49 protein-coding genes are annotated in these 56888 nt (G+C 64.3%); 26 read left to right on the top strand and 23 right to left on the bottom strand.

Going from position 1 to position 56888, the window contains the following annotated elements:
* Positions 1-83 precede the first annotated feature (83 nt).
* Positions 84-1469: an aminotransferase-like domain-containing protein gene (locus NN5_RS12135; protein ID WP_245656442.1), complete on the bottom strand. Its 1386-nt coding sequence runs from the start codon at positions 1467-1469 to the stop codon at positions 84-86.
* Positions 1470-1569: 100 nt separating this feature from the next.
* On the opposite strand from NN5_RS12135, the gene NN5_RS12130 reads away from it, so the two are divergent.
* Both NN5_RS12130 and NN5_RS12125 read left to right on the top strand, forming a co-directional pair.
* A complete protein-coding gene (locus NN5_RS12130; RefSeq protein ID WP_067734365.1) occupies positions 1570-1914 on the top strand; it encodes a UrcA family protein in 345 nt (114 codons plus the stop codon).
* 15 nt (positions 1915-1929) lie between these two features.
* Positions 1930-2766 carry a PhzF family phenazine biosynthesis protein gene (locus NN5_RS12125; RefSeq protein ID WP_067734364.1) on the top strand — a complete coding sequence of 279 codons (837 nt, stop codon included), beginning with the start codon at positions 1930-1932 and terminating at the stop codon, positions 2764-2766.
* 13 nt (positions 2767-2779) lie between these two features.
* On the opposite strand, the gene NN5_RS12120 is transcribed toward NN5_RS12125, so the two are convergent.
* On the bottom strand, positions 2780-3481 hold the full coding sequence (locus NN5_RS12120; protein ID WP_067734363.1) for a 2OG-Fe dioxygenase family protein: 702 nt from the start codon (positions 3479-3481) through the stop codon (positions 2780-2782).
* 312 nt (positions 3482-3793) lie between these two features.
* Between NN5_RS12120 and NN5_RS12115 the strand changes: the two genes are divergently transcribed.
* From NN5_RS12115 to NN5_RS12095, 5 genes are all read left to right on the top strand, one after another.
* Positions 3794-5551, top strand: a complete 1758-nt coding sequence (locus NN5_RS12115) for an ABC transporter ATP-binding protein (RefSeq protein WP_157081115.1) — start codon at positions 3794-3796, stop codon at positions 5549-5551.
* 125 nt (positions 5552-5676) lie between these two features.
* On the top strand, positions 5677-6573 hold the full coding sequence (locus NN5_RS12110; protein WP_157081114.1) for an HPr kinase/phosphorylase: 897 nt from the start codon (positions 5677-5679) through the stop codon (positions 6571-6573).
* Positions 6573-7514, top strand: coding sequence for a sulfotransferase domain-containing protein (locus tag NN5_RS12105; RefSeq protein WP_067734360.1), 942 nt, complete (start codon positions 6573-6575; stop codon positions 7512-7514). The genes NN5_RS12110 and NN5_RS12105 overlap by 1 nt, the downstream gene beginning before the upstream one ends.
* Entirely contained in the window at positions 7511-7774 is a 264-nt protein-coding gene (locus NN5_RS12100; protein WP_067734359.1) for a PqqD family peptide modification chaperone, read from the top strand. Before NN5_RS12105 ends, NN5_RS12100 begins: the two co-directional genes overlap by 4 nt.
* A complete protein-coding gene (locus NN5_RS12095) occupies positions 7746-8237 on the top strand; it encodes a lasso peptide biosynthesis B2 protein (RefSeq protein WP_067734358.1) in 492 nt (163 codons plus the stop codon). Before NN5_RS12100 ends, NN5_RS12095 begins: the two co-directional genes overlap by 29 nt.
* Positions 8238-8808: 571 nt before the next feature.
* Here NN5_RS12095 and NN5_RS12090 read toward each other — a convergent pair.
* Positions 8809-10722: an asparagine synthase-related protein gene (locus tag NN5_RS12090; RefSeq protein WP_067734357.1), complete on the bottom strand. Its 1914-nt coding sequence runs from the start codon at positions 10720-10722 to the stop codon at positions 8809-8811.
* Positions 10723-10950: 228 nt separating this feature from the next.
* Between NN5_RS12090 and NN5_RS12085 the strand changes: the two genes are divergently transcribed.
* Entirely contained in the window at positions 10951-11220 is a 270-nt protein-coding gene (locus NN5_RS12085) for a hypothetical protein (RefSeq protein WP_067734356.1), read from the top strand.
* Positions 11221-11229: 9 nt separating this feature from the next.
* Here NN5_RS12085 and NN5_RS12080 read toward each other — a convergent pair whose 3' ends face one another.
* From NN5_RS12080 to NN5_RS12040, 9 genes are all read right to left on the bottom strand, one after another.
* A complete protein-coding gene (locus tag NN5_RS12080) occupies positions 11230-12558 on the bottom strand; it encodes an O-antigen ligase family protein (RefSeq protein ID WP_067734355.1) in 1329 nt (442 codons plus the stop codon).
* Positions 12555-13547: a hypothetical protein gene (locus NN5_RS12075; RefSeq protein WP_067734354.1), complete on the bottom strand. Its 993-nt coding sequence runs from the start codon at positions 13545-13547 to the stop codon at positions 12555-12557. The genes NN5_RS12080 and NN5_RS12075 overlap by 4 nt, the downstream gene beginning before the upstream one ends.
* 78 nt (positions 13548-13625) lie before the next feature.
* The gene (locus NN5_RS12070; protein ID WP_067734353.1) at positions 13626-15815 is read right to left on the bottom strand and encodes a GumC family protein; all 2190 of its coding nucleotides are present in this window, start codon (positions 15813-15815) and stop codon (positions 13626-13628) included.
* A 55-nt stretch (positions 15816-15870) separates the two neighbouring features.
* Positions 15871-16611: a polysaccharide biosynthesis/export family protein gene (locus NN5_RS12065; RefSeq protein WP_067734352.1), complete on the bottom strand. Its 741-nt coding sequence runs from the start codon at positions 16609-16611 to the stop codon at positions 15871-15873.
* A gap of 39 nt (positions 16612-16650) precedes the next feature.
* A complete protein-coding gene (locus NN5_RS12060) occupies positions 16651-17793 on the bottom strand; it encodes a glycosyltransferase family 4 protein (protein ID WP_067734351.1) in 1143 nt (380 codons plus the stop codon).
* Positions 17794-18876, bottom strand: a complete 1083-nt coding sequence (locus NN5_RS12055; RefSeq protein ID WP_067734350.1) for an EpsG family protein — start codon at positions 18874-18876, stop codon at positions 17794-17796.
* Between the two features lie 97 nt (positions 18877-18973).
* Positions 18974-19492 (bottom strand): acyltransferase, encoded by a 519-nt coding sequence (locus tag NN5_RS12050; protein WP_067734349.1) that lies wholly within the window; start codon positions 19490-19492, stop codon positions 18974-18976.
* Positions 19493-19518: 26 nt separating this feature from the next.
* The gene (locus tag NN5_RS12045; RefSeq protein WP_067734348.1) at positions 19519-20811 is read right to left on the bottom strand and encodes an oligosaccharide flippase family protein; all 1293 of its coding nucleotides are present in this window, start codon (positions 20809-20811) and stop codon (positions 19519-19521) included.
* A 47-nt stretch (positions 20812-20858) separates the two neighbouring features.
* Complete coding sequence (locus NN5_RS12040) at positions 20859-21959, bottom strand: glycosyltransferase (protein WP_067734347.1); 1101 nt, start codon at positions 21957-21959, stop codon at positions 20859-20861.
* Positions 21960-22074: 115 nt separating this feature from the next.
* Here NN5_RS12040 and asnB point away from each other — a divergent pair, with 115 nt between their 5' ends.
* Complete coding sequence (gene asnB / locus NN5_RS12035; RefSeq protein WP_306305101.1) at positions 22075-24075, top strand: asparagine synthase (glutamine-hydrolyzing); 2001 nt, start codon at positions 22075-22077, stop codon at positions 24073-24075.
* Here the strand turns inward: asnB and NN5_RS12030 are convergent.
* Genes NN5_RS12030 through NN5_RS12020 form a run of 3 tightly spaced genes read right to left on the bottom strand, consistent with a single transcriptional unit; the run spans position 24072 to position 26742 of the window.
* Positions 24072-24830, bottom strand: coding sequence for a hypothetical protein (locus NN5_RS12030; protein ID WP_067734345.1), 759 nt, complete (start codon positions 24828-24830; stop codon positions 24072-24074). The two genes, asnB and NN5_RS12030, sit on opposite strands and share 4 nt — an antisense overlap.
* On the bottom strand, positions 24827-25495 hold the full coding sequence (locus tag NN5_RS12025; protein WP_067734344.1) for a haloacid dehalogenase-like hydrolase: 669 nt from the start codon (positions 25493-25495) through the stop codon (positions 24827-24829). Before NN5_RS12025 ends, NN5_RS12030 begins: the two co-directional genes overlap by 4 nt.
* Positions 25492-26742: a glycosyltransferase gene (locus NN5_RS12020; RefSeq protein WP_067734343.1), complete on the bottom strand. Its 1251-nt coding sequence runs from the start codon at positions 26740-26742 to the stop codon at positions 25492-25494. Before NN5_RS12020 ends, NN5_RS12025 begins: the two co-directional genes overlap by 4 nt.
* Before the next feature lie 445 nt (positions 26743-27187).
* Here NN5_RS12020 and NN5_RS12015 point away from each other — a divergent pair, with 445 nt between their 5' ends.
* From NN5_RS12015 to NN5_RS11985, 7 genes are all read left to right on the top strand, one after another.
* Positions 27188-28462, top strand: coding sequence for a sugar transferase (locus tag NN5_RS12015; RefSeq protein ID WP_067734342.1), 1275 nt, complete (start codon positions 27188-27190; stop codon positions 28460-28462).
* Positions 28459-29757, top strand: coding sequence for a nucleotide sugar dehydrogenase (locus NN5_RS12010; protein WP_067734341.1), 1299 nt, complete (start codon positions 28459-28461; stop codon positions 29755-29757). Before NN5_RS12015 ends, NN5_RS12010 begins: the two co-directional genes overlap by 4 nt.
* Positions 29758-29820: 63 nt before the next feature.
* On the top strand, positions 29821-31008 hold the full coding sequence (locus NN5_RS12005; protein ID WP_157081112.1) for a nucleotidyltransferase family protein: 1188 nt from the start codon (positions 29821-29823) through the stop codon (positions 31006-31008).
* Between the two features lie 253 nt (positions 31009-31261).
* Positions 31262-32629, top strand: a complete 1368-nt coding sequence (locus NN5_RS12000) for a bifunctional enoyl-CoA hydratase/phosphate acetyltransferase (protein ID WP_067734366.1) — start codon at positions 31262-31264, stop codon at positions 32627-32629.
* Positions 32626-33810: an acetate/propionate family kinase gene (locus tag NN5_RS11995; protein ID WP_067734339.1), complete on the top strand. Its 1185-nt coding sequence runs from the start codon at positions 32626-32628 to the stop codon at positions 33808-33810. Before NN5_RS12000 ends, NN5_RS11995 begins: the two co-directional genes overlap by 4 nt.
* Positions 33811-33858: 48 nt before the next feature.
* Entirely contained in the window at positions 33859-35010 is a 1152-nt protein-coding gene (locus NN5_RS11990) for an alpha/beta fold hydrolase (RefSeq protein ID WP_067734338.1), read from the top strand.
* The gene (locus NN5_RS11985; protein ID WP_067734337.1) at positions 35007-37463 is read left to right on the top strand and encodes a plasma-membrane proton-efflux P-type ATPase; all 2457 of its coding nucleotides are present in this window, start codon (positions 35007-35009) and stop codon (positions 37461-37463) included. The genes NN5_RS11990 and NN5_RS11985 overlap by 4 nt, the downstream gene beginning before the upstream one ends.
* Here NN5_RS11985 and NN5_RS11980 read toward each other — a convergent pair.
* Positions 37438-38076, bottom strand: a complete 639-nt coding sequence (locus NN5_RS11980; protein WP_067734336.1) for an aspartyl/asparaginyl beta-hydroxylase domain-containing protein — start codon at positions 38074-38076, stop codon at positions 37438-37440. The genes NN5_RS11985 and NN5_RS11980 overlap by 26 nt on opposite strands.
* Positions 38077-38144: 68 nt before the next feature.
* Here NN5_RS11980 and NN5_RS11975 point away from each other — a divergent pair, with 68 nt between their 5' ends.
* The 5 genes from NN5_RS11975 to NN5_RS11960 all read left to right on the top strand — a co-directional run bounded on the left by NN5_RS11975 (position 38145) and on the right by NN5_RS11960 (position 41949).
* Entirely contained in the window at positions 38145-39371 is a 1227-nt protein-coding gene (locus NN5_RS11975) for a sulfotransferase family protein (protein ID WP_067734335.1), read from the top strand.
* A gap of 354 nt (positions 39372-39725) precedes the next feature.
* Entirely contained in the window at positions 39726-40235 is a 510-nt protein-coding gene (locus tag NN5_RS25150; protein WP_084384892.1) for a phage tail protein, read from the top strand.
* A gap of 47 nt (positions 40236-40282) precedes the next feature.
* The gene (locus NN5_RS11970) at positions 40283-40822 is read left to right on the top strand and encodes a phage tail protein (RefSeq protein WP_067734334.1); all 540 of its coding nucleotides are present in this window, start codon (positions 40283-40285) and stop codon (positions 40820-40822) included.
* A gap of 18 nt (positions 40823-40840) precedes the next feature.
* The gene (locus tag NN5_RS11965) at positions 40841-41380 is read left to right on the top strand and encodes a phage tail protein (RefSeq protein WP_067734333.1); all 540 of its coding nucleotides are present in this window, start codon (positions 40841-40843) and stop codon (positions 41378-41380) included.
* A gap of 20 nt (positions 41381-41400) precedes the next feature.
* Complete coding sequence (locus NN5_RS11960) at positions 41401-41949, top strand: GNAT family N-acetyltransferase (protein ID WP_067734332.1); 549 nt, start codon at positions 41401-41403, stop codon at positions 41947-41949.
* Here the strand turns inward: NN5_RS11960 and NN5_RS25845 are convergent.
* Entirely contained in the window at positions 41942-42550 is a 609-nt protein-coding gene (locus NN5_RS25845; RefSeq protein WP_157081111.1) for a DUF6916 family protein, read from the bottom strand. The genes NN5_RS11960 and NN5_RS25845 overlap by 8 nt on opposite strands.
* A gap of 270 nt (positions 42551-42820) precedes the next feature.
* Here NN5_RS25845 and NN5_RS11950 point away from each other — a divergent pair, with 270 nt between their 5' ends.
* The 3 genes from NN5_RS11950 to NN5_RS11940 all read left to right on the top strand — a co-directional run bounded on the left by NN5_RS11950 (position 42821) and on the right by NN5_RS11940 (position 44111).
* Positions 42821-43195, top strand: coding sequence for a DUF2946 family protein (locus NN5_RS11950; RefSeq protein WP_067734330.1), 375 nt, complete (start codon positions 42821-42823; stop codon positions 43193-43195).
* 73 nt (positions 43196-43268) lie between these two features.
* Positions 43269-43805 carry a DUF2244 domain-containing protein gene (locus tag NN5_RS11945; RefSeq protein ID WP_067734329.1) on the top strand — a complete coding sequence of 179 codons (537 nt, stop codon included), beginning with the start codon at positions 43269-43271 and terminating at the stop codon, positions 43803-43805.
* A gap of 3 nt (positions 43806-43808) precedes the next feature.
* Entirely contained in the window at positions 43809-44111 is a 303-nt protein-coding gene (locus tag NN5_RS11940) for a hypothetical protein (RefSeq protein ID WP_157081109.1), read from the top strand.
* A gap of 51 nt (positions 44112-44162) precedes the next feature.
* Here NN5_RS11940 and NN5_RS11935 read toward each other — a convergent pair whose 3' ends face one another.
* Positions 44163-45782 (bottom strand): alkaline phosphatase D family protein, encoded by a 1620-nt coding sequence (locus NN5_RS11935; protein WP_067734327.1) that lies wholly within the window; start codon positions 45780-45782, stop codon positions 44163-44165.
* Positions 45783-45809: 27 nt separating this feature from the next.
* The gene (locus tag NN5_RS11930) at positions 45810-48113 is read right to left on the bottom strand and encodes a TonB-dependent receptor (RefSeq protein ID WP_067734326.1); all 2304 of its coding nucleotides are present in this window, start codon (positions 48111-48113) and stop codon (positions 45810-45812) included.
* A gap of 176 nt (positions 48114-48289) precedes the next feature.
* Between NN5_RS11930 and NN5_RS11925 the strand changes: the two genes are divergently transcribed.
* Together NN5_RS11925 and acpA are read left to right on the top strand one after the other, a co-directional pair.
* On the top strand, positions 48290-49159 hold the full coding sequence (locus NN5_RS11925) for an ROK family protein (protein WP_067734325.1): 870 nt from the start codon (positions 48290-48292) through the stop codon (positions 49157-49159).
* A 111-nt stretch (positions 49160-49270) separates the two neighbouring features.
* Positions 49271-50923 carry an acid phosphatase gene (gene acpA / locus NN5_RS11920; RefSeq protein WP_067734324.1) on the top strand — a complete coding sequence of 551 codons (1653 nt, stop codon included), beginning with the start codon at positions 49271-49273 and terminating at the stop codon, positions 50921-50923.
* Positions 50924-51057: 134 nt separating this feature from the next.
* Here acpA and NN5_RS11915 read toward each other — a convergent pair whose 3' ends face one another.
* From NN5_RS11915 to NN5_RS11900, 4 genes are all read right to left on the bottom strand, one after another.
* Entirely contained in the window at positions 51058-52929 is a 1872-nt protein-coding gene (locus NN5_RS11915; RefSeq protein WP_067734323.1) for an AMP-binding protein, read from the bottom strand.
* 25 nt (positions 52930-52954) lie between these two features.
* Positions 52955-53464 carry a GNAT family N-acetyltransferase gene (locus NN5_RS11910; RefSeq protein ID WP_067734322.1) on the bottom strand — a complete coding sequence of 170 codons (510 nt, stop codon included), beginning with the start codon at positions 53462-53464 and terminating at the stop codon, positions 52955-52957.
* Between the two features lie 86 nt (positions 53465-53550).
* Positions 53551-55218, bottom strand: a complete 1668-nt coding sequence (locus tag NN5_RS11905) for an MFS transporter (protein WP_067734321.1) — start codon at positions 55216-55218, stop codon at positions 53551-53553.
* Between the two features lie 56 nt (positions 55219-55274).
* A complete protein-coding gene (locus NN5_RS11900; protein WP_245656437.1) occupies positions 55275-56702 on the bottom strand; it encodes a DcaP family trimeric outer membrane transporter in 1428 nt (475 codons plus the stop codon).
* Positions 56703-56888 lie beyond the last annotated feature (186 nt).

Genomic DNA, 56888 nt, shown 5'->3' with positions numbered 1-56888 from the left:
GACTAGGATGGATGGCCATTCCGCTCAGGCGGCCTGCAAATGGCGATACTTGGAGCTTCCGGTGCTGCGCCTGCAAGCAGGCGTCAGCGGCAGGCTCTTGCGAGGAAGTCACTGACCCGGTCGTTGTCGCTCATCACCACATTGAAGCGCATATAGTCGCTCCACATTCCGTTCGTGCTGAACACGTTGCCGGGTGCCATCACGATGTTCTCCGCCAGCGCGGCGCGGGCAATCTTGGCTGCATCGAGCCCGCCGGGCAGGCGCGCCCAGATGAACAGGCCTGCGGCGGGTTCGATCCAGGGCGTGATGCCGACCTCGCGCAGCCGCGCCATCGTCCGGGCCGTCGCGCGGGCCAGCCGCGATCGCACGCTTTCGATATGGCGGCGGTATCCGCCATCGGTCAGCACCGCGTGCAGGATGTCCGCCGACAGCGGGTTGCCAGACATCGATGTGGCCACGCGCAAGTCCGCCAGCGCCTCGATCCAGTCGGGCCGAGCTGCGATATGGCCGCAGCGGATCGCGGCCGTCACCGATTTCGAGAAACTGCCGATCCGGATCACCCGGTCCAGCCCGTCGAACGCGGCGAGGCGCGGCGAGGGGGTATGCTCGAAATCGGCGAAGATATCATCTTCCACGATCACCAGATCATGCGCATCGGCCAGCTTCAGCAAGTGATGTGCGGTGGCGGCGGACAGTGTCGCGCCGGTCGGATTGTGGCAGGCCGAATTGGTGAGATAGAACCGTGGCCGATGTTCCGTCAGGGCTGCGGCAAAGGCGGCCATGTCCGGTCCGGTGGGCGTCATCGGCACGCCGATCACGTTCGCCCGGTGGGCCCGCAGCAGCGCCAGAAAATTGAAGTAGCAGGGATCGTCGACCAGCACTGTGTCTCCCGGTTCGAGCAGGAAGCGGCTGACGAGATCGAGCGCATGGGTGCTGCTTTCGGTCAGCAGGATCTGGTCCGGGGAGGCCGGTGTGCCCTGTTCGTCGAGCCGCCGGGCGAGCAGGGCGCGCAGCGGCGGCGAGCCCAGTAGCGAGGCATATCCGGTCAAGGGCGCATCGGCATCGCCGCGTGCGGCGGCGCGCAGGGCCTTGCGGATCGGTGCTCCCGCCAGCCAACTGTCGGGCAGCCAGCCGCATCCGGGCTTGAGGGCATCCGGGCGATGCGTGAGTGACTGGCGCAGCATCCACAAGGGATCGACTTCGCGCTCGACCGGCGTGCCGATCCGGTCGAGCGCGAGCGGTGAAAGCGGGGCCGAGACATAGAAGCCGGCCCCGGGACGGGAGCGGATCGCGCCATCCGCTGCCAGCCGGTCGTAGGCTTCGACCACTGTCGATTTCGAATAGCCGGTCATTTCGGCCATGGCGCGCACCGAAGGCAGGCGCGCGCCCGGAGTCAGGTCCCGGCGTTCGATGCGGTCCCGGATCAACTGCATGACTTGTTCGGTGCGGGTGGTATGGACAGATGTCACTGTATTGCTTTCCTGATCGATACAGTTTTTTGAAATTGTATCGATCTGTTCCTGTGTTGGCCAGCGCTTTGCGCGCATTGGGGGCGCACAGGAGGTCATGATGAAGAACTTGCTCTACTCGTCGCCCGCCACGTTTGGTGCTGCCGTTGCCGTGCTCGGCCTGGCCGTGGCAGCTCCGGCAGCCGCGCAGGACCGGATCGGCGTCAACCGGTACGCTGTCACTCTGCAGCCGGTGGACAGGCATCCCGCCACGCCGGAGGCGGCACGGCGCACGCTTGCCCGTATCGGGAAGGCGGCGCTTGCGGTCTGCGGCGCTTCGCCGTTCAGCCTGCGCGAGGTAACGTGGTCCGTTCGCCATTCGGCCTGCTGGCGCGACAGCGTGGCCGATGCCGTGACGCGCATCGATGACCCGCTGCTGACCGCAGCTTACAGCAACACGCACTGATCCTCAGGAGATCGCATGAGCCGTCCTTTCAAACTCGTCGATGTATTCGGCACTGATCCCTTTACCGGAAACCCGCTGGCCGTGGTCAGCGACGCCGAAGGTCTTACGACAGAGGAGATGCAGCGCATCACCCGCTGGCTGAACTTGTCCGAAACCACGTTCCTGCTGCCGCCGGCGCAGGAGGAGGCGGATTACCGCGTGCGGATATTCACGCTTGCGCATGAACTTCCCTTTGCCGGGCATCCCACGCTGGGCACCTGCCACGCCTGGCTGGAAGCGGGCGGTAAGCCGAAGCGCGAGGGCGTGGTCGTGCAGGAATGCGGGGCGGGCCTGATCGAGGTCCGGCAGGGCGCGAACGGCCTTGCCTTCGCCGCGCCGCCGCTGATCCGCGAAGGCGCGGCGTCCGAGGCGGAGATCGCGCAAGTCGCCGCGGCGCTGAGGATCGATCCCGGCGCGATCGTCGAGGCCCAGTGGGTCGACAACGGCCCGGGCTGGATTGCAGTTCTGCTCTCCTCCGCAGAGGCGGTTCTGGCGGTCGAGCCGGTGGGAAGTTCCCCCGAGCGGCTGGATATCGGCATTGTTGGCGCTTATCCGCCCGGCAGCGAGGCGGCGTTCGAACTGCGCGCGCTCTTTACCGGGCAGACGGGCAACCTGATCGAGGACCCGGTGACGGGGAGCCTCAATGCCTCGATCGGACAATGGCTCTTCGCCAGCGGCCGGGCGCAAGGGCATTATGTCGCCGCGCAGGGCACGCGGCTGGGGCGGACCGGCAGAGTCGCCATGTCGCAGGATGCGAACGGGCAGGTCTGGGTCGGCGGGCGGACGCTAACGCTGTTTTCCGGCCAAGGATAACATAGGCCGCCCGTCAGGACGCGGGCGCCTCGGCAAAGGTCAGGACGAGCGTGTCCCGCCATGCGGGCGCGCCGGCCTGCACGGCCTCGACCGGTGACGTGCCATGGCGCACGGCCTTGTCGTCGAGCAGCAGCGCTTCGCCCGGTTCGGACAGCCGGTGTTTCAGCAGGACATGTCCGGACTGGTCCTCGACGCAGGTCTCTCCCCCGGTGAAGCCGCTGCCGCCCATCAGCAGGACCAGCACCCAGTCGCGCCCGTCGCTGTGCATACCTTCGGGCGTCGGCAGGCCCGGCTGATCGGGCCGTGCCTCGATGCGGAATTGATGGGCTTCCACGTTCCAGTGCCGGGGCGTCAGGCAGGCATTCCGCTCGATCAGGGCGACCGTGTCCCGCACCAGCGCCTGAAAGAGCGGTGAGGCGGCGCAATCGCCGGATATGGGCGCGAACCAGCGTTCAACTCCGCCATTGAGCGGGTTGTAATCGCGCTCCTGATAGTGGGGGCGGTGGGAAAGGCGTTCGCACCGGTCCCCCTGCACCTCGAACGCGGCATAGCGCCGGCGCCGGTAGGTGCCGCCATCGGCCATCCACGTGTCCTGCGGCATGTCGTCCCAGCTTTTCGCGAAAGCCTGCCAGCCCGGATTGCCGGAGCTGGCCAGTTTCCCGGCTGGAAGAAGCAGGAGCCCCGGTGCGGCGAGGCAGCCCGAAGTTGTGTTCATCGTATAGCGTTCCGGCGACCCGTGGCATCCTGACGCTGGCTCACGTTTGCACGGTCCGGCGCAGGATGGTCTTGTCAGGGAGGGATGTTTGTTTGCCCTATGCCTAGCCGAGGCGGCAGAGCCGGGCAAGGCGTGCAGAACGCCGCTGTGCTATTGCCCGCATCTTGCCGCGTCCTTAAGCTCGCCGGGTAGCGGAGGGCGTCTTCCGGTCGGTGAAGGAGAGGGCATGAAGGCGGGCGGCGCGCAGGCGAACTTGGAGCAAAAACGTAGTGTCGCCGCGTCCGAACGAGCCGCAATGGCAGGGCAGTGCGCGTGACGGAACCCGGCGATGCACAGGGTCTGACGTTGCGAGCTGCCCTGTCGGCATATTGGGCTTCGCTTCTCGCGCTGGGCCGCGGCCGGCTGCTCTGGACGGGGATGCTGGTCCTGGCGGGCGCGCTGATCGAGGGGATGGGGATCGTCCTCATCGTACCCTTGCTCGAACTTGTGTTTGCCAGTGGTGGCGGTTCGGGGCGCGCCGAACGGTTTGCCGGTTCGGTTATAGAGGCGATTGGCCCCACAGCGGGTCTGGCAGCGCTGCTGGGCATTGCCGCGGTGCTGGTGGCTTTGCGCGGATACATCGCCTGGAAGCGCACCATGGCGCAGACGGGGCTGGCGAACGATCTTGTCGACTCCTGGCGTGAGCGGCTCGTCATGGCGCTGGTACGGGCCAACTGGCGCGAGATTCAGGCACTGATCCGCAGCCAGATGGAATTTACCATCGCCAGCGATGTCGGGCGGGTCTCGATCGGTAGCGATCGGATGCTGCGCGGGGCGGTGAGTGTGGTGCAGATCGTTGTCCTCACAGGCGTGGCTGTCGCGCTCGCGCCACTGCTCTCTGTGGCAATCCTGATCCTGTTGGCGCTTTCCGTGCCGATGGTGCGGCACCTCTCCCGCCGGTCCTTCGCGCATGGCACGATGCTCTCGCGCGAAGGGGCGCGCCGCCATGGCAGTTTCACGGAGCTGCTGGCCGGGATCAAGCTGGCCAAGGCGCACGATGCGGAAGACCGCTACGCCGCCGAATATATCGATGCTTCCCGCGATATCCGCAGGCAAGTGCTGGGCTATACTGCCGAGAGGACCCGGGCCGCCCAGTTGTTCCGGGCCGCCGGTGCGATTTTCGCCGGGCTCGTTCTGATCGTGGGGCTGCATGTATTTCATACGGCTCCGGCAGTGCTGTCGGCGCTTCTGGCGCTGATGGTGCGGCTGACGGGGCCGGTCATGCAGCTGGCGCAGGGCTTCGAAGCCATGACGAGTATGCTTCCCGCGGTCGTGAATATCGTATCGCTCGAACAGCGGCTTGCCGGCACCGACGGCGCCAAGGCCCCGCCCGCCCGGTCGGCGCCGCCGCTGCGTGATCGCGCGGGGAAAGGCGCCGAAGTGCGATTGAGCAGTGTCCACTATGCGCATGATCCGCGCGGCGGAGAGGTGCTGCGCGGTGTCGATCTGACGATCGGCCGGGGGGAGCTGGTGGCGCTGCATGGACGGTCGGGAGCCGGGAAAACCACGCTGGCCGACATCGCCATTGGCCTTTACGCGCCCCGGCACGGACAGCTTCTGGTCGATGGGAAGGCGGTGTCCGGCGCAGAGGGTATGCGGGCTTGGCGCCGGGAAATCGCCTATGTGCCTCAGGACCCGTTCCTGTTCGATCGTTCGCTGGGCGAGAACTTGCGCTGGTCTGCTCCCGATGCGGACGATGATGAGGTGTTCGCCGCGCTCGAAGCGGCAGAGGCGATGCCGTTCGTGTCTGCCTTGCCGGAGGGGCTGGCGACCCGCGCCGGGGACCGGGGCAGCCGCTTTTCGGGTGGGGAGCGCCAGCGGCTGTGTCTGGCGCGGGCCCTGCTGCGCCGGCCCCGCTTTCTCGTGCTTGACGAACCGACCAGCGCGCTCGATAGCGATACGGAAGAGCGGTTGTTCCAGACTTTGGAGAAATTGCGCGGCAGTACTTCTATATTACTCATTGCGCACCGCCTGCCCATCGACCTTGCGTTCGACCGCAGGTATTCGCTGAATAACGGACTGGTGTCTTGATTTACTTGTGCGAATGATACGAAGTTCCCGCAAGGGTGTCCGGTATTGATGATCGCGGCGGAGTCTGGGCTTCGCGGAGGGGTAAAGCGAAGATTATGGCGAGCTACCGTATTTCCGGATTGTCCGTGCGCAGTGAAATCGCGCTTCACGGCCTGATGGCTTGCGACGGACCGGAAAACGCAGCCCCCGATGTTACGATCGTTCGTGGTGAAGTTCCCGATGCGTTTGACGACGCGCAGGTTCTCGGACCGAACTGGGCATTGGCTCAGGATCGTTTCCGGATCGGGATTCCCGGTGTCGTGTCCATGTTGCTGACCGGAGGGCGTGAGTTGCGGTTTTGCCCCGCCCCCGGTGTCAGTGACGAGGAGGCTGCGATTTTCGTGGCCAGCACGGGGTTCGGTATTCTGCTCCACCAGCGAGGGCACCCCTTGCTGCATGCCAGCGCGGCCAGAGTCGGGGATGCAGCCGTCCTGTTCTGCGGCCCTTCAGGGGCAGGCAAGTCGACGTTGGCCGCGGCGCTGGGCGAACGCGGCCATGCGCTGGTTGCCGATGACTTCTGCGCCATTTCGCTGCGCGAAGGGCGGCCGTGGATTGCGCCTGATGCGCGCAAGCACAAGCTTTGGCGGCAGGCGATCGATGCCATGGCACTGGGCGGAAGATCGGGGGCGCCGGTGCGCAACCGGATCGAGAAATATTTCGTCGATCCCCGCGAGATTGTCGAAACGCCTTTGCCGGTCGCGGCCATCTATGCGCTGCGCGAACAGCGCCCGCCCCATTCGCCGGGCATTACTGCGCCCAACATCGTCGATGCCGCGCTGATCGTCCGGACCAATGCTTACCGGCCCCGGCTGGTGCGGGCTTTCGGCCAGCAACCGCTCTACTTCAAGGCGGCGGCGGCGCTCGCGCAGCGTGCCGGGGTCTATTACCTGACCCGGCCCTTGTCTTTCGCCGATATGGACAAGACGGCTGACCGGCTCGCGGACCATTGGGCGTCGCTCGGCCTGCTCGATCGGGCCGCGTGATGCGCTGGATCTGGCTCGCATCCTATCCCAAGTCGGGAAATACGTGGCTGCGCCTGCTGATCGCCAATCTCGGACGCGAGGAGCCGGCCGATATCAATGCCATTCCCGAGAGTGCAGGCATTGCCAGTTCCCGGGAGTGGTTCGATTCGTCGATGCTGTTCGCTTCCGGATTGCTGACGTACGATGAGTGCGACCGGCTGCGCCCGATGGTCTATGAGGCCAAGCGGGAAGAGTTCGAGGACTGCGTGGATCTGGACGAGGACAATGAGGAGGGCGGCGATGATGTCGCCAGCCGTGTCGGTCAGGTCCATTTCGTCAAGTCGCATGACGCCTGGACTGTCAATCCGGACGGCCGGCCCCTGCTTGGCGGCAGCCGTGTGGCCGACGCGGCGATCCTGATCGTGCGCGATCCACGTGACGTCGCACCTTCTCTGGCGAACCACAATGGTTCGACGATCGATGGGGCTGTTGATCTCATGGGTCAGCAGGATGGCGCGTTTTGCGGGCAGCCCCGGCGTCAGGCGATCCAGCTTCGCCAGCAGTTGCTGAGCTGGTCGGCCTTCAATGCCAGTTGGCTCGATCAGCGCGATGTCCCCGTGCAGTGCGTGCGCTATGAGGATCTCTACACGGATACGGCGGCGACACTTGGCAAGGTTCTGGCTTTCGCGGGCGTCGAAGTCAGCGAAGAAGATGTGGCCCGTGCAGTGCGCTTTGCCGCCTTTTCCGAACTCACGGCGCAGGAGCAGGCCAAGGGCTTTCGCGAGGCGCCGCCGTCGCGCGGCAAGCGCAGCTTCTTTCGCCGGGGGATCGCCGGCGGTTGGGCCGACGAGTTGACGGCGGAACAGGTAGAACGCATTGAACAGGATCATGCGCCGATGATGGAGCGGCTGGGCTATGCCTTGTCCGCCGCAGGCGCGACGGAGGAAAGGCGGGCAGAGTGATCAGTCGGCATGGGGATTGGCTCAGCGCACGCGTCGGTGATGAAATCATGATGATGAGCGCGGCGCACGGCGTTTATCTCGGGCTCAACGAGGTTGGGGCACGGATCTGGGATCTGATCGAGACGCCCCAGCCGCGCGAAGCGCTTTATGCGGCGCTGCAGGGAGAGTTCGAGGTTGATGCCGAGACCTGCCGGTCCGAGGTCGATGACTTTCTTGAGGAACTCCTGCGCCGTGGCGCGGCGGTCAGCGATCCGGGCTAAGGGGCTGCGCCTGCTGCGGGCGGGGCTGCGTAACCAGGCTCTGGCCGCCGAGGCGGTGGTCAGCCTGCTTGTGGCGAGCATCGCCTCGCGGTGCGTGCCTTTCGACCGGTTGTCGCGGGGCTTCGGGGATTTCGTGCCGCCGGATTCCATTCCCGCAGAATGCAGCGCGGTTCTGGAGCCGGAACAATGGCGCCGCGCGTGCGCGATCGGCTGGGCCGTGCGCAGGGCAGCGCCGCTCATGCCGTTCCGGGCGGTCTGCCTGCAGCAGGCGATGGCGGCGCAGGCCATGCTGGCGCGGCGCGGCATTGGCAGTGTCATGCGTTTTGGAGCGGCGCGCGGCGAAACCCGCCCGGTCGATGCACATGCATGGCTCGATGCCGGGAATGTGCGGCTGACGGGGTATCCGGTGCCGCCGGGCCTGGTGGAACTCGGCTGCTTTGTGCCCCGGCGAAACCGGCCCTGAAGGATTTCCGGCGTCGATCCGGGACGTTCGGCTCGCTGTCATGGCGGCCGCTGTCACTTTGTGAAGCAGGAGGTGCTCCAAGGTGTCAGACTCGTAACCAGGACTGTTCCGGCGATGCTCCCTAGGAAGGGGCTGATATTGCCGGGCGGTTGAATTAAAAAATGTTCACACTGAGCTGATGTGAGGGGGAATCGCTCTGCACAATTCTCGATTTGAAGGGGGAAATTGAGAATTGTGACGATATGTATGGTTGCCTTAACCTAAGTGTCTATAATCCATATCGAAGGATTATTTTTTGATTATTGCCCGGAAATTTGGCATAGGGGGCTGCGGTATGAGGAAAGGCAAAGGTTCTCCGGCATGAAGACAGCGCCAAAAGAGGGCTCGAAGAAGCCGTGGGTCGCGCCGAGGATCATCGTCTCCGAGATGGTGCGGAATACGGCAAAGAACTATACGTCAAGTATTGACCGTCCAAGCCCCCTCCGTCCTTCGACTAACAACTATGCTTCCGGTTCCTAGCATCGGATTTGGGCGAAGAAGGAATCCTTCCGTCTTCACGTCGGTAGCGGTTTCAGCGGTTCGTGCCGTCCAGCCATAGTTTGTAGCGTACCGCTACCAGCGCCCGTACCGCGCTGAGGAGGCGGTCGTGGCCCATCCGGCTGTGTTCGTCAGCCGAGGCGATCAATCGCTCTGCTTTCGTCAGATCGACATAAGCGGAGATCCGTCCATCGTGATCCATGGCCCGCGCTGTTTCCAGCAAGGCGGGGGCGGCGGCCTGGGCGAAGCGGAAATAGTCAGGGCCCGGAGTGGTATTGCCGCCGGTATGGGCAAGCAGGGCAGCCGGCAGGCGGTTGGCGAAAACCGTGCGGGGCAGCCAGCGATCGATCCCGTCGCGAAACAGCAGGCTGTCTGGCAATGCCAGTCCCAGTTCGACTACGCGCCTGTCGTGAAACGGATAGGAGTAATCCAGTCCCAGGCGGCCAGCCGCAGCCACTCCGGGCAGTTGCGCAATGCCGATCGATTCGACTGTATCGCGAAGCGTGTCGCGCCAGCGCGCAGCTAAGCGGCGGCCGGTCCTCACGCGCGCATCGTCGATTTCTCCCTCTGCCAGCAGCCGTTCGGCCAGACTGCTTGCGATCGGTGTATGGCTCCATGCGGGGCCGGCACCGAAGCGCCGGCGCTGTTGCCGCCGTTGCCACGATAACGGCACCAGTGAGCCGGCGATATGCTGGCTCCAGATCCGGCGCAGCGACCGGCCGGAGCGCTGGCGGTATAGCATGGCTTCACGGGTGAAACGCAGCCAGTGCCCCGTGCGCAGCCATTTTCCGAGCATCCAGCGTGCGCGCGGGTGAACGGTGTAGTCGCCGCCCATCCCGGTCATCAGCAGCCTTGCGCCGCACGCCGATGCGGTCTGTGCCAATTCGCCCTGCCAGGGCTGGGTCAGGCCAATGCTGCCGAATTCCGCGAAATAGGCTTCGGGGTTCGTCCAGAGAGGATTGTCCTGGTGGGTATGCAGATGGATTTCCAGCCAGGGGCAATCGCGCCAGGCTTCGACCGCGGCACGCGCGTCCTCCAGCCCTGGGCGGGTTTCTCCCGGAGGCAGTACACTGCTGAGTGCAATGACCTTGTGCCCTCGCGCCTGAGCGATGGGGCCTGCAATCGCGGCGACGAGGCCGCTGTCGAAAGCGCCGCTGAACAGCAGCGCGGGCGGGGTTTCCAGCCGGCGCACCCGGCATGAGACCGCTTCGGTCAGCACGCGCTCGTAGGTTTCGCGATAATAGGTCTCGTCGCGCCCGATATGCTCGGCGGCGGCCTGCGGTTGCCAGTAGCGATGTGTGCGGATGGCGCCATCGGCCTCGACGATGAGGAGGGTGGAGCGTTCGATGTAGTGCAGGCCTTTGAATGGTTCGATGCGGTCGCGTGGAAGCAGGCACAAGGTAATCAGGCGGCCGAGCGATGCCTCGCTGTAGCACCGCGGAATATCCGGGAGTTGCCACAAGGCTTCCGGTTCGCGCGCAAAGGCGAAGAAGTCTTCCGCCTTGTGCCAATAGACCCCCCGCTGTCCCATGTGATCGCGGGCGAGGAGCAGCCGGCGTTGCGGCGCATCCCATATCGCGATGACGAAATCGCCTAGCAGGTGAGCGGCAAAGTCCTCTCCCCAGCGGCGGTAGGCCGGAGCCACGAAAGCGCTGTCGGGCCAGTTCGCTGTGCCTTCGAGGCCGAGTTCAGCCGCGAGTTCCTCGCGATTGTCGAGGCGCAGGTCGGCGACGATCGAAAGCCGGCTTTCGTGGTCGTGCAGCGGCTGTGCCTCGAAGCGGTCTTCGCGATTCACGATCAGAAGGTTGTGGCCCAGGCCGATGCTGTCGTGCGACAGTGTCTCGCTGGCATCGGGGCCAAAGGCGCGCAATGCCGCCCCCATCCGTTTGAGATCGCCGGGGGCGACGCTGGCGCCATCGAAGCGCAACAGGCCCCATATTGCGCTCATCTACTGCCTTTCGTGCTCATGGTCTGCCAGGGAAGCTCTGAATCGCGGCCGTTTTTCTCAATTCTGGCGTGGCTGGAATGGTGAAGGGCAGGGGGCTGCTTGCTCGCGACTGTATGGGGACATATGGGAACTGGCTTGAGTAGCCCCATTTTCTTGATTTTCGAAGGCGAGTGTGCCAATAAGCCGGAGTCTATACAGTCCCGGTTTGGTAGCGTTTCGGAGGAAACCATGACATTCGGCAAAACTATCGCTGTTGTCGCAGCTCTGGGGCTGATCGCTTCACCGGCGCTGGGCGCCAGCGGTGCCCTTGGCAAGCTTCCTGCCCGCGTGAGCCATTTTGTCGCCGATGACGGCAATGGCGGCGGTTCTGACGGCAACGGCGGAGGCGGCAGGTTGGGCGGCTGGATGCCGATCGCGCTGTTGGGCGCGGCCGGACTGGGGCTCACCGTGGCGTTCGCAACGGGCGGGTCGGGCAACCATCCGCCTGTCAGCCCCTGATCCGGCATTTCAGGATTTTCCTGCAGGCGCCGCCGATGACGCCTGTTCTTCGTTTGACATGATCGCAACCATGGTTGCGGCAAGGCCGGCCAGAGCAGCTGTGCGCAGCGGGTAGTCTACCAGACTGTGCAGTAACTCGACCGCGAGGACAATCGGTGGCGCCAGCATGAGCGGTGGCGTCGCCGGGCAAAACCAGAGGCGGCCTGCGAGCCGTGCGAACCAGAAGACAAACACGCCCATGGCTGCCGCGCCAAACAGGCCGGTCTCGACGATCAGTTCCAGCCAGTCGTTGTGCAAGTGGTTCACGTAAGTCGCGCTTACCAGCGCCGGGTCTTCGAACCAGGGATAGAGGGTGGGCAGCGTTCCCAGTCCTGAACCGAACGGTGCGAACTTGCCCGCGATCGCGAGGCCCTTCACAAGGAAATCCTTCCGGCTGAGTCCCGCAATCGCCGTATCGCCGCCCAGATCGTTGGCGAAGGGGCCGAAGGCGGCAATGGCCAGACACAGGATAGCAAGGGCCACGGCGAGCACTGTCACGGCCCGGTTGGCCCGCCAGTCCGGGTGCGCGATCAGGATCAGGGCAATCGTGACGGGGGCAAGCAGCCCGAGACAGGCCAGCGATCCGTTGATGAGCAGTCCTGCAAAGTAGAAAGCCGGCAGGGCCACGATCGCGATGGCAGATAGTGTCCTGCGGCCATCTCGCGCCTGCCGCTGCTCCAGCAGGAGAGCGCTGCCCAGCACGATGGCGGCAAGCAGCAGATTGCTCTGGTGGTTGCTGTTCGCGAAAAAGCCCGGCCCCCGGCCAAAGTTGGTGATCTCGTAAACGTAGAAGCGCCCCGTCATCCATTGGGCCATGCCGAGCAGCAGCGAAATCGCCGAGGCCACCAGAACCACCCCTGTTACATAGCGCAAGGCGGGCGCGCCGGGCGCTCGCATGGCCAGGAACAGCGCGGCTGCGGGGATCAGCCATGCGAGCGATCCGAGACTGGAGAGAGGGGCGAGGGAAAGCGTCAGCCAGGGGCGCGGCTCGCCGAGCAGGTCGAAGCCGTGCGCCACCGCTTCGCGTCCGGGCATTCGCGTCCAGAGGGAAGGGGGAAGCGGTAGGAACTGGACAACGGCCAGCAGGACACCGAGCAGGAGGGCTGTCCCGAGCAATCTGCCGAGGCGCTGTTCCGCCCGGTCAAGAAGCGACCAGCCGGCGAGCAATGCGCCGCTGACCTGCAGCAGGAAATTCGCCGCATAGCCCGCCGCGCTCGCCCCGCCGAGCACCAGTGTGAGGAACAAGTAGGCCAGTGTCGCCCAGGCCCTGGGCTGCAGATCGCGGGCAGGCCGGATCATGAGGCGGCCCGTGTAACGTGGATGGAAAAGGCGCGCGCGTGCATGTCCTTCAGGTCGTCCGATGGCCCGGTTTCGATCTGCAGCCGCTGTCCTGCGCAATCGCTGCGGGGAACCACGGCGTCGAGCGATATCGTGCGACGCGAACCGGCGTTGCCTCCGAGCACTGCGGAGGCAAGGGGCTGCCCGCTGTCCTGGCAGCGCAGGGCAAGGGCGATGCCGCCGTTCGCATGGTCGATGATCTCGTAGTCGAGCGTTATCCGCCAAGGGCCGGGGGCGAGGAGAAGGAGCTGGTCCGCAAGAACGCCGGATTGCTGGCCGAAGGCCACGAGTTCCAGGCCATCCGGCGTCCGGTCGGCGGCTCCGGCGTCGCCGGAGGTGAAGCGCCAGGAGAACGGGCCTTCGGGCGTGTTCCCCGAAAAGTCAGGGTCGCGAAGCGGCGGGGCGGGGGGCAATGTGCCGGACCAGAGCGCATAAGCGCGCCGGTATTCCCCGCCGTCGGCCAGAATGCCGATGGCCGCGGCCCGGACTGGGGCAATGTCGAAGGCCTTTGGCGGCATATGCCGGATGAGGGTCACGGCCGGTGCCTTGTCCGGGCTTTGCGTCAGATGCGAGAGGATGGGAACGAAAAGTTCGGGGTGCTTGCCGAAGGCTTCGGCAACGGCGCGTGCGCGCGACGGGGAAACGATCTGGCTCGCCAGTTTCGCAAGAACCTCGTCCGTGAGCGGCGCATCCAGCCGGCGGAGGATCGCGAGCTGATCGACGGCAGCCGGCATCCGGCCACTCCGGACGAGGTTCTGGATCAGCGCGAGACGGAGCTCTGGCGCACGCGGATCGCGGTGAATGGCCTCTTGCAGAAGTTCGGCGCGCCGCTGTCCTTTCGCACTGCCGGCAGCGGCGAAGAACGGTTGCGCGGCAAGGGGGCGCCACGCGAGCATGGCATTGGTATCGAGGTTTCGTGCGGCAGCTCCGGCCACGGCCAAGGCGAGCATGGCACAGGACGTCCCTATGGCAAGCAGTGTGGGTTTCAGGGAGTGTGGCCTTGATGACGTCCCGCTCCAGGGCACGGATCAGGCCTTGTCCTGCTGGACACCTTGCGGGCGGAATCGTCCCCTGTCGTCGGAATCGAAGGGCTCTCCGGCGCCATAAGTGTAGCTGTCATAGTATCCGTAGCCGGCATTGCCGCGGGAGACTTTGGTCAGGATGACACCGAAGATGCTGGCGCCGGCATCGCGCAGCCTGCGGACCGTATCGTTCGCCGTACCGATGCGGGTTCTGCGGCTTTCGACGACGAGCAGCGTGGCATCCGCCACCGAACCGAGAAGCGGCGCGTCGGTCAGCCCCAGCACCGGCGGGCCATCGAGCACGACGAGATCGAACTGCCCGGAAGCTTCGGCCAGAACTGCCGGCAAACGGGCGGAACTGAGCAGTTCCGCAGGCGAACCTGCGGGCGCCCCCACCGGCAGTAGGCTGAGATTTTCCGTCGCCGATTTCACGACGAGCGGCGCGAGTGCGTCGCCGGAGGCAAGCAGGTGCGCGAAACCGGGCTGCGAACTTGCGCTGTTGCTGAACGTCGGGCGGCGCAAGTCGGCGTCGATCAGCAGCACGTTCATGCCCAGCCGGGCGCAGCTGCTGGCAATCGCGAAGGAGGACGTGGATTTGCCTTCGCCCGTCTGGGAAGAGGTGATGAACACGGTGCGGGGCAAGCCTTCGGGGCGTGCGTAGCGCAAGGACGTGATCGAGGAATAATAGGCCTCCGTCAGCGTCGAGGCCGGGTTTTCGAGCACGGAGGCAATGCTTTCCGATCCCCTTTCGCGCGGGATCACGCCGACCACTTGCAGGAAGAGCTTGTTGCGCACGTCGGAGGGATCGATGATCCGGTCGAAAAGGACGTAAAGCGCGAAGGCGCTCGCAAGCCCGGCCAGCAGACCGAAAGCGAGCCCCACCGAGAGATTGACGAAAAGCCGCGGGCGAAAGGGATGCTGGGGCTCGCGAGCCGGGTCGACCAGTGAAATGTTGCTCTGGCCGATCACGCCGGCGATGCCGACTTCCTTGTAGCGCTGGAGCAGGGCGTCGTAGAGCGAGCGGTTGGTGTCCGCCTCACGCTGCAGGATGGTGTAGCGGACCGAGCGGGCCCGGTCCTCGCGCACGCGCTGCTTGGCCTGGGCGACTTTCGCGGCAAGGGCCGTCTCCTCGCCGGCGGCGGACTTGTAGGCGGCGGCAAGGTCCGAGTTCCTGTCGGAAGAAAGCCGCCCCTGTTCCGTGGCGATGGCCTTGTTGAGCTGTTCTATCTTTGCCCGGGTTTCCCGCATTTCGGGATAATCCGCTTTGAACAGCTTTTCGTTCTCGCTGTACTCGGCTTGCAGGGTGGCCCGTTGGGCGACCAGTGTGGAAATGGCGGAGGTACTGCTGGCCTGGCTGTCCTTGCTTCCGTGGCGATAGGCGTTTTCCGCCGCGATCCGCTTGACCGTGGCATCGTTGAGCGCGGTTTCCATCGCTCCGAGATCGGTAACGGAAATGGGAGGCCCTTCGACGGACCGGCCATCGACCGTCTGCCCGGGAGACCGGAACAGGCCTGAATTGATGGCGTACTGATTGAGCGCGCTTTCCGAACTTTCGAGCGCATGTTGTGTTTTCGCCAGCTGGTCGCCGAGGAACTTGCGCGCGTAGTCCGTCGAACTGAACTTGCGTTCGAGGCTCATGGCAATGAAGGTTTTGGCCAGCGCATTCGCGATCTTTGCGGCAATGGCAGGGTCTGGCGCCGAATAGTTCAGCCGGATCAGCAGGCTGGCCTTTTCGCTGCTGACGCTGATGCCGGACCGCACACGGCTCGCCGCGCGATCGAGCCGTTGTTCGCGCGTGCCCGAGGTTCCGCCGAACTTGGGGGAATCCACAAGGTGAAGTTGCTCCGCCACCCGGCGTGAGAGGGCATCGCTGTACAGCATTCCGGTCTGCGTCGCGATGATCTCCTGGTTGGCCATGAACGGGCGTATCGTGCGCCGGTCCGCCGTTTCATCGAGAGATGCGGTGGCGTTGGGATCATAGGCGAGCAGCACCGACGCCCGGTAGAGGGGCGTTGTCATGACCGCGCTGGCCAGGCCAAGCAGGAGCCCGGCAAGCGCCATCCCCAGCACGACCCAGCGATGTTCGAGCAGGATGCGCAGAATTTCGCGCAGTTCGAGAACGGATACGGGAGAGCCCAGATGCGGCCCGGTATGCGCAGCGGCGCCATGCCCCTCGATATTCGCCGCAGCGTTCAATTCCCGTACCTTCCCGGTTGGAGTTCGTGGGCTTGCAGTCCGGACAGTGCCATCGTCATAGCCGCGAGAAGACCGCGATGCTGGGCAGGCTGGTCAGGAAGTCGTGATAGATCTGGCGAAGGTTGTCCGCATCGACCACCACCGTATCGCCGGGATAGACCATGGGATCATCCATCTTGCGGTGCCGGATGTCGATGAGATCGAACGCAGCCGCGACAGTTTCCCCGTTCTGCTTGCGGAAAATGGCGACCCGGCGCGGATTGCCCGTATCCTTGTCGATACCGTGCGCCGTGGCGATCGCGCCGAGCAGAGTGGTCGGGCCGGCAAGCGCATAGACGCCGGGCTGGGTCACACCGCCTTCGACCGTGATGTTCGTGCCGCTGGTGTTCGTGACCCGCACCGAGATTTGCGGATTGTTGAGATAGCGCTCGCCGTAAAGCTGCTCCAGCCGCTGCGCGAATGCCGTTGCATCAAGGTTTCGCACGTTTACCGGACCGAGCAGCGGAAGGTTGAGGAAGCCTTTGGAATCGACCTGATAATCGCCGCTGAGGTCCGGTATCCGGAAGACGGTAATGGTCAGTTCGTCGAGCGGTCCGAGCACGAGGTCGTATGGCGTGTCGGCCCGCGAGAGACGGTCCGCAGGGCCCAATGCCGCCCCGCCATAGGGAATGTCTCCGCCACGCATGGCGCAAGCGCCAAGCAGGAACAGGACAGGAAAGAAGATGAGCTTCGCTGCGCGGCGGGGTTTAAGGGGCCATGCCCATCCCGCCGGCTTGCGATCCTGTCCCTTTGTCATGCCGGCAGTCTTATCTGACGTTTCTGTTCTTGAGAAGTTTCAAGCACGATTACATCTTTGTAATATGTCCGCTCGATACATGGCTTCGAAATAAAGCGAGAGAACTTTTTCTTGTGAGAAACATGTCTCTGCCATCTCCCGGGCAGCGTTTGCCATTCTGTGCCAGGTTTTGTCGTCGGTCGCCGCAGCTCGTTTCAGCGCGGCCGTGAGGGACGCGGTGCTTCGAGGCTGGGCAAGGAAGCCGGTGGAGCCTTCGATCACGATGTCGCGGCAACCGGGAACGTCCGTCGCGATCATCGGCCGTCCCATGGCCGCGGCCTCCAGCAACAGCCGCGACATCCCTTCGCGGTAAGAGGGCAGGACGATCCAGTCGGCACCGGAAATGACCGGGCGCACGTCATCGACGGGCGGCAGGTGGCGCAGGGTGCCTTCCTGCACCCAGCCGGCCACTTCGCCGGGGCCGATGGCGGTGCGATTGTCCACGCCGAGGGGGCCGACCAGGCTGAACTGCAGCGAGGGATCCTGCTGCCGGAGAATGCGCGCGGCTTGGGCGAATTCGCGCACGCCCTTGTCTGCCAGCAGACGCGCGATCATCACGAAATGGCCGGGCGCGCGCCTTTCGCGGTCGGCGGCGAAATGGGCAAGATCGATCCCGGATCCCGGCAGGACATGCGCCTGATCCGGATGCGTCAGGCGCCATCGTTCGAACAGGTTGCGGTCATCGTGGTTCTGGAAGAGGACGACCGGGCAGCGTGTGAAGGCGAACCGGTAGAGCAGAGCGACCGCTGCCGTCAGCGGCGTGCGCCGGATGAACGCGGTGCCGAGGCCCGAGACGTTCGGGATCGCGGTCACGCCGGCCGCGCGGGCCGCGAGGGCGCCGTAGATATTGGCCTTTGGCGTCCAGCTCAGCCAGCCTGCGGGACGATGCTGCCGCATCAGTCCGAAAATCTGCCGCAGCGTACCTGCGTCGCGGTGGGGGGAGAGGCCCGAGGCGTCGTAGGCGACATGGGCAAGCCGGCACCCCATCGCTTCGAGCCGCGGACTCCAGACATCGTCGTGCGGGGCTGCTGCGATGATGTCGACCCCTTGTTCGATCAGGGCCTGGATCAGGCCCTTGCGGAAATTGACCAGGTTCCAGGCCTGGTTTGCCGAGATCATCAGCAGGGGGGCTGACGGCGCCATCTACGGGGCCGCCGCCGAAATGGTATCGAGTACCGAATGGTAGGGGACCCAGAAATCGGCGTTGGTCGCCAGCAGGAGCCAGACCGTCTGCACCAGCGCGGCCAGTGCGACGCCCATCATGCGCAGGAAATAAGTCGTACCGGTCGAAAGGCCGAGCAGCTCGCGCAGTGACCCGAACACGATCACCTGGACGGGCGCGAAATAGAGCGTGACGCGGTCCACCGCGGTGGAGGAGGGGCTCAGCCACAGTGCGAGCGGCGTCAGCGCGCCGGCAATGGCGAACAGAAGCCAGACGCGGCGGGCAAGGCCGGAATAGGGAAAGTAGCGCCATCGCGCGAGCAGCAGCATCGAAGGCAAGGCTGTCATCAGGATGCGCGCGAGGGCACCGCTCGAATCATATTCGCTGTCGAGGTAGCCGCTTTCGAAGCGTGAAAACCGCAGCGAGATCACCAGCAGGAAGGCGGCAATCCCGAAAGCGAGCAGAGCCGTCGCCAGGACGCGGCGGCGCGCCACCAGTCCTTGCACCACCAAAGGAAAAGTGACGCTGGCCGTCGAGTGAAGGGCGGCGGCCAGTGCCATTGTGACGATGGTGCGCACGCGGCGCACTTCGTTGAGCGAACCGATCGCGATCATGATCGTCCCGATCGCCGCAGCCTGGCGCACGTAGCCCATTCCCACGACGATGAAGAGATAGGGGACGGCGATGAGGATGCCCATCCAAGGCTCCCTTGTCGTGAGCGATATGCGCAAGGTTCCATAGGCGAGCAAGGCGGCGCAGATGCCATTGGCGAGATAGACGCCGAGCCCGAGGCGGCTTGAGGACCACAGGATCGCGCCAAAGGCGGGGTCGGTGTATCGCATCGCGCCCAGAAGGCTGAGATGCGATACTTCGTCCAACATGTCCGCATAAGTGATCCAGTCCCCGCCGATTTCGTCACGAAGGCCGGCGACCAGAACGTAAGCGGAAAGGAACCCTACGAAAGCAAGCGACTGGATTGGACCGATACGCTGGTGGTCCGCACTCACCGGGAAAATGAGCGCCATGACTGCGGCAAAAGCGAAGAGAAGCCAATATATGGTCATTTCGCCGATTTCTCCCGGAGTGCATCGGGCGAAGCCATTGCTCCTGCCGTCGAGCGGTCTATCGGTTTGGGCATCGTGCCACAATGGAGGGTTCGTCTCATCGGATCCTCCTTGCCGGGACACCGGCGTAGATGCCGCGTTCGGCAGCGCTGCGGGTTACGACCGAGTTGGCGCCGATAACGCAATGGTCTGCTAGTTCGACGCCGCGCGTTACCGTGACTTTCGCGCCGAGCCAGACATCGCGGCCGATCCGTATCGGCGCCGTTTCAAAGCCTTGATCGGCCAGTCGGTCATCTCCGGAATGACGGTGATCGGCGTCGCGGATCGTGCAATATTCCGCGACAAGGGTGCCATCGCCGATGGAGACGGCCTCGCGGCTGACCACGATCGCACCTTTGCCGATTTCGCAATTGCCGCCGATTTCGAGGTGTCCTGCGGCCGCTTCGAGATAGGCAAAATCGCCCAGGGCAACGCCTGCCCCCAGCGTCAGGGTGCCGCCGTCGAAACACCGCAGCCTTGCGCCGCGGCCGAACCGAACTGTCGGATGGCAGCTTACTCCGCGATAAGCTGCCCGGACATAGGCACGCATCGCCCAGCTTCGGGCGGCCTGGCGCATCAGGCGTAGGGCTGAAAACAACCGGATCAAAGCTTTCTCCCAGTCACGCTCGCTTTTTTGTGGATGTGGCGCAGCCCGTACAGGGTCGTGTCGATGCCGGTCGCCGCATGGAGCCGCAAACTGCAATAGGTGGTGGCGATCAGCAGCGCTGCAGAGGTCGCCAGGGCACCGCCGGCCGCTCCGAAGTGCGGGATCAGCAGGGCGCCGAGACTGGCGTTGACCATCCCCATGATCAGGAATGACCGCGTCGAAAGTGCGTGATGTCCGGTCATGTTGGCAATCGAGAGCGGCATACCCAGCATCGCGGAAACGAGCAGTCCGCCCCACAGGATACGGAACAGCGCCGCTGAGGAAGCGAAGTTGCTGCCGAACACGAAGGGAATCAGGTGATCGCCCCAGAGCGCTATGGGCAATCCAACGATGAAGGCACCGCCGAGCATGGCGATGGTGCAAAGAGAGGCGAGGTTCTGCAGCCCTTCGCGGTCTCCTGCGGCATGGAGCCGGGCGAACATGGGTGTGCCTGCGGTTGCGATGGCCGAGACAAGGACGAGCGTGACTTGCGAGACGGCGTCGGCCACGCGGTAGGTCCCGGCCTGGGCTACGCCCGCAAGCAGGCCGACGAGGAGCAGCGCCAGTTGGCCTTGCAACAGGCGCAACCCTTCGGTCATCGCCATGGGGACGCAGCTTTCGAGCCATGCGCGGACATCGCGGTCCGGAGATGCCTTGACGAGCGCTGCGGGGCGCAGACGCCGGTACAGAACGAGGCTGACGACCATCGCGCAGGCCGCGCTCGCTGCCTGCGCGGCCATGGCCATCGCCGGGTCGATACGCTCCCAGACGAGCCAGGCGCCCCCGCATCCTGCAATGAACAGCAGGGGCCGGCCAACGACCACGGGCAGTTGGCTGGCCAGAACGTGGTCCAGCCCGAGCAGGGCGAAGGCGCGCACTTTGCCGATCGAAACGAAGGGAATGAGCAGGAGGCCGAAAGGCAGGACGCGAAGCAGACCATGCCTGGCATCAATAAGGCCGAGACTTGCCAGGGTCGCAACGGCGAGCACGATCAACATGCAGAGCAGCAGGATGGCCCGGTCGCTCCAGGCGACAAGGCCTTTGAGCAGCCCCCATTCGCCGGTCGCCAGGCCCCGGCCGGCCTCACGCATGGCCAGGGTGGGAAGGCCGAATTCGGCGGCCAGCCCTGCCAGCGTCGAAATCGAGAGCGCGATCGCGTAGAGGCCATAGCCGGTGGCGCCCAGCAGGTTCGCGACGACGACGCCCGAGAGGAAAGAAAGCCCGGTCGAGGCAGCATAGAGCAGGGCCATCTGCAACGATGATCGTGCAAACATCTGCATGACGGGGCGACCGGTGCTCATGAGCCGAGGAGCCGTTCGAGATAGGCATCCACCGCACGATCCGTATCGAAATCGGCGGCGCGGGCCATCAGAGGAGCGCGATTGTGTTCGGTGGACAGCGCCTCCATCATGGCTCTGGCAAAGGTCTCGGTATCATCCGGAGGCACCAGCCGGCCCCAACGGCCGTTTCCGAGAACTTCGGCAGGGCCGACGGGACAGTCGGTCGCGACCACGGGCAGCCCGAAATGGAGCGCCTCAACAAGGACATTGCCCAAGGATTCCCGGCTCGATGAGAGCGCGAAAAGATCGGCGCCCGCATACCACTTGCCCGGTTCGGGGACGAAACCGGGCAGGAGCACTTTGCCGGTCAGCCCGGCAGTGCGCACCTGTCTTTCGATGACTGCGCGCTCGGGGCCGCTTCCGACGATGGCCAGCGTCGCTTCCATCTGCTGCGCGACTCTCGCGAAGGCGTCGATCAGCAAGCGGTGGTTTTTGGCCGGTTTGAGATTGCCGACAGTAAGGATGCGTTTGCCCACAGCGCCCTTCCAGGCATCGCGCGAAGCTGCTGATGCGGGGGGAGGAACGGGATTGGCGACCGCCGTAATGGCACTGCGCGGCAGCATGGCCAGACGGGCCGTGTCCGCGCATTGCCCTTTCGAGACGCCGACTATGCCATCCGCCAGACGGTAAGTGCCTGCGAGAGCGAGGCGCAGGCCGAGTGATTGCAGGAAACCGTCTCCATATTCCTCCGAAAGCACACCGTGGTCGGCAACGACGATGCGAGGGCGTGGCCGCAATCCCATCGCCGCGCCAATGGCAATGGTGGTCAGCGGCCACATGGCCGCCAGCATCCCGGCCGGGCGTTCGCGGCGCAGGTAGGCGCGCAGCGGGCGTGCGGCCTGCAGCAGCCGGTCTGCGCCGAGGTCGATGATCCGCACTTCCTTCGGCACCGAGGCGAGCCATTCCCCCTCGCGGCGCACCAGCACCAGATCGACACTGTGCCCGCGTTCAAGGCATCCGCGCATCAGCTCGATCGTCAGGCGTTCGGCGCCGCCACCACCCATCGAGGGCAGGAGGAAAGCCAAGTGGCCCTGTGTCGAGTTCGGTTCTTCCCGCATCGTCCGGCTATGGCTCCCGGTTTTGCGTTGATGGGCCTGCCCTGAAAGCACGCCGAGCAAATGCGATTGCTGACCTTGCCATCATGCCATAGAGGGTAGCGCAGCAGCCGGTACGATGCCGGGGGCGGCGGCAAGGCATCGAGAGGGGCGGCAGGACATGTGCGGCATCGCAGGTCTCATGAGCAGCCGCGCGCCCGTCGAAAGCCAGCATATAGCCGGGATGATCGCGCCTCTCGAACCGCGCGGTCCGGACGGCGCAGGCATCTGGGTTGCGGATGACGGCGGCATTGGACTGGGGCACCGCAGGCTCTCGATTCTCGACCTGAGCGAGGCCGGGCGCCAGCCGATGGAGTCTGTCTGCGGGCGCTACGTTCTCACCTTCAACGGCGAAATCTACAACTTTGCGGCCTTGCGCGACCGGCTGGAAGGCGAGGGCGCAGCGCCGCCCTGGAAAGGGCATTCCGATACCGAAGTGCTTCTGGCCGCGATAGCGGCCTGGGGGCTGAGAAGCGCGCTGGAACGGGCGGAAGGCATGTTCGCGCTCGGCCTGTGGGACCGGGAGCAGCGGACTCTGTCGCTTGCGAGGGACCGCTTTGGCGAGAAGCCGCTGTACTACGGCTGGACTCCGGCCGGTTTCGCTTTCGCATCGACGCTGGCGCCGATTGCCGGGCTTTCCGGGTTCGAGCGGAGCATCGAACTGCAGGCGCTCAGTGTGCTGCTTGCGCGCGCCTATGTGCCGGCGCCTTTGTCGATCTATCGCGGTGTCTTCAAGCTGGAGCCGGGGTGCCTGCTGGTCGTGCCGGAAAGCGGCGACCGGCACTGTCCGGCCAAAGCACCTGAACCCGGTCAATCCGGGCCGGTCCGCGTCGAGCGCTGGTTCGACTATGCCGAAGTGGTGCTGGCGGGAGCAGCCGATCCGATCGTCGATGAAGCAGAGGCGCTCGATCTTCTGGAAAAGGCGCTTGCCGGTGCCGTAAGCCGTCAGCTCGTTGCCGATGTGCCGGTGGGCACTTTCCTGTCGGGTGGAATCGATTCCTCGCTCGTGACAGCGCTGGCGCAGCGGCAGTCCGGACGGGCCGTGCGCAGCTTTACCATCGGTTTTACCGAGGCCGGTTTCGACGAGGCGGTCCATGCGCGCAAGGTCGCGGCCGCGATCGGCACCGATCATACCGAGCTGTACGTCACGCCTGAGGAAGCGCGCGAGGTTATTCCCCGGCTGCCGGCCATGTACGACGAGCCCTTCGCGGATTCCTCGCAGATCCCGACGCACCTTGTCAGCCGGCTGGCGCGCACCGAGGTGACGGTCGCGCTGTCGGGTGATGCGGGGGACGAGCTGTTCGGCGGCTATACCCGGCATGTGCAGATCCCCTGGCTCTGGCGGTGGCGGGAACGCATCCCCGGTCCGCTGCGCCAGCCGCTGCTGCGGACAGCGGGGGGCATTCCGGCCAGTGCCTGGCAGGTGATGGCACGGGCAGCCGGCCGCTCTCCTTCGCCGCAGTTCGGGCACAGGACGCGTCATGCACTGCGGATGGTGGCGGGATCGCAGCGGTTCGATGCGCTTCTGGACAGTTTCCTTGACGACTGGGCGCTGCGGCCGGATCCACTGGCGGAAAAGGTCCGCCGTCAGGCGCGGCTGGCGCTTGACCCGCGCCTTGCCGCACTGCCGCGCGAAACTGCGTTGATGCATGTGGATACCGTCTCGTATCTGCCTGGAGACATCCTTACCAAGCTGGACCGTGCGGCCATGGCTACCGGCCTGGAAACGCGCGTTCCCTTTCTCGATCCCACAGTGGCCGGTGTCGCGGCCCGGATGTCTCCGCAGCTGCGCTTCGGCGAGGGCGGCGGCAAGCACGTCCTCAAGCAGTTGCTCTATTCGCATGTGCCAGCCGGTCTCTTCGACCGGCCGAAGGCGGGCTTTGCCATTCCGGTCGGCCCATGGCTGCGCGGGCCGCTGCGGTTCTGGGCCGAGGACCTGCTGGCACCGCAAGCTCTGGCACGCAGCGGGTTGTTCGATGTCGCCGTCATTCGCGAACGTTGGTCCCGGCATCTGTCCGGAAGAGAGGATGCCACTCAGCCGCTGTGGGCGGTCCTGATGTTTCAGGCCTGGCATAGCTAGGCTCCGTCCCGCGGAAGGCCGAGCGCGCGTCCGGCAAGAGCCACGGCGGCAAACCAGACGATCAGCAGGGCAAGCCCCCGGCCCGATGGCTGCGTGCAAACGGCAGGCAGGGCAAGCACAGGCAGGACAAAGGCCGTGAGCCTCACGTTCGGGCGCTGCCGGCCGGGCATTGCGAGAAGCGCCTTGCTGTCCAGATAGGCGAGCTCGCGAAATATCACATAGACGAGGGCAGCTCCGGTGCCGATGCCGAACAGTTGGGCGGGCTCGATGATCCAGAACACCGGGGCCATGAACCGCAGCCACGCGAGCCAGACGAAGCTGAAGGTGCGGATCTCGCGGTCGGTCGCGAGATTGTGAAAGGCGAATACCGCTGCGAGTGAGAGGAAGAAGCCCCACCATGCCGGGGAATGCCAGGCGCCGATGGCGTAAGTGGCTGCGAAGAAACAGCCCAGCCGAATGGCGATCCAGGCTGCAATCGTGAGCGGCCCTGTGGTTTGCGAGCCCCGGACGCGCCCGTCGGTCTCCCTGAGAGCCGAATAGCGGTCGTTCACGATATAACCGATCTCGTACACCGAGATGAACGCCAGATAGGCCAGCAGCGCCAGGCCCATGGAGGGGAGCGGCGCAAATCGCCCGAACAGCGCGGCGAGCAGCAGTGCGGGCGCCCATTCGAAGGCGGCATGAAAGGCAAGGTAGCCGTTCCGCAGACGCGTCGAGGCAAAATAGGCACCGGGAAGGCAGAGCAGGCCGTTCATCGGCAGGCCTCCACGATCTCGCCGCGAAAGCCCGCCCAGCGTTCGCGGTGGGCGGGCTTTCGAATCACGGCGTAGCCTTGTGTCGCCCCGGAAAGGAGCGCGGCATCGCTGAGATTGTCGCTGATGGCGATCCATCTGCCGGAAAGGGCTTCGCTGCCGCAACGCGCCTCGATGGCTTCGCGCTTGCGGCCGGTTACGTCATGCGCGTAGCGGCCGGTCAGTCTGCCGCCGCGCTCTTCCAGCGTGCTGGCGACATGATCGGCGCCGATCTCGCGGGCCAGTGCGGCAATGATCGGGTCAAGGGATGCGGATGCGAGGATGACGCGCGATTTCGCAGCGCGTTGCGAGAAGATTTCCCAGACTTGCGGCACGCGGTGGTCTGAAAGCAGCGTTTGGGCATAGCTCTGCGCAGACTCGCCAAGCGCGCTGGCTTGATCTCCGCTAAGCAGCCCCACGGCGAGGTGCTTGGCCAAGGGGCGGCGCCCGAGGCGTTCGAGCACTATCAGCGCCGCGCGCAAGGGGCTGGTCCGGGCCGACAGCATGGTGATGAACACGCGCCGCAGCGGGCGCCGCGTTCTTGTGAAATGGCAGCGAAGCAGGCCCAGGGTCGTGTCTTCGTCGAACAGGGTGTGGCAGACATCGACGACGTAGGTGGCCTCCGTCATGGTGCCGCTTCCTTGTCGAGCGCGGTATAGATGTGGCGATAGCGTGCGATGGCCACGGGCAGGTCCAGTTCGGCGCGGGCGCGTGCGCGCAAGGCGGGGCCGCCTTTGGCAATGATTGCATCGATGCCGCGCACGGAAGCCTCGACTGCTTCGTCGTCGTCCAGATCGATGACGGCGCCGGCATCGAGCCTGCGGGTCTGTTCGGCGACGTCCCCCACGCCGGTGTTCGAGATGCTCGGAAGGCCGATGGCATAGGCTTCGGCAAGTTTCGTGGGAGAGCTGGCCAGCTTCGAATAGGCCGGTTTGATGAAGCTGAGCATCACATCGGCGGCGCCAAGCAGTTCGGGGACTTCGGTCCGCGTGGCGGAGCGCACTACGATGCGCCCGCGCAGTCCGGCGAGTCCAAGATCGCGGAGCCGTTGTTCCCGGGCATCGCTCCAGTCGCCGGTGATCAGGAGCAGCCGCGCGCTTGCATCGCGTTCGGCAAGGCGCCGGAACCAGTCCAGCATGTCGTCGAAAAGATACCAGGTGCCCAGCGACCCGAGATAGCAGGCCACTGTTGCCTCCGGCGCGATGCCGAGACTGTCGCGGACCTTTGCGCGGGCTTCGGGCGAAGGCGGCACGAAGTGTTCGAAATCGGCGCAGCAGGGGATGACCGAAACTGGCGCGCGGGCATCGGGGGCAATGCCGCGCAATTCGGGAATGACGCGATGCGTCAGGCTGACGATGTGGTCTGCCCCTTGCAGCAGGCGCCGCTCGATCGCTTTGCAGCGGCGGTACAAGGCGCGATCGAGCCTAGAGCGGGATTTCCAGATGCCGCCGTCGAGCCGTTCGTCCACCCAGAGGCCGCGCATGTCGAATATTGTCTTCGTGCCCCTGCGCCGGCTCAGCATCAGCCCCGTCTGCATGGCCTGATAGCTTCGGCAGTGCACCAGCGAAATCCCGTGCTTGTGCTGGATGCGCCGGGCGGCCCAGTGCATCCGCAACAGGTCCCAGAGCTTGCCGGCCTTGCCCCACCGCGATGTGAAAGTGAGGGGTGTCCAGCCGATCCCCTCATGGACCAACTCCGCCTGCATGGCGCGGCCGTTTGCATGGAACCGCGCCGGCTTCTCGAAGCTGAGCACATGGTAGTAGCGGCAGGCCGGGGCTATTCCACGAATGTAGGGGAGGATCTGGCTACCCCCGAGGGGATCGAGAAGGCCGTCATAGCTGATGAACAGCGCGCGCGCTTGCAAGGGCGGCATCATGGACAGCGGTCCTGAGGCGGGCTGGACGGATGGGGACCAAGTCGAGGCGCCGCCGACAAGGTCATCGCAGGCCAGGCCAGACTCACAGTCTCCTGCGGCAGGCAAATGTCACCATCCGCAAGATGCCTTCGCCAGTCCGGATCGAGGGGGCTGATGGCTGATTTGCAGTCTTTCAATGCCCGGTGTCCCTCATTCCTGATACTTGACTATGAGGCTTATGGCAGGATGGCGTCCAGGATTTCAGCGCTCTTTGCTAAATCCGGATGCAGAATGACAAAATGTTAATGTTGAGTTGTTGTGGTGTTTCCCATAAATTTATTCCCGAGGATGTCAAAATTACTCACTGATTTGGATGCATGGCAAGGCATTGATGGAAAGTATAGCCGTAATTTCTTTGGTTAACGCCGGAAATTTGGCGGCTTGAATGTTTCCGGGAGCCGGGGCCATGTCTGATCTGCAGCTTCGCCGGCACGGCGGCTGGCTTCATCCGGTCAATCAGGTTTTCCTGGCAGCGATAGTGTGCGTAGGCGTTCCGTTTTGCGTGCTGGCATGGACGCGGCCTTCGGGAATCTTCGATCTGCAGGCGCAAAATTCCGCCCTTGCCGGCTTCGCCGCGATCGTTGCGGGTTTCTGGCTGCATCGCAGTCTTGGCAAGATTCCCGGAACGCAGGAAAGCTCCGGCATTCTTGCCGGCTACCTTCTGTCATTCGGGGGCGTACTGGCTGCGATCCTGCTTTTCCGTATCTCTTATTCGCGGGCCATGTTGCTGAGCACATTCGTTCTCACGCTCGTCTGGTTCTTCCTCGTCTATGCCGCGACGCAGCGCCGCGCCCTGAGGCTGGGCGTGGTAGGCGGCGGGAGCGCGGAGCGGTTCAGGGCCATGCCAGGCGTCAGGGCCTTCCCGCTCAGGCTCGATACCTGGCCGGAGAGGGTGGATGCGGTGGCCGCCGACTTTCGCGAGGATCACGATTCGCTCTGGCAGTCGCGGCTCGCCGATTACGTCTTGGCCGGGATACCGGTCTACCACGCCAAGGACTTGTGCGAATCTCTGACTGGCCGGGCCGATCTGGAGCATCTGTCCGAAAACAATCTCGGCGCGCTCAACCCACACAGTTCGCTGCTGTTCGGCAAGGCCTGGCTCGACCGCCTTTGCGCCTTGCCCGCGCTTGTCATCCTCGCGCCGGTCATGCTCGTGGCCGCGATCGCGATCCGGATCGATTCGCCCGGGCCGGCGTTCTTCTGCCAGCGCCGCACCGGCTATCGCGGCAAGCCGTTCACTGTCTTCAAGTTCCGCACCATGGTCCACCGCCCGTTTCCGCTTGGCGAAGGCGGGGATGAGGCCGATGCCTTCATCACGCGCCCCAATGATGAGAGGATCACGCGCGTCGGTGCTGTCTTGCGCCATTGCCGGATCGACGAATTGCCGCAGATTCTCAATATCCTGCGGGGCGAGATGAGCTGGATCGGTCCGCGGCCCGAAGCTTGCGCTCTGTCATCGTGGTATGAGCGTGAGATACCCTTCTACCGTTACCGCTACGTGGTGAGGCCGGGAATTACCGGCTGGGCGCAGGTGAACCAGGGCCACGTCGCCGAAGTGCACGAAGTGCGCACGAAGCTGCAGTACGATTTCTACTATATCCGCAACTTCTCGGCCTGGCTCGATTTCCTCATCGTCGCCAAGACAGTGAAGACGATGCTTACCGGGTTCGGTCATCGATGACGGGTGCCACAGGGGAGGACAAGCTGGCGGTGACGGTCATCGGGCTGGGCTATGTCGGCCTCCCGCTGGCCGTGGCTCTCGCGCGGCATTTCACTGTGACGGGCTACGACGTCAATGAAGCGCGGATCGCCGGGATCGCCCGCGGGCATGACCATACCGGGGAGATTGATGATGCCGTGCTAGAGGCCTCGGCGCTGCGTGTGACGAGCAATCCTACGGACTGCATGGCGAGCGATTTCTACATCGTCACAGTGCCGACGCCGGTCGATGGCGAGATGCGCCCCGATCTTTCGCTGGTCGAGGAGGCCAGCCGGACGGTCGGCGCGATGCTCGGAGGTACGGCTGGGCTTAAGGGCGCGCCGGGCCGGCAGGCGCCTGTCGTGGTCTATGAAAGCACGGTCTATCCGGGCGTCACCGAGGAAGTGTGCGTTCCGATCCTCGAAAGCAGCTCGGGCCTGACATGTGGGCGCGATTTCTTCGTCGGCTACAGTCCCGAGCGGATCAACCCCGGGGACCGTGAGCATACGATTGATCGCATCACCAAGGTCGTTGCCGGGCAAACGCCCGAAGTGCTGGATTCGATTGCGGCTCTCTATGGCGCGATTACCGGCGGTGGGGTGTTCAGGGCGGCATCGATCCGCGTGGCCGAAGCGGCGAAGGTGATCGAGAACGCGCAGCGTGACATCAACATCGCCTTCATGAACGAAATCGCCCAGATTTTCGCCAAGATGGGCATTTCCGTCTGGGACGTTCTGGAGGCGGCGCGGACCAAATGGAACTTCCTGCCCTTCACGCCCGGTCTCGTCGGCGGGCACTGCATTGGCGTCGATCCTTATTATCTCTCCCACCGGGCGCAGGCGCTGGGGCACGAGCCGCAGGTGCTGCTGGCCGGGCGGGGGGTGAATGACACCATGGCCCACTATGTGGCGGCCTCGTTGCACCGCGCGCGGGAAGGCCGTCCGGGAAGCGTGCTGGTGCTGGGCCTCACATTCAAGGAAAACGTGCCCGACTTGCGGAATTCGAAGGTTTCCGATCTCGTCGGGGCGCTCGATCGCGAGGGGCATTCGGTGACACTGCACGATCCGGTTGCCGATCCCGCCGAAGCGGAACGGGCCTTTTGCCGGCGGCCGTCGCACGAGGCGCTCGGGGAGGTCTATGACCTCGTCCTGCTCGCAGTGCCGCACAAGGCTTATCTCGATATGGGAAGCACTGCGATCCGGGCCCTCGTCGCGCCTGGGGGCACACTGGCTGATCTCAAGGGTGTGCTTGGCAGCGAAGCCGATTGGCGGCTGTGATGGTGGCCGTCCACGGGATCGAAGGCCGCGAAGAACGGTTCTGCCTTGCGCGATGATGCCGCCATGTCCCTCTTCCCGCTGCTGTGGGGAGGGGCCGATGCCGCGTGCCGGGCTGCCGGCGTGCTGGAGGATGGCGGCTGGCGCAGGCTGACGATGGCGGCCCGCCAGCACCGTCTCCTGCCGCTGCTCGATGCGCGCGCGCAGGAGACGGGGTTTGCAGATCAAGCACCGCCTGACCTCGTCTCGCGATGGCGCGCTGCCCGCAGACGATCGGCGAGGCGTGCGCTCGATCGCAGGGCGGTTCTCGCCCGCACGGCAGACCTGTTCGCAGCGCAGGGCATCGATGCCGTTGCGCTCAAGGGGGCAGGGGTCGTCTGGCGGGACTGGATCGAGCCGTCGCTGCGGCCCATGCGTGATCTCGATCTGCTCGTTGACGGTGATGCTATCGGCCGGGCGGATCGCCTCTTGCGGACCCATGGTTTCCGGGGGCGGGATGGAGCGGCTCCCGCATCGGAAAAGCATCTTGCCGCGCTGGTCGATGAAACCACCGGTGTGGCGGTCGAACTGCACAGGAGCACGTTCGACGTCCATGACGCCGCTTCCGCAGAGCGCGAACAGGGCTTCCGGCGCAGGGCCGTGGCGCGCTCGGAGCCTTGCGAGGCGGCAGGGGGGCTGCGCGTGTTCACGTCCACCGACACGCTGCTGCACCTGATCCTTCATGCCGTCTGCGACCACCAGTTCAACAACGGGCCCTTGCTCTTGCTCGACATGGACGTGCTGGTGGCGAAAGGAGGGATCGACTGGCCGCTGTTCTGGAGCGAGGCACAGGCTTGCGATGCGGTTCGCAGTGCGCAGCTCGCCTTGTGCCTTGCCCGGACTTATGCCGGATCGGCGGGCATTCGCTGGGAGGGGCACGAACCGGAGGATCTGCCGCCACGGGTGGTGGAAAATGCCGCCCGCATGATGCTTGTGGACATGTCGCGCCGGGCTGAACTCGGCTGGGCAGGGCGGGTCGCCGCTGCTGCGCCCGGAGCGCGCGGGGCGATGCTGCGCAAGATGATCATGCGCCGCTGCCACTCCCGCGGGAGGCGGCAGCCGGAACCGGACGCGCGGCAGGGCGAGACGGCGGGAGGCAGCCGCACTGTCCTGAAAAACTTTGCGCAGGTGCTCGGCGTGCTCGCCAGCGGGGCCGCGCGGCGGCACCTTGCCGCGGGCCTGCGCGTCGGCAGATGGCTTGGCCGCCGGGCGTGAGATGCGGGCGCGTGAGATGCGGGCGGCGGATCGTGCCATTGAGACAAGCCGTTGAGACAATTTGTCTCAATTGCCAGCTTTGCCATCGGTTTTATCGTCTGGTATTCGCAACCGCAGCATCGCCTGCCGATGCGACTCCGTCCCGTACAGATTCCGAACGGCCGGGAGAACGCGCTGGTGTTACGCCAACCCGCTGATGGATGGGGATTGCTCCCCGGCTTACCCGTGAAAATTCGCTCCGATGGAGGTGGTCATGGGATCGCCTGAGATGGTTGAAAACCGCACTTTCGACGAGATCGCCATTGGTGACAGCGCCAGCGTTGTCCATAGCCTGACCCTGCGCGATCTGGAGATGCTGGCCGCAGTGACCGGCGACGTAGACTTGCATGGCCGCTCCGTCGCGTCGGGCACATGGGCGGCGCTGCTGACCGGCGCAGTGCTGCGCACGGCTTTGCCCGGACCGGGAACGGTGCTGACCGAGCAGGAGATGGCCTACACCGCTCCGGTCCGTCTCGGTGACGAAATCACGATCACGGTCACGGCGCGTGAAAAGGATGCCGCATCGCACACCGTCGCGTTCGACTGCCATTGTGCCGGAGTTGATGGCACGCTTCTGGCGCAAGGAACCGCGCGCGTTCTGGCGCCGCTGGAAAAGCGCCAGAGGGCGAAGGCGGATTTGCCCGATATCGTCGTTGGCGAGCGCGGCGCGAAGTTCCGCGCGCTGATCGCCCGCGCGCAAGCGTTCGAGCCGATCGTGACGGCCATCGTTCACCCGATTGAGTCCAATGCCGTCGCCGGCGCTGTGGAAGCGGCGCGGGCGGCGCTGATCGTTCCGCACTTCATCGGTCCGAAGGCAAAGATCGAGGCCGCCGCTGCCGAAGCCGGACTGGACCTTTCTCCCTACGATCTCTCTCCCACCGAACATTCCCACGCCGCCGCTGAACTCGCCGCGCGGCTGGCGCATGAAGGCAAGGTCCATGCGCTGCTCAAGGGCAGCCTGCATACCGACGAGTTTCTCCATCCGATCCTGGCATCGGAAAACGCGCTGCGGACCGGCCGCCGGCTGAGCCATGTGTTCCTGATGGACGTGCCGAGCTACGACCGGCTGCTGTTCATTACCGATGGCGCGATCAACATTGCGCCGGATCTCGATGCCAAGGCCGACATCGTCCAGAACGCGATCAACATGGCCTGCGCGCTGGGCGTGGCAACGCCGCGCGTGGCGCTGCTTTCCGCGGTGGAGACCGTCAACCCCGCCATGCCTTCCACGCTCGACGCGGCTGCCTTGTCGAAGATGGCCGAGCGGGGGCAGATTACCGGGGGCATTGTCGATGGCCCGCTCGCTTTCGACAACGCGGTTTCGCCGATCGCGGCGCGGATCAAGCATATCCGTTCGCCGGTCGCCGGGCAGGCGGACATTCTTGTCGCGCCCGATCTCGACGCGGGGAACATGATCGCCAAGCAGCTTGAATACCTGGCGGCCAGCGAGGCGGCGGGCGTGGTTCTGGGCGCGCGGGTGCCGGTGATCCTGACCAGCCGGGCCGATACGGCGCAGAGCCGCCTTGTTTCCTGCGCGGTGGCGGTCCTGCTTCATGCCGCGCGTGGCGGGGCGGGCGCATGAGCCGGCTGATCCTGACGCTCAATGCCGGTTCTTCGAGCATCAAGTTCGCCATCTTCTCCGCCTCCGGCAGCAGCGAGGGCCGCGCCGTTGCGGAAGGCAAGGCGGTCAATATCGGTTCGGCGGGGACGAACCTTGCCGTGCATGACGGGGCCGGAACGCGCCTGCTGTCCCGCGACTATGCCGAGGATGCGGGCGAGGACCTTGTCCTGCAGGACCTGCTGGCATGGATCGAGAGCCATTTCGGCGGCACGCTTGCCGCGGCCGGGCACCGTGTGGTTCACGGCGGGCCGCGCTTTCATGCGCCGTGCCGGGTGACGGCGGATCTGATCGGGGAACTGGCCAAACTGGTGCCGCTGGCTCCGCTCCACCAGCCCCACAATCTTGCGCCGATCCGCGTGTTGGCGCGCGATTTTCCCGCGCTTGCACAGTTCGCCTGTTTCGACACGGGTTTCCATGCCGACAATGCGCCCTTGGCCACGACTTTTGCGATTCCCCGCGAACTGACCGGACAAGGCATCCGCCGTTATGGCTTTCACGGCATTTCCTACGAATACATCGCCAGTTGCCTGCCGGACTATCTGGGCGATGTGGCGGAAGGGCGCGTGGTCATGGCGCATCTGGGCAATGGCGCGAGCCTCTGCGCGATGCACCATCGCCGCAGCGTGGCCACGACCATGGGTTTCACGGCGCTCGACGGCCTGATGATGGGCACGCGCTGCGGCACGATCGATCCGGGCGTCCTCATCTACCTGATGCAGGAAAAGGGCATGAGCGCGCAGGCGGTGAGCGACATGCTCTATCATGACTGCGGGCTGCTCGGCGTGTCCGGGATCAGCAATGACATGCACACGCTTCTGGCCAGCCCCGCGCCGGAAGCGCGCGAGGCGGTGGACCTGTTCGTCTATCGCATCGTGCGCGAACTGGGCTCTCTGGTGGCGGCGCTGGGCGGCCTCGATGCGCTCGTCTTCACCGGCGGGATCGGCGAACATGCGGCGCCGGTGCGGGCGGCGGTGTGCCGTCAGGCGGCATGGCTGGGCCTGACGCTCGACGAGGCGGCCAATGCCGCGCACGGCCCGAAAATTACGACGGATGGGAGCCTTGTGCCCGCCTTGGCCGTTCCCACCGACGAGGACCGGATGATTGCCCGCCATTGCCTCACGCTGCTTGGCAAGGAGACTTAACCTCCCGGGCCCCCTCAGAACCGAAGCTGCACGCAAGGTAGAAACACCATGGACAAGCCCCTGACTCCCAATCCGCTTCCAGTTGCCAAGCCGAAAATCGAGCACGCCGTTCCCTGGTTCTGGCCCATGGCTGCGGCTATCGAGATGGAAGATGAGGGGCTGGCGCTGTTCGAACGCAATCTGGAGGCCGTGAGCGCCGCGGTCGAGATCGACAATCCGCCGCCTCCGGCCTGGGCGAGCCCGAACGCAATCGCTCTCGATCTGCCCACTATGCATTTGCGGGATTTTTCGCGCAGCCGCGATGCCGGCGGGGTGCCGGTGCTGGTCGATGCGCCCTATGCCGGCCACTCTTCGACGATCGCGGATTACCAGCCGGGCCAGAGCCTCGTCGAAACGCTGCTCGATGGCGGGTTGTCGAGGGTTCTGGTGACGGAATGGAAAACCGCGACGCCCGAAATGCGCGATTTCGATATCGACCGTTATCTGGCCGAACTCAACGTGGCCGTCGATGATCTGGGCGGGCGGGTGAACCTTGTCGGACTGTGCCAGGGCGGCTGGATGTCGGCGATGTTCGCGGCGCGCTTTCCGGACAAGGTCTCTTCGCTGGTTCTGGCCGGATCGCCGATCGATACCGACGCGGGCGACGGGCCGATCAAACGCATGGCGCACAGCCTGCCGCTGCGCTTCTACAAGCGCATGGTCGAACTGGGCAATGGCCGGATGCTCGGTAAGTTCATGCTGGCCGGATGGAAAAACATGCATCCGGGCAAGCAGTATCTCGGCAAGTATCTCGATCTCTACGAGCACGTCGAGGACAAGCGCTATCTCCAGCGGACCGAGGCTTTCGAAAGCTGGTATGAAAATCCCATAGATCTGCCGGGCCGGTTCTATCTCCAGGCCATTGACCTGCTGTTCCAGCGCAATCTGTTCGCCAAGGGCGAGTTCGTTGGGCTGGGGCACAAGCTGTCGCTCAAGACCATTGCCTGTCCGCTCTATCTGCTGGCCGGAGAGGGCGACGATATCACTACTCACGAACAGGTCTTCGCGGCGGAAGGCCTGGTGTCGACGCCGCCCGAACGGATCGTGAAAAGCATGGTTCCGGGCGGGCACATCGGCCTGTTCATGGGCAGCCGCACGCTCAAGGACACCTGGCCGGGCATCGCCGCGTGGATCGCGGAAAACGGCGAGCAGGTTTCATGACCGCCGCCGCACCGGACGAAGCGGCGGGCACGGATCTGGCCACCGGCCTGTCAACCGCAGAGGCCGCCGCCCGGCTGGAGCGCTATGGCCGCAATGCGATCGAGGAAAAGCGCACCAGCCCTCTCGCCAGGTTTCTGGGCTATTTCTGGGGACCGATCCCGTGGATGATTGAGGTTGCCGCCCTGCTGTCCGCCGTGGTGCGGCACTGGCCGGATTTCGTGATCATTCTGGCGCTGCTGGTGTTCAATGCCGGGATCGGGTTCTGGCAGGAGTTCAAGGCGTCCAATGCGCTCGACGCCTTGCGCCAGAGCCTGGCCCTGCACGCGCGGGTGCTGCGCGATGGCCAGTGGGGGCAGATCGATGCGGCCGAACTGGTCCCCGGCGATGTCATCCGCGTGCGGCTGGGCGATGTGCTGCCTGCGGACGTGACATTGGCCGATGGGGATTATCTTTCGGTCGATCAGGCCGCGCTGACCGGGGAATCGCTGCCGGTCACGCGCAAGCCGGGCGATACCGCTTATTCGGGATCGGTGGTGAAGCAGGGCGAAATGGTTGCCCGCGTCATGGCCACCGGCACACGCACGTTCTTCGGCAAGACCGCCGCGCTGGTGGCCGGAGCCGCTGCGCCTTCGCATTTCCAGAAGGCGGTGATGACGATCGGGGACTACCTGATCTTCCTCAGCATCGTGCTGGCCGCTGTTCTGGTGCTGGTGCAGCTCTATCGCGGGGCGCCGGTGCTGGAACTGGCCCAGTTCGCGCTGATCCTGACAGTGGCCGCCATTCCCGTCGCCATGCCCGCTGTCCTGTCCATGACGATGGCGGTGGGCGCGATGGTACTGGCCAAGGAAAAGGCCATCGTCTCACGCCTGCAGTCGATCGAGGAAATGGCCGGGGTCGACATCCTCTGTTCGGACAAGACCGGCACGCTCACGCAGAACCGCCTGACACTGGGTGAACCCGTGCTGTTCGCGGCAAAGGATGCCGGCGATCTGACGCTGGCGGGCGCGCTCGCATCCAAGGAAGAGGACGGCGATGCCATCGATCTGGCCGTGATCGCCGGGCTGGCCGATCCGGCCGCGATGAAGGGCTGGAGGCTTCGTTCCTTCATGCCGTTCGATCCGGTCGGCAAACGGACCGAAGCCACGCTGGATGGCGCCGGCGGCACCGTGCTGCACGTCACCAAGGGCGCACCGCAGGTTATCCTGGCGCTGGCCGGGATGGCGGGCGATGACCTGACACGGGCGCAGCAGGCAGTGGAGGACTTTGCCGCCAAGGGCTACCGCACGCTCGGCGTCGCGCGCAAGGCAGGCGGGGAGGCGGGCTGGACGTTCCTGGGCCTGCTGACGCTCTACGATCCCCCGCGCGAGGACAGCGCGGAGACCATCGCCAAGGCCGCCGCGCATGGGGTCAAGGTCAAGATGGTGACGGGCGATGATGTCGCCATCGGCCGCGAGATTTCGGGCAGTCTCGGGCTCGGCCGCAATATCCGCCCGGCCGCTACGCTGTTCGGTGACGATGGCGGCGACATTCCCGCCGACGTAGCCGAGCAGGTGGAACTGGCCGATGGCTTCGCCCGCGTCTTTCCCGAGCACAAGTACGAGATCGTCAAGGCGCTGCAGGCCAAGGGCCACATCGTCGGCATGACCGGCGACGGGGTGAACGATGCCCCCGCCATCAAACAGGCCGACGTCGGCATTGCGGTGAGCGGCGCCACCGATGCCGCGCGCGCGGCGGCGGATCTCGTGCTGACCAAGCCGGGGCTGTCCACCATCATCAACGCGATCGAGGAAGCCCGGCGCATCTTCGAGCGGATGAACTCCTATGCGATCTACCGCATCAACGAGACGATCCGCACGATGATCTTCGTGGTTCTGGCGATGGTGATCTTCGGCTTCTATCCGATCACCGCGATCATGATCATCCTGCTGGCCTTCTTCAACGACGTGCCGATCATGGCTATCGCTTACGATAACACCCGCGTCGAGCCCCGGCCGGTGCGCTGGGACATGCGCCGGGTGCTTTCGGTGGCAACTACGATGGGCGTGGTCGGCACGATCGGCAGTTTCGGGATGCTCTATCTGGCGGACAAGGTGCTGCACCTGTCGGTTCCGCAGATCCAGACATACGTGTTCCTGAAGCTTGCCGTGGCAGGGCACATGTCGCTGTTCGTCGCCCGTGCGCGCGGCTGGATGGTGAAGCGCCCCTGGCCGTCGCGACCGCTGTTCTGGTCGGCAGTCGTCACCAAGATCCTGGCAACTTTGCTGGTGGTCTATCCGATGGGCCTGATGGCGCCGATCAGCTGGAAGGATGTGGCGATCGTCTGGGCCTATGCGATCGGCTTTTCGTTGATTACGGATGCGGCCAAGGTTCTGGCCTATCGCCTGCTGGAGGGACGGACCGGGCCGTACCGGCGCTTTGTCACGCTGGTCAATGTCTCGCTGCACCATCGCTGACCGGGGCCTTGCCGGAGCGCAACTGGCCGAGCAGCCAGTCATTGACGAGGCAGTCGATGACCAGATGGATGCGCTCGGTGCGGCCTGCGTTGATGACGGCGTGCTCGTCGGCAAGGCGCAAGTACCAGGTGCTGCCCGGTTCCATCTCCACCGGCGTGCCGTTGAGGAGGAACGTCACGGCCTCGTTGCCGGTGATCGGGATATGAAGCCGCGCGGTGCCGGATTCGGCCGAAAGGTCAAAGTCGCGGTGCGGCAGGATCCGGGAATCCGGCCCCAGCCGCATCAGCCGCACCGACCGCAGCGGGCAGTGAAAGCGGTCCAGCACGCCGCGCAGGTAAGGCGCATGGGCCAGCCAGGGCGTGGGTTCGAAATCGGTCGCAGTGGGATTGGCGTAAGCCATCAGCACCGGATGCTGCGCTCCGGCTGGGCAATACAAGGGCAGCACGCTCCATTCGCCCAGGTAGTTCTGCGCAACGTAATGGGCAATCCAGCCTTCCGGGGGCAAGGCTGCCAGATCTTCTGCCATGCGCGCCGGATCGAACTGCATCGGCAGGCGGATACGGTCCGCCGCGATTTCGATGGGCGGGGCCGGGGACGGTTCCTGTCCGTGCATATGCCGTTGCTGCCGCCTCGTGCTGTGGTGTGAGTGGGAAACTATCGGGGGAGTTCGCAAATGCAAGGATGGGACTGCAGGCGCATGAATGGCGTGAAAAGGCGATGACTCCGCTCGATACCCTCCGTCACGCCTTCATGGCAGACCGGGCGGCCGCGGCGGAACTGGCGGTAATCACCGATCGCGAGGCTTTCGCGGACGCACTTCTGTCCCCTGCCAGAGGGCAGGGCGTTCCCGTCGCGCGCGAGGCGCTGATGGCGGCCCTGCTGGGTGATCCGGTCGGCATCGAGCGGTATCAGGTGCGGCCGGTGGACGGTGCCGACTGTCCCGGTCCGGACTGGCTGCCGGTCGGGGTAGGGCACGACGGACGCCAGCTGACGGTAGAGTGGGCGCACTTCGCAGGCAGGCTGCCGTGCGAGTCCTTCTACGAGGACTCACTGAGGCGGGCCCGCGCCCGGCCGTTCAACCGGCTCATGCGGTGGAGAACGCCTCTTGCGGCCTTGCTGACCGCGCCGCGTCTTGCTGAGGTGCCGCCGCCCGACGGTTTTATCTTTCACATGTCGCGATGCGGCTCGACGCTGGTCTCGCAAGCGCTGGGGGCACTGCCCGGATCGGTTTCGATCTCGGAAGCGCCGCCGCTGGATGCAGTGGTACAACTCGTTTCCGGACACCTCGGCCTCCCGCCGGCAGAGCGGGCCGCACTGCTGCGGGCGATGGTCGCGGCGCTTACCTGTGGTCGTTCCGGAGAGACCGTTCGCCGTTTCGTCAAGCTCGACTGTTGGCACAGCATGTCCATGCCGTTGTTCCTTGAGGCTTTTCCGGACGTGCCATGGTTGTTTCTCTACCGTGATCCATTGGCGGTCATGGCCTCGCACGCCCGGATGCCGGGGACACAGACGCTGCCGGGTGAGCTTTCCGCACTCTTTGGCATCACCGATCCGTTCGCGATGCCGGGTGAGGAATATACTGCGCGCGTGTTGGCGGCCATCTGCTCGGCGGCGGCGGATCACGCATCGTCGGGTGGCGGAATGTTTTTGGATTACAAGGCTCTGCCTGAGGCAATCGCGGAGCGTGTTCTGCCTCACTTCAGGGTGAAGGCCGACGCGGCTGACATGGCTGCCATGGCGAAAGTGCTGTCGCAGGATTCCAAAGTACCTTCGCTTCCTTTCGCTCCGGAAGAGCGGGGCAGGGCGGTGAATGCCGGGGTGCACCGCTGCGTGGCAGCTTACCTTGCGCCTCAGGTTGCAAGGCTTGCCGAACTGGATGCCGCAGGTTCCACGTTGAAAGTCAGATAGCGGTTTGCCGCCAGCGTGACGCCTTTGAGGGTTTTGTCATGATGCGTCTCGCCAGATGGTTTGGCGGGGCACATAGCGATCCACCGATCTGATTTTTGCGGTGCGCATGGGTTAGTCATGAGGCTGCGTATCACTATAAAAGTAAATAGCTTCATGTAACTATTTATGGATCACCTCTATTTTGGAAGTTGTTTTTGGGCGTTTGGGGTATATTCTCAGGTGTATTATGCGGAATTTCTGATTAAATTTTTTTAACTCTAGAAAATTCTGGAATTTTGAAACTCTGGCTCTATGCTGGATTCGAAGTCGCTAATTAAGTGAATTTTACCGATATTCTCTTGGGGAGTTTGCGTGATGAGCGAGCCGTTTATCGGCGAAATAAAGATGTACAGTTTCGATTTCGCGCCCAAGAATTATGCTTTCTGTGATGGTCAGATCATGGCCATTTCGCAGAATCAGGCATTGTTCTCCCTGTTGGGGGTTCAATACGGCGGGAATGGTACATCGACTTTCGCGTTACCCAATCTGCAGAGCCGTGCGCCGCTTCATTTTAATGGATCCTATTCCCTCGGTCAGGCAGCTGGCGCTGAAACCGTGACTCTTACGCCTGGAGAAATGGCCGCGCATAATCATGTGGTTGCCGCGTCGACGGATCAGGCCACGGTAAAAAGCCCTTCGAGCGCCATGTTCGCGGCTGATACATCACCCGATGCGGACTTCTTTGCTCCATATGCAAATACTGTCCCTCTCGCAGGGCAGTCAATGTCCAATGCCGGCGGCTCTCAACCGCATAACAATGTGCAGCCTTTTCTCACGATAAACTTCTGTATTGCGCTTTACGGTCTTTATCCGTCGCGCAATTGATTGTGTTTTGACGCTGCAATAACCCGCGAGCCGTTCGAGGAGGGGGTATGACTACTCCATATATTGGTGAGATACGCATGTTTGGGGGGGATTTTGCTCCCGCAGGTTGGGCTTATTGTCATGGTCAGCTGTTGGCGATTTCTCAATATGATGCTTTGTTTGCACTGATCGGAACGACTTATGGCGGGAACGGGACGACCTCGTTCGCTTTGCCGGATATGCGCGGCCGCGTTCCGATCCACATGGGACAGGGGCCGGGACTCTCGAACTATGTGATCGGTGAAATGTCCGGCACCGAGAATGTCACTCTCATGTCGACGCAAATTCCGAGCCACAACCATTCGGTCATGGCTTCAGCCAATGCTGGCACAGATCCCCAGCCGAATTCTGGAGCAGTGCCGGCAAGTCCGGTGGGTAGCACGGCTTTCCTATACGTTGTCCCGGGAAGCAGCTCGGTTGTTCCTGTCGAAATGAGTCCGAGCAGCATCGAATTGGCGGGCGGGTCTTTGCCGCATGACAATATGATGCCGTCTCTGGCGTTGAATTTCATCATTGCCCTGTTCGGTGTCTTTCCGTCCCGCAACTAATATTCGGAGGTTGCGATCATGTCTGAGCCCTTCATTGGTGAGATAAAGATCGTCGGTTTCAATTTTGCGCCGCGAAACTTTGCATTTTGCAATGGCCAGATGCTGCCGATTTCTCAATATACAGCGCTGTTTTCCATTTTGGGGACGACTTACGGCGGTAACGGAACCAGCACTTTTGCGTTGCCCAATCTGCAAGGCAGCGTGCCCATGGGATTTGGGGATGGCCCCGGTCTCACGGTGCGTCCGTTGGGACAAGCGGTGGGCGAGGAGACTGTAACGCTCCTTGAGACTGAAATTCCCGCGCACAGCCACACGTTGAGGGGTGGGGATTTGAGCCCGGCCAATAGAGAGCAGCGCGTCGCCACGCCGACGTCTGCTGCGATGTTCGGCCTTTCCAATCCGACGCTTGCCTACAAGGTTCCGCCTGCGAGCGGCACGACGTTTTCTCCCAATATGGTGACACACACCGGAGGGAACCAGCCGCACGAAAACCGGCAACCCTATCTTTCCTTGAATTTCGTCATCGCGCTGGCAGGCGTGTTCCCCTCGCGAAATTGATGGGAGGAGCAGTGTCTGCCATGGGCAGGGTGCAAATCGAACTGCCGCCCACGTTGATGAAGGGCGGCTTTTCGCTGCGGCCGGAAGTCGAGGGGGACGATCCGTTCCTGCTGGAGCTCTACGAAAGCACGCGTGCTGCCGAACTGGCGATGATCGCCGACTGGACGGCCGAGCAAAAGCGGATGTTCGTGGCCCAGCAGTTCAATGCGCAGCGGCTTCACTATCGCACGCGTCTGGCAAACTGCCTGTTCAGCGTTATCGAGCACAAGAACGAACCCGTCGGCAGGCTCTATACCCAGGAAACCGCGAGCCAGTTGCGGATCATCGACATCGCCTTGGTGCCCGCCCTGCGCGGGCAAGGGCTTGGTATGGCTATCCTTGAGCATTTGCTGGCCGAAGCGGATGCTGCCGCATTGCCGGTGGGGCTCTTTGTCGAGCCCTATAATCCGGCTTCGCGCCTGTATCGCCGCTTGGGATTCCTGACGGTCGCCGAACTGGATTTCTACACCGAGATGGAGCGGCCCTGCGAAGATCGCCCCGTTCCGGAGACTGCGGCTGCCGTTAGCTGAAGATGGCCTCGTAGCTCACGCCGCCTGCGTCCCGGCCGACGGGAACGAGAAACATTGCCATTTTTCCAAGGGCGGGGCCTTCCAGTTGATGCAGCCCCTGGGGAATGACCTGCTGGCTTTCGCTTTTGAACAGTAAGGAAAAGGGCGGGCGAGAGAGCGTATCCGGCGACATGTTCTTGAGAAGAGTTACTTCGGAAAGAAGAATAGAGTGCTTCTCTCCCCCCATGTGGAGGGTGAATTCAGCGCCGCGAAGGGGTTCAAAGTTCTCTATATGAAGAGTGTCAGGGGCTTCTGATGGATGATTCGTCATATTTTGCAGACTGACCGAAGGCGAATTTACAATCAAGCGATAGCCGCTGTGGCAGAGGCGTGTTCTTTCGCCAAAAGGGCTGGCGGGACGAAAAATATCTGTCCCGCCAGCTAGGATTTGAGGACATCCGCCTGAAGCAGATGTGCCTTCGGGTCGCCTCTGGAACTTGTGTCGAGTGTGCAGGGGATCGCTGAAGCGGCGAGTCCGGGACTTCGGAGCGGGGTTGCCCGCTTCGACGATATGAGTCTCCTTGTATTCCAGCGTATTCCGGTTGCGGGCTGTAGCCGACAAACGGGGCTTTCGGCCCATGAAATTTCTTAACTTTCAAAATGTTAATAGTTAATCCGAAGGTCTTCTTATTTGTGCGGCCGGCGGGCCTCATCCCGGCGTGGGGCGCTGAGCGAGCCTGTTGGTCCGGGAGAGCCCGCTTCGGTTGGAGGGGCTCGGGCCTTGGGCCATTTGTCCTCCTGACAAGGGAGGCGGCAGGGAATATCACCGGCTCTCATGGGATCGTTGCGCGTCTTCTTTCAGCGTCGTTGCGGACTGGCAGGATTGCTGGTCATGGCGGCGCTGTTGCTGAAGCTGGCCGTGCCCGCAGGCTTGATGGTCGGGGCTGGCCCGCGCGCGATCACCTTGGAGATCTGCCATGGCGTGGGTGGAGAGGCTTTCGCCGATCCGGTTACGATCCCGGTCAAGCAGGCGGACCAGGATCTGTCCGGCAAGCCTGGCCCCGATAAGCCCGGCTCCGATAAGCCTGGGGGCGAATGCCCTTATGCGGCGCTTTCCATGGTTTCGCTTGCGGGTGCCGATGCCGTCTTGCTGGCACTGGCGATGGTTTTCATCATCGCTCTGGGTTTTGCCCCTATTCGCTTTGCCTTGCCGCAGCGCGCGCCATTCCTGCGTCCGCCACTGCGAGGGCCTCCGGCTCTGATCTGACGAACCGAACCCGTTTGTCGGACCGGCCGGTTGCGCCTGGCTTTGCGCACCGGACCAGCCGGAGTGCATAGTGATGTATCAGATATTTCGCCGTTCCGCGGAACGGCCCTGGGAACTGACCGGTGGCGAGCCGGACGGGTTCCTGCAACTGGGCGGTGCTGCGGCCCTGCCGCTTATGCTGCGGATGCGGGAGAACCGCTCGCAGCTTTCGAAAGATGGCCGCGCGGCGATCGCAGCGCTGGCGGTGCTGTTCATGGCCACGACGCTTGTCTTCGCGTTCAAGGGGCTATGGCTCATCCCGTTGTTCTCGATCACGGCGATGGGCGTGCTGACGTTCGTGCTCGATCGCCATGCCAGGAAGCAGGCGAGCAGCGAGACGCTCGAATTGTCCGAAACGCTTGTCCGGCTGCGCGACCGCGCGGGCCGGGTCATCGAACTGCCCGCGTTCTGGCTGCGTTTCCATGCAGAGCGCCGCTCGCCGGGGGACTTGCGCCTGATCCTGCGATCGGGCGAGCGCCGGATCGAATTCGGCCATTGCCTGAGCCTGCATGAAAAGCGCGAAGTGGCCTCGATCGTGTCGGCCGCGCTGGCGCAAGTGCGCGGAGGGTGAGGCATGGGCTTGCTGACCCTTTCCGCCGAACGGGCGGCAGCCTTTCGGCGCTTCCGGCGCAACACCTGGAAAGCCATTGCCCTGTGCGCGGCCCTGCGCATGGCCGATGCCGGGCTGGGGCTCGGCCTGCTGGCTTCGGTTCCGTCCCACGCTGGGCAGAGCGCGACTGGCGAAGAGGGAGCCGGGGATTACAGCCCAGTCTTCGCCGGATGCGGGGGCGCCGGATGTGGAGCTGCGGCAGGCCGGTGGGATCATGCTTTTACGGAAGCAGAACCCGGTCGCCGCCCACGTTACCCGGCGCGGTGAGGAGCCTGTGATGGTGTAGCCGCTGGTCGAGACGAACCGGCGGCTGCGCCATCAGGCCTTCGTAAAGCGGCGTTCGCCCCACTTGACGCCCAGCGTATGATCCCGCGTTCCCACTGTCGTGCGGGTGGCGATCGTGCTCATGAAGTGCCAGGTGCCCTGCACGGCCTCGGGCGTGAGCTGCAGCGAGACGTAGCCACGGCGGCTGGTATCGGTGAAGATCAGCCCGGGGTTGGTCTGGCGCAGCAGCGCCGCAAGATTGCGCGGTGCGATAGTCGGCAGGAAGCTCTCGTAGCCCGACGAGGTCACGGATTGCCCGGCGAATTCGACGCCCACCGGTTCGCTGCCGAGACTGAGTTCGTTGCCCCAGGCGTTGTGGCTGTCGCCCGAAAGCACGATCAGGTTGCAGTCCGCTTCGCGCGCGGCGCGCAGCAGGCGTTCGCGCGCGGCCGGGTATCCGTCCCACGAATCCATGTTGAAGGGCAGTCCCATCTTCGAGGCCGCTGCCAGAATCTCGGCGCGCTGGCGGCTTGCGGGATCGGCGTCCGCCGGGGTCAGATCGGCCAGTGCGGTGGGCGCGCGCAAGTTGCCCATGACGATTTCCTGCGCGAGGATCTGCCAGCGTGTCCCCCCTTTTGCCGATGCCGCCAGCCCCTTGGCGAGCCAGGCTTCCTGCTTGGCTCCCATCAGCGTGCGTTCGGGCGCCATCCACGGGCCGTCGCGGAACGCGGCGAGGGCCTTGGCAATGTCCGTCTGTCCCTTGAGCGCGGCGCCGAGGCTGAGCTGTTCGCTGCGTGCGGTAACGCGGGTTTCAGGGCGGAAGATCGTTGCCAGTGAGCCGATCTGGAAGCTGTTGTAGAGATCGTCCGAGACCGGCATCCATTCGCGGTAGGCGCGCATGGCGGCCGCCTTGCGGGCAGACCATGGGCCTTGCGTGTCGGGATGGTGGTTCTCGGCGCCGTTCTGCCAGTCGTCGTTGGCGAATTCGTGATCGTCCCACTGCGCGATCATCGGGAACTGCTGGTGCAGGCGGCGCAGGTCCGGATCGAGGCGGTAGCAGGCGAAGCGCATACGATAGTCGGCCAGCGTCACGATATCGTGCGCCGGTTCGATCATGCGGCCTGGCATGACGGTGTCGGGATAGTGGCCGGGGCGGTATTCGTAGAAGTAGTCGCCGACGTGGACCATCAGATCGAGATCGCCGCGCTCGGCGGCGTGGGCATAGGCGTTGAACCAGCCGAACGGCATGTTGGAGCAGGAGAACAGGCCGATGCCGAAGCGCGAGACGTCGCCCACCGGCAGCGTGCGGGTGCGGCCCACTTCGCTCCTGGTGCCGTCGGGCGCGACGAAGCGGTAGAAGTACCACTTGTTCGGTTCGAGCCCGGTCACGACCAGCTTGGCGCAATTGTCGTGTTCCGGAGACGCCATGACATCGCCGCCGCCAGCGACCCGGCTGAAGTCTTGGTCGAGCGAGACTTCGCAATGCAGGCGGGTTTCGCCCGGGCCCACATAGCGCGTCCACAACAGCACCGAATGGGCGGAAGGTTCGCCGCTGGCGATGCCGTGGGTGAAGCCGCGTGCGGTCAGGACCTGGGCAACGCCCGGCGTGGACAGGGCGGCAAGGCCGAGAGCTCCGGCCTTGATGAGCAGGCGGCGGTCGATGGTAAGAGTCATGGTGTCCTCCGGGGGGTGAGGCTGCGGTCAGTAACGGGCGGTCAGTTCGATGCCGTAAGTGCGCGGTTCGGCGGGGATGAACGTCGGGTAGCCGAAGCCGCCGCCGGTGTTGCCCGCATCGAGCAGATAGCGCTTGTCCGTGAGGTTGCGCGCATAGCCCGCGACTTCGAAGCGATCGTTCGCAAAGGATACGCCGCCGCGCAGGTTCACCAGTGTGACCGGATCCTGGCTGATCGCTTCCTTGTTCGGCAGTTCGAAGTAGATCTTGCTGCGATAGGTCACGCTCGGCGTCAGGAACACGCGGGTGGTTTCCGTCACCGGCGCGTTCAGCATGAAGCCGGCGGCCCACTGCCACTTGGGCTGGAGACGGAACTGGTTGCCGGCATAGACGCCGTTGGAGGCGGTGTCGTCCACGCCGCCGCTGATGAAGCCGAAATTGCCGAAGGCGCGCAGCCAGTCGGTGAAGCGGGCTTCCAGTTCGCCTTCGACGCCGAAGTTGGCGGCGGAACCGGCGCTTTCCGTCTTGCTCACGCCGGTGGATGCATCGACGACAGTCACCTGGAAGTTGCTGTAGTCGTCATAATAGACGCCCAGCGAACCGGAGAAGATGCCCACGGCGCCCTTGATGCCGGCTTCGTAGTTCCAGACCTTTTCCGCCGGGATCAGGTCGAGCGAGGCGACCGGCCCGGCGGCTGCGGAAAGCTGGACCACCGGCGAGCGCCGCCCTTCCGAAACCGTCGCGTAGAGGTTCAGGTTGGGCGTGAGGTGATAGAGCACGTTGAGGCGCGGCAGAACCGCCGCGTAGGAACGCTCGGCATAGAAGAAGGTCCCGCCGGTATTCACCAGGGGAAGCAGGGCCACGCCTGCCAGCACCGAATTCGGCTGATAGGCGCCATAGCCCGAGCGGCGCTTTTCGATCAGCACGCGCACGCCTGCGGTCAGTTCCAGCGATGATGTCGGCTTCCAGGTCGTGTCGCCGAACATCGACCAGCTCTGGTTGCGGCCCTTGTTCTCGAACCAGCTCGAATAGGGAATGGCTGTCGCCAGGCCGCCGGTGGCCAGATAGGTCGTCGAGGCTGCCGTCACGGTATTGTCAGCGGCGACGCAGCCCAGTCCGGGAATGATGTTCAGCGTGCACTGCAGATAGGTGCCTTCCTCGGTGGAGAAGGGCACGTTCTGATAGCTGTCCTCGATGAAGTAGTTCCAGCCGAACGAGGCACGCCACTTGTCGTCGCTGTAGGTGAAGCGGCCTTCGTGGCTGGCTTCCCAGCCCTTGGCGTGTTCGGCGAATTCCAGATACCAGGCAGCCGAGCCGTCGGCATCGAACACCTCGCGGGCATCGAAATCGCGGTAGCCGTTGACGGTGGTGAAGTTCCAGCCGTCGGCAAAGTCCCAGCTCGCCGTGAAATTCACGTCATAGACGTCGCGCGTCAGGCCCAGCTTGCTGGCACCGAGCACGGAGGCCGAATAGGGCGAACCGCCGAGGTAGGCGGCGCCGTAAACGCCGTCGGCGGCTGTCGATCCCAGTGCCTTGCTGAGGAACGGTGTGCCGGAATTGCGCTCCCGGTCATAGGTGAAGATCAGGTCCGCGGTGAAATCGCTGGTCGGCGTGTAGCGCAGCGAGCCGCGCAGGCCGAGCTGGTCCTGCGCGTAGAGATCGTCCTGGTTGGGAGCGAGGTTTTTGACATAGCCGTCGCGCTTCAACCACTGTCCGGCGATGCGCGCCGCCAGCACGTCGTTGCCGGCATTGACATGGCCTTCCACCTTGTAGGTGTTGTAATTGCCATAGCCGCCGGTCAGTTCGGCCGAGACGCCCGGTTCCGGCTTCGCCGAAATCAGGCTGATCGCGCCGATCGTTGCGGCAGTGCCGAACAGCGTCGCCTGCGGGCCCTTCACGACCTCGATACGCTCCATGTCGTAGATGCCCTGATAGGCACCGCGCGAGCGGGAGATGTCGACGCCGTTGTAGTACACGGTGACGCGCGGGGACTGCTGGGCCGAGCCGCTGTCCGAAGTGATGCCGCGGATCACGAAACCGGGGTTGTTGGCGCTTTGGACCTGCACATTGAGCCCGGGCACGTAGTTCGACAGGTCGCCGAGGTTGGTCACGCCGAGCTGGCGGATACGCTCCTGCGACTCCACCGACATCGTGATCGGCACGTCGACAGCGCGTTGCTTTACCTTCTGCGCCGTGACGACGATGGAATTGGCGTCGAGCTGGATTGCGTCAGCCGGCGTATCCGCTTCCGCGGCGAAAGCTGCCGTATGGATGCCGGTCAGGCACGAGCCCGCCATCAGCCCCGCGAACAAAGCGCTTGGTTTCAAAGCCATATTCCCCTGAAATCGAAATGTTGTGATGAGGGCCCCGTTAAGGGGAAAGCGTGACGTTTCAATGTCGCATTGCACAAAGGTGCCTATTCCCCGCAACTGCGGGGCAGGTTCCTTGTCGTGCTGGAGGCGGCACGGAGGCAGCGCTATGGTGCTGACGGGAAAGGTTTTGGGCGACGATGACACGGCAAACCTATGGATTGATCGAAGCGGGTGGCACCAAGTTCGTGCTCGGCATTGCCCATGGTCCCGATGCAGTGGGAAAAACGGCGCGAATTGTCACGACGAGCCCGGAAGAGACGATCGCGGCCATGCTGGCGTGGTTCGCTGAGCGCGGCCCGTTTGATGCGATCGGTCTCGCCAGCTTCGGTCCCGTCGAATTGGACCCCGCCTCGCCGTCTTGGGGGCATATTCTGAAAACGCCCAAGCCGGGGTGGAGCGGTACGGACCTTGCCGGTCCCTTGGCGCAGGCGTTTTCATGCCGGGTGGGCGTCGATACCGACGTGAACGCGGCGGCGTTGGCCGAAAGCCGTTGGGGGGCAGGGCAGGGGCAGCGCTGTGTCGTCTATCTCACCGTGGGAACCGGTATCGGGGGCGGCGCGGTGATTGAAGGGCAGACCCTGCGCGGTCTCTCGCATCCGGAAATGGGGCATATCCGCACGCCCCGGCATCCGGAGGACAGCGGCTTTGCCGGCGTCTGCCCGTTCCATGGCGATTGCCTGGAAGGCATGGCGTCGGGACCGGCGGTCATCGCGCGCTATGGCCGGTCGCTTTCGGAATTGCCTGCCGATCATCCGGGACTGGAGGTCATCGCCTGGTATCTCGCGCAGGCAGCCGTGACGGTGCAGGCCATGCTGGAGCCCGGACGCATCATTTTCGGCGGTGGCGTGATGAAGACGCCGGGGCTTATGGAGCGGGTTCGGATCGATGCGGAGAAGCTGGGCGGTGGCTATTTCCGGGGCTTGCCTGCCGAGGTGATCGTGCGGCCGGGGTTGGGTGAACGATCCGGTCTGCTGGGCGCGCTGGCGCTGGCGCAAGAGGCCGCCTGATCCCGCCAGGGGCAGGCCAAGCGTTTCTGCAGTCACGGGAATGTGGTTGACGCAGGTCATGCGGGCGTCACAAACAGCGCGCACAGCCTCTCCCCCCAGAAGGAGTCCCCGATGTCCGATTCAGATTCCCTCCATCCCGATCGCCGCGAATTTCTGGGCGGTCTGGCCGCCGCTCTGGGCGCTGCTGCCGTTACAAGTGCCGCTGCCGGGGAGGCTGAAGCGCGCGCGCCCAAGTCCGGTCATGCGAAGCCGGTCAGCGACGCCCGGCTGCGTGAGGCGATCGACACGGTAGTGGTGATCTATGCGGAAAACCGCAGCTTCAACAACCTCTTCGCCGATTTCCCCGGGCTGGAACAGCCGCTCTCCAAAGTGCCACCCGAACACTGCATCCAGCGTGACCGCGACGGCACGCCGCTGGACAAGCTGCCGAAGATCTGGGAAGGCCTGGTTCCCATCAAACAGGTGGTCGAACATGCCGAATACCGGATCGGCGCTGACGATCTGCCCCTGCTGCCCAACGCGCCCTTTGCGCTGAAGACTCCCGAAGGCGATCCGCTGCCGCACGGGCTGGTGACGCGCGACCTGATCCATGCGTTCTATCAGAACCAGCTGCAGATCAATGGCGGGCGCAACGACGGGTTCGTCGCCTGGGGTGACAGCGGGGCGCTGGTCATGGGGCACTATGGCGACAACCGGGCGCAATTGCGCCTGTGGCAGCTCGCGCGCGAGTTCACCTTGTGCGATAATTTCTTCATGGGGGCGTTCGGGGGATCGTTCCTCAACCACCAGTACCTGATCGCGGCGCAGCCGCCGGTCTACCCCGATGCGGACAAGGGACCGGCCGCCAATCGCATAGCCCAGGTCGAAGGGAGCGATCCCAAAGGCATCCGGCTGAAGCTCGATCCCAAGACACCGGCCAGTGCGATGGATGGCCCGGCCCGCTTCGTGGCCAGCACGCTCACGCCCGATTTCTGGGCCGTCAACACGATGCTTCCGCCCTATGCACCGACCTATCAGCTCGATCCGGAACGGCCGGGCTATGCCAACTGGTCGAGCGGGCACACGCTGGTGCCGCAGCAGCACAAGACGATCGGCGATGCGCTCTCCGCCAAGGGGGTCGACTGGGTTTGGTACGCCGGTGGCTGGGAGGCCGCGCTGGAAGGTCATGCCAACGATGGCTCAACCCCCTCGCGCCCGAATTTCCAGCCGCACCATCAGCCGTTCAACTATTACAGCCGTTTCGCCCCGGGCACGGCCGCCCGCGCCGCGCACTTGCGCGATGCGGGCGAGGGCAGCACGGCGCGCACCAACCACTTCCTTGCCGATGCCGAGGCGGGCAAGCTGCCGCCGGTCACGTTCTACAAGCCGCAGGGCAATCTCAACATGCACGCGGGCTATTCGGACGTCGATGCGGGCGACCGGCACATCTCCGCCGTGGTCGATGCCCTGCGCGAGAGCCCGCAATGGGAGCGTATGCTGGTGGTCATCACGTTCGATGAGAACGGCGGCTGGTGGGACCATGTCGCACCGCCCAAGGGCGATCGCTGGGGGCCGGGCACGCGCATTCCCGCGATGGTCGTCTCGACGCACGCGCGCAAGGGCAGCGTCGATCACACGATCTACGATACGGGCTCGATCGCCCGCTTCATCACGCGCCGCTTCGGGCTGGAGAAGCTGCCCGGCCTCGCCATGCGCGAGGAAGCGATGATCGCCGCAGGTGGCGTTGCACCCGGCGATCTGACCGGGGCGCTGGAGCTGGGGTAGGGCGGAAACGGGCAGTTCGTCATTGCAAGGGCTAAAGGCCGGCGGCAATCCAGGGGCGGTTTGCGCCGGCCCTAGATTGCTTCGTTGGCTTCGCCTCCTCGCAATGACGAGGCATTTTGCCCAACCCTAACTTTTCAGCCGTGCACAATGCTGTGCAGGGCCGCCGGAACCGAAGGATCCTCGATCGTTGCCGGCGTGTCGTAGTGCTCGCCATTGACGATCTTGCGCAGCAGGTTGCGAAGGATCTTGCCGGAACGCGTCTTGGGCAGCTGGGGGACGGCATAGACCGTCTTGAGCGCGGCGACGGGGCCGAGCTCCTCGCGCACGGCGTTGACCACCCGCTTGACCAGCGTGTCATCCCCTTCCGCGCCCGCACGCGCCACCACGAAAGCGACCGGGATCATGCCCTTGATCGCATCGTCCGCGCCGATCACCGCGCATTCCGCCACGCCGTCTTCCTGCGCGACGATCTGTTCCATCTGGCCGGTCGAGAGACGGTGCCCGGCGACATTGATGATGTCGTCGGTGCGGCCCATGATGTTGAGGAAGCCTTCGGCGTCGAAGTGCCCGGCATCGCCGGTCTCGTAGTAGCCGGGAAAGCCCTCGAAGTTCTTCGCATAGCCTTGCGGGTTGTTCCACAATGTGCGGAAGGCGCCCGGCGGCAGCGGCGCCTTGATGGCGACCGAGCCGCTCTCGCCGTCGGGCACGGGCTTGCCGTCATCTCCCAGGATCGTGAAGGCATAGCCCGGAACGGGGAAGCCCGCGCTGCCGCGCTTGCGGCGAAGATCCCCCAGCGCGACGCACGTGGCAATGGCGGGCCAGCCGAGTTCGGTCTGCCACCAGTGGTCGATCACCGGCAGGCCGGATTTTTCCTCCAGCCAGGCGATCGTATCGGGATCGGCCCGCTCGCCGGCGAGGAAAATCGTCTGGCACGGCCCGGTGCCGATTTCCGTCAGGAACGTGGCTTCCGGGTCTTCCTTGCGCACCGCGCGGATCGCGGTGGGGGCGGTGAAGAAGGCTTTCACACCGTGGCGGTCGATAGTGCGCCAGAACGTGCCCGGATCGGGCGTGCCGACCGGCTTGCCTTCGAACAGCACCGTGGTCGCGCCCACCAGCAGCGGGGCATAGACGATGTAGCTGTGCCCCACGACCCAGCCCACGTCGGACGCGGCCCAGAACACGTCACCGGCGCCGATGCCGTAGATGTTGGCCATCGACCAGGTCAGGGCGGTGGCATGGCCGCCATTGTCGCGCACGACGCCCTTGGGCGTGCCCGTGGTGCCCGAGGTGTAGAGGATGTAGAGCGGATCGTTGGCCGCCACCGGCACGCAGGCCGGGAGCGGGGCCTGCGCCGTCTGCGCGCGCAATTCCATCCAGTCGAGATCGCGCGGTGCGGAAAGCTCTGCCGTCACTTGTTCACGCTGGAACAGAACGACGTGATCGACGGCGTGCTTCGCCAGTTTCAGCGCCTCGTCGACCATCGGCTTGTAGGCAATGGTCCGCTTGCCTTCGATACCGCAGGACGCGGTCATCAGAACCTTGGGCGCGGCATCATCGATGCGTTTGGCGAGTTCGAGCGGAGCAAAGCCGCCGAATACGACCGAATGGATCGCACCGAGCCGGGCGCAGGCCAGCATCGCGAAGACCGTCGGCGGGATCATCGGCATGTAGATGACGACGCGGTCGCCCTTGGCCACGCCGAGCGAGGACAGCATGGCAGCGACGCGGCCGACTTCGTCCAGAAGTTCGGCATAGGTGTAAGTCTGGATTGTGCCCGTGACAGGGCTGTCATAGATCAGCGCCGTCGCATCGCCGCGTCCGGCGGCGACGTGGCGGTCCACGGCGTTATGGCAGGTGTTGAGCTGCCCGCCGGGGAACCACCCGTCCGCATCGCTCCAGCCCGATCCCGGCGGCTGCGCCCAGTCCACGGCCTTGGACGCTTCGAGCCAGAACCCTTGCGGGTCATCGATGCTGGCCTGCCAGGCGGTTTTGTAGGCGTTACTCATGCCGGTCTCCGTAATGCGTCTTGTCTTAGCGTAGGGTCTTCGAGAGCACGACGAGGGTGGGTTCGTCGTCGAACGGTTCCGGAGTGAAGCCTTTCTCGCGCTCCAGTTCGATGGCAGCGTGATTGTCGCGGCTTTCGATCGAGATCACCCGGCGCACACCGCGCTCCTTGGCTTCACCGGCGAGGAAATCGAGCAGAGCCCAGCCCACGCCCTTGCCCTTGTAATCGCTGCGGATGGATACGGCGATTTCGCCAGTGTCGAGACCGGCATCACAGGCGAGCAGAGCCGAAGCCACCAGTTCGCCGCTTGCCGTATCGAAGGCGAGGAAGCTTTCCGACTGGAAGTGATCGGCCGTCAGCAGCGGCTCAAGCTGTTCGTGGCTGACATGCTCGCTGGCCGCGAGAAAGCGAAAGCGCCGGTCATCGTCGCTGACGGCGTCGAAGAAGGTGCCCAACATAGCTTCGTCGCCCTCGGTGGCGGGGCGAACGGAAAGGTTGATGCCGGTACGGGTGGTGAGCTGGGATGTCTTGGTCATGATGACTCCGTCTGCTGGACCAAAAAGGGCGCGCCGCGCCTTGATCGGGGGCAAATCCCCGCTCAGGACGCGGCGCCGAAGGACACTCAGTCGTCGATATTTCTCCTGAATGTCTCGGGGAGGAAGAGCAGGCCGATCACGACCGTGCCCACGGCGACCACGACCGGATACCACAGGCCGTAGTAGATATCGCCGGTGGCCGCGACCATGGCGAAGGCCGTGGTCGGCAGGAAGCCGCCGAACCAGCCGTTGCCGATGTGATAGGGCAGCGACATCGAGGTGTAGCGGATGTTGCTGGGGAACAGTTCCACCAGCATGGCTGCGATCGGACCGTAGACCATGGTTACCAGGATCACGAGGTAGAACAGGACCGCGACGACCTTGACCGAGTCCATCTGGTCCGGGTCTGCCTTCGCGGGATATCCGGCCTCGGTCAGAGCGGCCTTGATGCTGTCCTGATAGGTCTTGATCGCCGCAGCGCGATCCTCACCCGTGATTTCGGCCGGGTTGGGTGCGGTCAGCGTCTTGCCGCCGATCGCGACCGAGGCGACCGTGCCTGCCGGGGCCTGCGTATTGGTATAGTTGATACCGTTCTTGGCGAGGAAAGCCTTGGCGATGTCGCAGCTCGAAGAATCGAACTTGTTCTTGCCGATCGGGTCGAACTGGAACGAGCATTCGGCATCGTTGGCCGTCACCACCACCGGCGCGCTCTTCGACGCATGGGCGAGTGCCGGGTTGGCGGCATCGGACAGGGCGTGGAAGGCCGGGAAGTACGTCAGGGCAGCCAGGGCGCAGCCGCCCAGGATCAGGAACTTGCGGCCGATTTTGTCGGACAGCCAGCCGAAGAACACGAAGAACGGCGTGCCAAGCGCCAGTGCGATGGCGATCAGGTAATTCGTCGTCGCGCCGTCCACCTTGAGGATCTTTTCAAGATAGAACATCGCGTAGAACTGGCCAGTGTACCAGACCACCGCCTGGCCGGCGACGGCACCGAACAGGGCGATCAGCACGAACTTGAGGTTGCCCCACTTGCCGAAGGAATCCTTGATCGGCGACTTCGAGGTCTTGCCCTCATCCTTCATCTTTTGGTAGACCGGGCTCTCGTTGAGCTGGAGGCGGATCCACATCGAAACCGCCAGCAGTACGGCCGAGAGCAGGAACGGCACGCGCCAGCCCCAGCCTGCGAAAGTGTCTTCACCCATGCCGGTTCGCACGCCCAGCACGATCAGCAGCGCGGCGAAAAGGCCGAAGGTCGCCGTGATCTGGATGAAGCTCGTATAGAGGCCGCGCCGGTTGTTGGGCGCGTGCTCGGCCACGTAAGTTGCTGCGCCGCCGTATTCACCGCCGAGCGCCAGGCCCTGCACGATGCGCAGGCTGACAAGGATGATGGGAGAGGCAATGCCGATCGTGTCGTAGCCGGGCAGAAGGCCGACGGCGAAAGTCGAAAGGCCCATCAGGCCCATGGTGACGAGGAAGGTGTACTTGCGGCCCACAAGGTCGCCGACCCGGCCGAACACCAGTGCGCCGAAAGGCCGCACGGCGAAGCCCGCCGCGAAGGCGCCGAGCGCAAGGATGAACCCGGTGGTCTCGTTCACGCCCGCGAAGAAGACTTTCGAAATGAAGGAGGCCAGAAGGCCGTAGAGGTAGAAGTCGTACCATTCGAATACGGTGCCGAGCGACGACGCGGTGATGACGAGCTTCTCGTCGTGCGTCGCCTGATGGTGCTTCGGCAAGGCGCTATAAGTCGTAGCCATTGCTCACTCTCCCAAGTGGAGCCGGTGCTGTCGTTGCAGGACCGGGTTTTTCATCGTCAGAAGCTGTACTTCGCGGCGAATTCGATGCGGTCGAGCGCGCCATCGGCGCCACTGACCAGTTCCCGCTCGCCGTGACGGTATTCGAGACCGACGTCGATGTTCTTGACCGGCGAGTAGAAGATGTTGGCCGCTGCGCTCCAGGCCTGCTTGTTGTAAGAGGCAATGGTGGCGGCGGTGAGCACATTGGCGTAATCGACGCGCTGATAGCTGCCCATCACGTTGATGCGCCACTGCGGGGCGATGGCGATGCGTGCGGCGGCGAGTGCGGCGATCACGTTCACGCTTTCCAGCTTGTTTGCGACGGGATCATAGACCGCGTCGGGCGCGAAATTGAGGCCGATGTAGCGGCTGGCATTGTGACCATAAGTGACCATGGCCCGCACGTCGCTGGTCTTGGACGGGTTGAGCCAGATCTTGCCGGCGGCGCTGACGCCCCAGCCGAACGTGTTGTCGCCCACGCCTGCGGCATCGACCCGGACCTGGCGGGCCAGCAGCGCGAGGGAGCCTTCTCCGGCCTTGCCGGCATAGGCGAGGCGGGCGGCGAAGTCAGGCATGCGGTCGTCGCCGTTTTCGGTCAGCGCCGGAGAGCCCAGCGTCGCCGTTCCCGATTCCGGTTCCTCGACCGAGGCGTGCAGGGTCAGGTCCCGGCTGAGCGGGGCGCTGTAGCGGATCAACGGCTGGCGGACGAAGACGGTGCCTTCGGTCGTGCCGACGAAGTCGGTGCTTTCGGGCAGGGCGCCGGTGTACTGGAAGGTCGACCAGTCCTGACCGATGGTCACGCGGCCCACCTGCATCCAGGCGCGGCGCAGCGCGAGGTTGTAGCCATTGGTAGTGCGCTGCGAGCCCTGCGTGCCAGGCGAGGTCTGGAAATCGACCTCGACATAGCCCTTTACGCTCTGGCCGCCCACATTGGTGTCCATGTTCAGCCAGAAGCGGGATTGCTTGGCCGTGAAATCCTCGACCTTCTGCGCCTTGCCGCCGCCGGTGGGGATTACCTGCGGCAGGTAGAAATCGCGGCCGAGCGAATTGGTGGCCACTTCGCCGTCGCTGAAGCGGCTCGCCGAGGCGACCATCTTGATATAGCCGCCAAGCTTGATCGTGGTGTTGCCGGACTTGAAGCCATCCGGTTGCGGCTTGCTTTCGACAGCGGCGACTTTCGCAGCCGCTTCGTCGCTCTTGGCATTGGCGGCGGCGACATTGGCATTGGCCGCGGCGATGGCGGTCTGCGCCTGTTCGGCGCTGGCGGCCTGTTCCTGACGTGCGTTCGCAAGATCCGCGCGCAGCTGCTGCATTTCGGCCTCAAGCTTTTCGAGGCGTGCTTCGAGCTGTGCTTCGCGGCTGGTAGCGGCCAGGGCAGCTTGTGGTGCGACCAAGCTGCTGGCAGCCAGTAAGGCGCATACCAGGGGCCTGTTGATGTGCTTCATCATCCTCTCCTTCCCGTATCCGGTTGCCGCCTAGTTGTGTTGGGGCATTCCAAGGATTTGTTACCATTGACCCCTAGGGAAGAGTACGGCCATCTGGACCATAGTGGTGGGGTTACGACCAATGTCTAATGCCGCGGTGCGGCATGCCTTGTGTTAAGGTTCCTGCAAAGCCGGACTACCGGCCAT

The organism is Novosphingobium naphthalenivorans NBRC 102051, from assembly GCF_001590985.1.
Taxonomy (GTDB): domain Bacteria; phylum Pseudomonadota; class Alphaproteobacteria; order Sphingomonadales; family Sphingomonadaceae; genus Novosphingobium; species Novosphingobium naphthalenivorans.
The sequence above is the reverse complement of the archived record's forward strand: the minus strand, read 5'-3'. Positions and strand labels throughout refer to the sequence as shown.

Bases quoted from the DNA above. Each gene is read 5' to 3' on its own strand.
- NN5_RS11995 (WP_067734339.1), top strand. From the start codon at position 32,626: ATGAGCCGGCTGATCCTGACGCTCAATGCCGGTTCTTCGAGCATCAAG.
- NN5_RS12005 (WP_157081112.1), top strand. From the start codon at position 29,821: ATGTCCCTCTTCCCGCTGCTGTGGGGAGGGGCCGATGCCGCGTGCCGG.
- NN5_RS12025 (WP_067734344.1), bottom strand. From the start codon at position 25,495: ATGACGGAGGCCACCTACGTCGTCGATGTCTGCCACACCCTGTTCGAC.
- NN5_RS12015 (WP_067734342.1), top strand. From the start codon at position 27,188: ATGTCTGATCTGCAGCTTCGCCGGCACGGCGGCTGGCTTCATCCGGTC.
- NN5_RS11905 (WP_067734321.1), bottom strand. From the start codon at position 55,218: ATGGCTACGACTTATAGCGCCTTGCCGAAGCACCATCAGGCGACGCAC.
- NN5_RS12090 (WP_067734357.1), bottom strand. From the start codon at position 10,722: ATGAGCGCAATATGGGGCCTGTTGCGCTTCGATGGCGCCAGCGTCGCC.
- NN5_RS11970 (WP_067734334.1), top strand. From the start codon at position 40,283: ATGACTACTCCATATATTGGTGAGATACGCATGTTTGGGGGGGATTTT.
- NN5_RS12105 (WP_067734360.1), top strand. From the start codon at position 6,573: ATGCGCTGGATCTGGCTCGCATCCTATCCCAAGTCGGGAAATACGTGG.
- NN5_RS11965 (WP_067734333.1), top strand. From the start codon at position 40,841: ATGTCTGAGCCCTTCATTGGTGAGATAAAGATCGTCGGTTTCAATTTT.
- NN5_RS12130 (WP_067734365.1), top strand. From the start codon at position 1,570: ATGAAGAACTTGCTCTACTCGTCGCCCGCCACGTTTGGTGCTGCCGTT.
- NN5_RS11940 (WP_157081109.1), top strand. From the start codon at position 43,809: ATGGGCTTGCTGACCCTTTCCGCCGAACGGGCGGCAGCCTTTCGGCGC.
- NN5_RS11990 (WP_067734338.1), top strand. From the start codon at position 33,859: ATGGACAAGCCCCTGACTCCCAATCCGCTTCCAGTTGCCAAGCCGAAA.
- NN5_RS12075 (WP_067734354.1), bottom strand. From the start codon at position 13,547: ATGCTCGCCTTGGCCGTGGCCGGAGCTGCCGCACGAAACCTCGATACC.
- NN5_RS12080 (WP_067734355.1), bottom strand. From the start codon at position 12,558: ATGATCCGGCCTGCCCGCGATCTGCAGCCCAGGGCCTGGGCGACACTG.
- NN5_RS11930 (WP_067734326.1), bottom strand. From the start codon at position 48,113: ATGGCTTTGAAACCAAGCGCTTTGTTCGCGGGGCTGATGGCGGGCTCG.
- NN5_RS11950 (WP_067734330.1), top strand. From the start codon at position 42,821: ATGGCGGCGCTGTTGCTGAAGCTGGCCGTGCCCGCAGGCTTGATGGTC.
- NN5_RS12040 (WP_067734347.1), bottom strand. From the start codon at position 21,959: ATGCGGGAAGAACCGAACTCGACACAGGGCCACTTGGCTTTCCTCCTG.
- NN5_RS11975 (WP_067734335.1), top strand. From the start codon at position 38,145: ATGGGACTGCAGGCGCATGAATGGCGTGAAAAGGCGATGACTCCGCTC.
- NN5_RS11915 (WP_067734323.1), bottom strand. From the start codon at position 52,929: ATGAGTAACGCCTACAAAACCGCCTGGCAGGCCAGCATCGATGACCCG.
- NN5_RS12000 (WP_067734366.1), top strand. From the start codon at position 31,262: ATGGGATCGCCTGAGATGGTTGAAAACCGCACTTTCGACGAGATCGCC.
- NN5_RS11960 (WP_067734332.1), top strand. From the start codon at position 41,401: ATGGGCAGGGTGCAAATCGAACTGCCGCCCACGTTGATGAAGGGCGGC.
- NN5_RS12010 (WP_067734341.1), top strand. From the start codon at position 28,459: ATGACGGGTGCCACAGGGGAGGACAAGCTGGCGGTGACGGTCATCGGG.
- NN5_RS12020 (WP_067734343.1), bottom strand. From the start codon at position 26,742: ATGATGCCGCCCTTGCAAGCGCGCGCGCTGTTCATCAGCTATGACGGC.
- NN5_RS12120 (WP_067734363.1), bottom strand. From the start codon at position 3,481: ATGAACACAACTTCGGGCTGCCTCGCCGCACCGGGGCTCCTGCTTCTT.
- NN5_RS12125 (WP_067734364.1), top strand. From the start codon at position 1,930: ATGAGCCGTCCTTTCAAACTCGTCGATGTATTCGGCACTGATCCCTTT.
- NN5_RS12060 (WP_067734351.1), bottom strand. From the start codon at position 17,793: ATGGCGCCGTCAGCCCCCCTGCTGATGATCTCGGCAAACCAGGCCTGG.
- NN5_RS11985 (WP_067734337.1), top strand. From the start codon at position 35,007: ATGACCGCCGCCGCACCGGACGAAGCGGCGGGCACGGATCTGGCCACC.
- NN5_RS12065 (WP_067734352.1), bottom strand. From the start codon at position 16,611: ATGACAAAGGGACAGGATCGCAAGCCGGCGGGATGGGCATGGCCCCTT.
- asnB (WP_306305101.1), top strand. From the start codon at position 22,075: ATGCCGGGGGCGGCGGCAAGGCATCGAGAGGGGCGGCAGGACATGTGC.
- NN5_RS12050 (WP_067734349.1), bottom strand. From the start codon at position 19,492: ATGCGCCAGGCCGCCCGAAGCTGGGCGATGCGTGCCTATGTCCGGGCA.
- NN5_RS11900 (WP_245656437.1), bottom strand. From the start codon at position 56,702: ATGAAGCACATCAACAGGCCCCTGGTATGCGCCTTACTGGCTGCCAGC.
- NN5_RS11945 (WP_067734329.1), top strand. From the start codon at position 43,269: ATGTATCAGATATTTCGCCGTTCCGCGGAACGGCCCTGGGAACTGACC.
- NN5_RS11935 (WP_067734327.1), bottom strand. From the start codon at position 45,782: ATGACTCTTACCATCGACCGCCGCCTGCTCATCAAGGCCGGAGCTCTC.
- NN5_RS11925 (WP_067734325.1), top strand. From the start codon at position 48,290: ATGACACGGCAAACCTATGGATTGATCGAAGCGGGTGGCACCAAGTTC.
- NN5_RS12085 (WP_067734356.1), top strand. From the start codon at position 10,951: ATGACATTCGGCAAAACTATCGCTGTTGTCGCAGCTCTGGGGCTGATC.
- NN5_RS11910 (WP_067734322.1), bottom strand. From the start codon at position 53,464: ATGACCAAGACATCCCAGCTCACCACCCGTACCGGCATCAACCTTTCC.
- NN5_RS25150 (WP_084384892.1), top strand. From the start codon at position 39,726: ATGAGCGAGCCGTTTATCGGCGAAATAAAGATGTACAGTTTCGATTTC.
- NN5_RS12045 (WP_067734348.1), bottom strand. From the start codon at position 20,811: ATGGCCCTGCTCTATGCTGCCTCGACCGGGCTTTCTTTCCTCTCGGGC.
- NN5_RS12055 (WP_067734350.1), bottom strand. From the start codon at position 18,876: ATGACCATATATTGGCTTCTCTTCGCTTTTGCCGCAGTCATGGCGCTC.
- acpA (WP_067734324.1), top strand. From the start codon at position 49,271: ATGTCCGATTCAGATTCCCTCCATCCCGATCGCCGCGAATTTCTGGGC.
- NN5_RS11980 (WP_067734336.1), bottom strand. From the start codon at position 38,076: ATGCACGGACAGGAACCGTCCCCGGCCCCGCCCATCGAAATCGCGGCG.
- NN5_RS12030 (WP_067734345.1), bottom strand. From the start codon at position 24,830: ATGAACGGCCTGCTCTGCCTTCCCGGTGCCTATTTTGCCTCGACGCGT.